At 61.2% G+C, this 57,671-nt stretch carries 39 protein-coding genes (2 of these 39 only partly in view); 11 read left to right on the plus strand and 28 right to left on the minus strand.

Annotated elements, in window-relative coordinates; genetic code table 11:
- Together PLL20_00290 and PLL20_00295 are read left to right on the plus strand one after the other, a co-directional pair.
- Nucleotides 1–144, plus strand: partial view of a sulfatase gene (locus tag PLL20_00290; GenBank protein ID HPD28402.1) — the 3' portion only. Its footprint begins 1,332 nt before the window's first position; the window shows 144 of its 1,476 coding nt (coding positions 1,333–1,476); the start codon falls outside the window, past its left edge; its stop codon occupies nt 142–144.
- Nucleotides 145–315: 171 nt separating this feature from the next.
- Nucleotides 316–510 (plus strand): hypothetical protein, encoded by a 195-nt coding sequence (locus PLL20_00295; GenBank protein HPD28403.1) that lies wholly within the window; start codon nt 316–318, stop codon nt 508–510.
- Nucleotides 511–663: 153 nt separating this feature from the next.
- On the opposite strand, the gene PLL20_00300 is transcribed toward PLL20_00295, so the two are convergent.
- The 8 genes from PLL20_00300 to PLL20_00335 all read right to left on the minus strand — a co-directional run bounded on the left by PLL20_00300 (nt 664) and on the right by PLL20_00335 (nt 9,632).
- Nucleotides 664–1,680 (minus strand): PmoA family protein, encoded by a 1,017-nt coding sequence (locus tag PLL20_00300; GenBank protein HPD28404.1) that lies wholly within the window; start codon nt 1,678–1,680, stop codon nt 664–666.
- Between the two features lie 70 nt (nt 1,681–1,750).
- Nucleotides 1,751–2,827, minus strand: a complete 1,077-nt coding sequence (locus tag PLL20_00305; GenBank protein HPD28405.1) for a PDZ domain-containing protein — start codon at nt 2,825–2,827, stop codon at nt 1,751–1,753.
- 19 nt (nt 2,828–2,846) lie between these two features.
- Nucleotides 2,847–3,914 carry a phosphotransferase gene (locus PLL20_00310; GenBank protein HPD28406.1) on the minus strand — a complete coding sequence of 356 codons (1,068 nt, stop codon included), beginning with the start codon at nt 3,912–3,914 and terminating at the stop codon, nt 2,847–2,849.
- Nucleotides 3,915–4,025: 111 nt separating this feature from the next.
- Nucleotides 4,026–5,078, minus strand: coding sequence for an LOG family protein (locus tag PLL20_00315; GenBank protein HPD28407.1), 1,053 nt, complete (start codon nt 5,076–5,078; stop codon nt 4,026–4,028).
- A gap of 146 nt (nt 5,079–5,224) precedes the next feature.
- Nucleotides 5,225–6,886: a hypothetical protein gene (locus tag PLL20_00320; GenBank protein ID HPD28408.1), complete on the minus strand. Its 1,662-nt coding sequence runs from the start codon at nt 6,884–6,886 to the stop codon at nt 5,225–5,227.
- 91 nt (nt 6,887–6,977) lie between these two features.
- A complete protein-coding gene (locus tag PLL20_00325; protein HPD28409.1) occupies nt 6,978–7,439 on the minus strand; it encodes a RidA family protein in 462 nt (153 codons plus the stop codon).
- Nucleotides 7,436–8,443, minus strand: a complete 1,008-nt coding sequence (locus tag PLL20_00330) for a segregation/condensation protein A (protein ID HPD28410.1) — start codon at nt 8,441–8,443, stop codon at nt 7,436–7,438. The genes PLL20_00325 and PLL20_00330 overlap by 4 nt, the downstream gene beginning before the upstream one ends.
- A gap of 61 nt (nt 8,444–8,504) precedes the next feature.
- Entirely contained in the window at nt 8,505–9,632 is a 1,128-nt protein-coding gene (locus PLL20_00335; GenBank protein HPD28411.1) for a Gfo/Idh/MocA family oxidoreductase, read from the minus strand.
- A 343-nt stretch (nt 9,633–9,975) separates the two neighbouring features.
- Here PLL20_00335 and PLL20_00340 point away from each other — a divergent pair, with 343 nt between their 5' ends.
- On the plus strand, nt 9,976–11,640 hold the full coding sequence (locus PLL20_00340) for a hypothetical protein (protein HPD28412.1): 1,665 nt from the start codon (nt 9,976–9,978) through the stop codon (nt 11,638–11,640).
- Nucleotides 11,641–11,754: 114 nt separating this feature from the next.
- The gene (locus PLL20_00345) at nt 11,755–12,729 is read left to right on the plus strand and encodes a hypothetical protein (protein HPD28413.1); all 975 of its coding nucleotides are present in this window, start codon (nt 11,755–11,757) and stop codon (nt 12,727–12,729) included.
- 117 nt (nt 12,730–12,846) lie between these two features.
- Here PLL20_00345 and PLL20_00350 read toward each other — a convergent pair whose 3' ends face one another.
- The 7 genes from PLL20_00350 to PLL20_00380 all read right to left on the minus strand — a co-directional run bounded on the left by PLL20_00350 (nt 12,847) and on the right by PLL20_00380 (nt 26,422).
- Entirely contained in the window at nt 12,847–14,274 is a 1,428-nt protein-coding gene (locus PLL20_00350) for a glutamate synthase subunit beta (protein HPD28414.1), read from the minus strand.
- Nucleotides 14,267–18,814, minus strand: coding sequence for a glutamate synthase large subunit (gene gltB, locus PLL20_00355; GenBank protein HPD28415.1), 4,548 nt, complete (start codon nt 18,812–18,814; stop codon nt 14,267–14,269). Before gltB ends, PLL20_00350 begins: the two co-directional genes overlap by 8 nt.
- A 389-nt stretch (nt 18,815–19,203) precedes the next feature.
- On the minus strand, nt 19,204–21,384 hold the full coding sequence (locus tag PLL20_00360) for a glutamine synthetase III (protein HPD28416.1): 2,181 nt from the start codon (nt 21,382–21,384) through the stop codon (nt 19,204–19,206).
- A gap of 314 nt (nt 21,385–21,698) precedes the next feature.
- Complete coding sequence (locus tag PLL20_00365) at nt 21,699–22,040, minus strand: P-II family nitrogen regulator (protein HPD28417.1); 342 nt, start codon at nt 22,038–22,040, stop codon at nt 21,699–21,701.
- A gap of 16 nt (nt 22,041–22,056) precedes the next feature.
- Nucleotides 22,057–23,343, minus strand: a complete 1,287-nt coding sequence (locus tag PLL20_00370) for an ammonium transporter (protein HPD28418.1) — start codon at nt 23,341–23,343, stop codon at nt 22,057–22,059.
- 461 nt (nt 23,344–23,804) lie between these two features.
- Nucleotides 23,805–25,394 (minus strand): nif-specific transcriptional activator NifA, encoded by a 1,590-nt coding sequence (gene nifA, locus PLL20_00375; GenBank protein HPD28419.1) that lies wholly within the window; start codon nt 25,392–25,394, stop codon nt 23,805–23,807.
- A 296-nt stretch (nt 25,395–25,690) separates the two neighbouring features.
- Nucleotides 25,691–26,422: an isochorismatase family protein gene (locus PLL20_00380; GenBank protein HPD28420.1), complete on the minus strand. Its 732-nt coding sequence runs from the start codon at nt 26,420–26,422 to the stop codon at nt 25,691–25,693.
- Between the two features lie 931 nt (nt 26,423–27,353).
- Between PLL20_00380 and PLL20_00385 the strand changes: the two genes are divergently transcribed.
- Nucleotides 27,354–27,542 carry a hypothetical protein gene (locus tag PLL20_00385; GenBank protein ID HPD28421.1) on the plus strand — a complete coding sequence of 63 codons (189 nt, stop codon included), beginning with the start codon at nt 27,354–27,356 and terminating at the stop codon, nt 27,540–27,542.
- A gap of 798 nt (nt 27,543–28,340) precedes the next feature.
- On the opposite strand, the gene PLL20_00390 is transcribed toward PLL20_00385, so the two are convergent.
- Nucleotides 28,341–30,443: a DUF1080 domain-containing protein gene (locus PLL20_00390; GenBank protein HPD28422.1), complete on the minus strand. Its 2,103-nt coding sequence runs from the start codon at nt 30,441–30,443 to the stop codon at nt 28,341–28,343.
- Between the two features lie 421 nt (nt 30,444–30,864).
- Between PLL20_00390 and PLL20_00395 the strand changes: the two genes are divergently transcribed.
- Both PLL20_00395 and PLL20_00400 read left to right on the plus strand, forming a co-directional pair.
- A complete protein-coding gene (locus tag PLL20_00395) occupies nt 30,865–31,737 on the plus strand; it encodes a hypothetical protein (protein HPD28423.1) in 873 nt (290 codons plus the stop codon).
- 284 nt (nt 31,738–32,021) lie between these two features.
- Complete coding sequence (locus tag PLL20_00400; protein ID HPD28424.1) at nt 32,022–33,818, plus strand: radical SAM protein; 1,797 nt, start codon at nt 32,022–32,024, stop codon at nt 33,816–33,818.
- Between the two features lie 22 nt (nt 33,819–33,840).
- On the opposite strand, the gene PLL20_00405 is transcribed toward PLL20_00400, so the two are convergent.
- The gene (locus PLL20_00405) at nt 33,841–35,595 is read right to left on the minus strand and encodes a metallophosphoesterase (GenBank protein HPD28425.1); all 1,755 of its coding nucleotides are present in this window, start codon (nt 35,593–35,595) and stop codon (nt 33,841–33,843) included.
- Between the two features lie 407 nt (nt 35,596–36,002).
- Here PLL20_00405 and PLL20_00410 point away from each other — a divergent pair, with 407 nt between their 5' ends.
- A complete protein-coding gene (locus PLL20_00410) occupies nt 36,003–38,624 on the plus strand; it encodes a sugar-binding protein (protein HPD28426.1) in 2,622 nt (873 codons plus the stop codon).
- Between the two features lie 39 nt (nt 38,625–38,663).
- On the opposite strand, the gene PLL20_00415 is transcribed toward PLL20_00410, so the two are convergent.
- The 7 genes from PLL20_00415 to PLL20_00445 form a co-directional block, all read right to left on the minus strand.
- Complete coding sequence (locus tag PLL20_00415) at nt 38,664–42,014, minus strand: DUF5107 domain-containing protein (GenBank protein HPD28427.1); 3,351 nt, start codon at nt 42,012–42,014, stop codon at nt 38,664–38,666.
- Between the two features lie 57 nt (nt 42,015–42,071).
- Nucleotides 42,072–43,502 carry a Gfo/Idh/MocA family oxidoreductase gene (locus PLL20_00420; protein HPD28428.1) on the minus strand — a complete coding sequence of 477 codons (1,431 nt, stop codon included), beginning with the start codon at nt 43,500–43,502 and terminating at the stop codon, nt 42,072–42,074.
- A gap of 44 nt (nt 43,503–43,546) precedes the next feature.
- On the minus strand, nt 43,547–46,459 hold the full coding sequence (locus tag PLL20_00425) for a GH116 family glycosyl-hydrolase (GenBank protein ID HPD28429.1): 2,913 nt from the start codon (nt 46,457–46,459) through the stop codon (nt 43,547–43,549).
- A gap of 226 nt (nt 46,460–46,685) precedes the next feature.
- Entirely contained in the window at nt 46,686–47,267 is a 582-nt protein-coding gene (locus PLL20_00430; protein ID HPD28430.1) for a hypothetical protein, read from the minus strand.
- A 176-nt stretch (nt 47,268–47,443) separates the two neighbouring features.
- Nucleotides 47,444–47,629: a hypothetical protein gene (locus tag PLL20_00435; protein ID HPD28431.1), complete on the minus strand. Its 186-nt coding sequence runs from the start codon at nt 47,627–47,629 to the stop codon at nt 47,444–47,446.
- A 36-nt stretch (nt 47,630–47,665) separates the two neighbouring features.
- On the minus strand, nt 47,666–50,605 hold the full coding sequence (locus tag PLL20_00440; GenBank protein HPD28432.1) for an FtsX-like permease family protein: 2,940 nt from the start codon (nt 50,603–50,605) through the stop codon (nt 47,666–47,668).
- On the minus strand, nt 50,562–51,302 hold the full coding sequence (locus PLL20_00445) for an ABC transporter ATP-binding protein (protein ID HPD28433.1): 741 nt from the start codon (nt 51,300–51,302) through the stop codon (nt 50,562–50,564). Before PLL20_00445 ends, PLL20_00440 begins: the two co-directional genes overlap by 44 nt.
- Nucleotides 51,303–51,466: 164 nt before the next feature.
- Here PLL20_00445 and PLL20_00450 point away from each other — a divergent pair, with 164 nt between their 5' ends.
- Nucleotides 51,467–52,336, plus strand: coding sequence for a metallophosphoesterase (locus PLL20_00450; protein HPD28434.1), 870 nt, complete (start codon nt 51,467–51,469; stop codon nt 52,334–52,336).
- A 119-nt stretch (nt 52,337–52,455) separates the two neighbouring features.
- On the opposite strand, the gene PLL20_00455 is transcribed toward PLL20_00450, so the two are convergent.
- On the minus strand, nt 52,456–53,385 hold the full coding sequence (locus PLL20_00455; protein HPD28435.1) for an HDOD domain-containing protein: 930 nt from the start codon (nt 53,383–53,385) through the stop codon (nt 52,456–52,458).
- Nucleotides 53,386–53,746: 361 nt separating this feature from the next.
- Between PLL20_00455 and PLL20_00460 the strand changes: the two genes are divergently transcribed.
- Nucleotides 53,747–54,022, plus strand: coding sequence for a hypothetical protein (locus PLL20_00460; protein HPD28436.1), 276 nt, complete (start codon nt 53,747–53,749; stop codon nt 54,020–54,022).
- A gap of 169 nt (nt 54,023–54,191) precedes the next feature.
- Here PLL20_00460 and PLL20_00465 read toward each other — a convergent pair whose 3' ends face one another.
- The 3 genes from PLL20_00465 to PLL20_00475 form a co-directional block, all read right to left on the minus strand.
- On the minus strand, nt 54,192–54,830 hold the full coding sequence (locus PLL20_00465; GenBank protein ID HPD28437.1) for an OmpA family protein: 639 nt from the start codon (nt 54,828–54,830) through the stop codon (nt 54,192–54,194).
- A gap of 254 nt (nt 54,831–55,084) precedes the next feature.
- Nucleotides 55,085–56,521, minus strand: a complete 1,437-nt coding sequence (locus tag PLL20_00470) for an A24 family peptidase (GenBank protein ID HPD28438.1) — start codon at nt 56,519–56,521, stop codon at nt 55,085–55,087.
- Between the two features lie 21 nt (nt 56,522–56,542).
- A complete protein-coding gene (locus tag PLL20_00475) occupies nt 56,543–57,088 on the minus strand; it encodes an adenine phosphoribosyltransferase (protein ID HPD28439.1) in 546 nt (181 codons plus the stop codon).
- A 257-nt stretch (nt 57,089–57,345) separates the two neighbouring features.
- Here PLL20_00475 and PLL20_00480 point away from each other — a divergent pair, with 257 nt between their 5' ends.
- Nucleotides 57,346–57,671, plus strand: partial view of a TetR/AcrR family transcriptional regulator gene (locus PLL20_00480; GenBank protein ID HPD28440.1) — the beginning only. It continues 397 nt past the right edge of the window; the window shows 326 of its 723 coding nt (coding positions 1–326); its start codon is at nt 57,346–57,348; its stop codon lies beyond the right edge, outside the window.

The following is a 57,671-nucleotide window of genomic DNA, read 5'->3' on the forward strand; positions in this document are numbered from 1 at the left end:
GCGCTGAGAAACCTGGTCGATGATATCTCCGTGAAGGACGAGATAACCCGTTTCCGGGGCGAGCTCTTCAGACACATGACCACGACCGATGATCCGCTCGCGGAGCGATTCAGGAAGGAGATACTGCCAGACGGCCCCAAGTGAAGCGGTGTGCTTTTCACCGTGCCTCCAGCTCCGGTCAATGCTGCCGGCGGCGAGCACCTTTTGTTCCGGCGAGCGCCGACCGCGCGGTTCTTGATTCGCACTGCCCCGCGGAGTACTCTTTTTCCGGTGCTGTTCGGCCGTTGCAGTCGCTTGTCGCGAAAGGAGTTGAGCATGGAAAAGGAAAAACGATCATATCTGTTGCCGAAGAGACTCCTGGAGGTCTTTGACCAGGAAACCGACAGGCTGGGCTATGTCCGAGAGAAAGTGGTCGCGGCATCAATCGCTCATTTCATGCGCAGTTCCCCCGATGATCGCGCGAGAATGTTCGAGTTGCTTGAGAAGGTCATAGGCGGCAGAGCGAAGTAGCTTCCAGGCTGCATGGCGCGATCCGAGGTCGCCGCAGTCGATGCCGCTCGCGCCGACCGCAGTGAACGTATTTGCCGGCACTCGTGGCACCGCTCGGAGGAACCTTTTAGTTCTCCCGACACCGGTTGACACGCATGGCCGGTCGCGACGCGTTCACGCTTGTTCCGCCTTCGCGAAGGCCTCCCAGAGTCGGTCCATGGCCGCCTGCTCGATCTCGCCCTTCGTGACGACCACACGGTAAAGCATTCGGATGGACTTGCCGACCGGCAGGTCCCAACCCTTCTGCTCGTCGATCCACAGGAACGGGGTCGGGGAGATATTGCCGTAATCCCGCGTGAACCACGGGCAATCCGGGGCCCAGGGATTGTTCGGGTGATCCATGACCACGATTGATTCCACGATTCCTAGACGCCGGCCCTGATAGCCGCACCAGTTGGCCGGTTGCCCGAAAGTGGCCTTTTCGCCGATCTGCCCCTTGCTGTTGATCAGCATCCCGCCGCCCACGGGGGCCAATTCCCGGGCCGCGCGGATCCCGAAAAGCGAATGGTTTGTCCTGCTGATATGAATGTCCACCTTCGCCGTGACGGTGATGTCAACGTCCAGGAGTCTCAGGTCTCGTGATGGGGCGCTGATCGTGTATCGTCGCCGATCCTCGATGACCGGTGATTGCCCGGGCACGCGCCAGTCACAAATGTCGGTGATGGTCACCCCGCCAGGGGCACTCGCGTCTTTCCGCCCTTTGAGCGGTTCCAGCTTGGGCCCGCGCGAGACGATCTGGCCGCGATCGTTGCCCTCCTGCCAGTAATTCGCCCCATTCACGCGATCGCAGCCGAAGAAGACGGAGCGATGATGAGGCCACGGTTCGCAGGTTTCGTCGGTCATGGACAATCCGGTGGCGGGGCCTGTCAGCGGATACAAATACGGGTACTTCTGGTCGGCGTTGGCCCGGTAGCAGGTGAAAACGCGGTTGTCGATCCGCACCCAGATGTTTGCTCCGAAGGCGTAGGCGGAGAACTCGGGGGCCGCGGCAGGCTCGTCGTCGGCGGATCGGTTTCCGGCCGCGTCGGGATGCGTGTCTGCCCCAGCGGCGGACCGACCGGCCAGCAAGGCGGCGCCCGCTCCGGCAAGGGTCTGCTTGAGAAGACTGCGCCGATCGGTATGGGCGTTCATGGTATGTCTCCATAAAGTTGTAAAGCTGCGGCGGTCAGTTTGGGCACGAGAAACGTGGTTGTCAATGTGGTCAACGGATATCCGCCCTTCGCTCCTGCTGCAACGGGCTTGTGTCCGGGGCGGTAAGGGGAATTACACGTCGGGGCGGTTCCGGCGGAGCGTGCCATTGGCCGCCGTGATCGCGCCACCAGCGGGCGAAGCGGTCTTGCATTTCCTGTCTGTCACGGGCGTTGGTAACGTATTCCGGCGTGCGGCGTCCGACGACGACTTCCAGTGTGACGTCCTCGCACGACTGAACGGATAATTGCACGCCTGCGGCCGGACCGGCCGATTCCAGCGATTGGGTGAGAATCGTGAGTCCGTCCAGCAATCCTGAGACCGAAACGCCGTTTGCAGCCGAAATCAGATCGTTGGCTTTCAGACCCGCGGCCTCAGCCGCAGAACCCTTCTCCACCTTTACAACGCGGATTCCGCCGATGATCAGACCCGGCGGTGGTGAGGAGAGCTTGAGGCCCAGAGTGGACGACGCTTCATCCTTTGGCGGCTGAACTGTGATCTTTCGAATTCGCTTCTCCGGCCGCAAAACTCGAATCCGGATCGTCGATCCGGGGGGCGTCCGTTCGATCAGGGAAATGAACTGCCGGGAAGTTGGTTCTGCCGGTAAAGGCCGATCGTTGAGGCTGATGATGGTGTCACCGCCGTGGACGCCGGCGTTGGCGGCCGGCATATCCTTGATGGCATCGAGAATGTAGATGCCGTGGCACCTGCGGCCGTCTGACGGATCGATCATGTCCGTGATCGTCTGCTGCGACAATCGGATGCCGATGAAACCGTTGCGTCCGGCCAGCTCCCGCCGGTAGAAAATCGTTTCCATGGCATATCGTAGCCGATGCTTGGCCTCCTCACCGGTGGCTGCGTGGTAACGTTGAGCGAGCTTGGGGAGAAAGGCGGCGTCGAGATCGCACAATTGGCGCGTCGCACTCTCACGGATGGGGAATCGTGGGCTGTTCAAGTCGGTGACGAGCCGATCCAAATGACGTTCGCTGATGAGCGCAGACGGCAGGCCGGCAGGGGCGGAGGCAGGACGGGTCACCGGGGCGTCGGTCGCCGCAGCAAGAACCGAGAGAAGGATTATTGCGAGGACCATAATACCGCCCGCTCCTGGATCATCGCGGCAGCAGCATCGCAACCAGCCGCTCGCTGTTCTCCTGGAGCCAACCGACCTTTCGGCAAATCATCTGCAGAAAGCGGAAACCTTCCATCCGGCCGAAAGAGCCGGTCGCGGCGATCGGAGCCACCGCCTCGGCGATGAGGGCTTCGATCATCAACGATGGCAGCGTCTGGATCTGCTCCGGCGAGGCCGGCGTCTCCAACTCGTATCCCATCAGGAACCGGCGGACGCGCTCGAGATCCAGTTCCGGGGGCCACTCGCGAGGGTCGCTGGGGCCGCCGATAATCGAGAATTGCAGGGCCCCGTTGGCCACGTCGGTGATCGGCGGCAGCATGTGCAACGAATCATAGTCAATGACTGCGACCACGCGCCCGTTCAAGAACATCATATTGCCCGGGTGCCAGTCCGAATGCACCGTTTGCGTGTCCCACTCATGAAAGCCGGCTTCATTGATCTTTTCGGCGGCGGTTTCATACGCGTCGTATAGAATGTTGACGGTAGTGAGCAGCTCGGTCTCGCGGCCAAAGGCGCTGTCGTTCTTGCCGACGCTCATCGGGATCGAGCTCAGGCACTCGCGGACGATATCCGTGTCGTGGTAGCCGCGTCGCGAGGGCACCCAGTCGCTGTCGTATCCGCGAACCAACCGATGAAACATGCCCAGCACCCGACCCGCATCGAACGTCTCGGAAACGAGACGGTGATAGCCCTCGCCTTGGACGTATTCGAAGACCTCGTAGATATGACCGTTGTGGATGACCATCGTGTCGTCGCCCTTGCGGACGGGCACGAGCCTGGGCAGCGGAAAACCCTGCCGCCCGAGGTACTGCTGGATGCCGTGGGCGTAGGCGACCTTGAGCGGGTGATCCCGTCCGTGGGCCCGTCGCTTGAGCAGGAACCGCCCCCAGTCACTGATGATGATCGCCTTGGGACTTCGCCGCGAACCCTTGAGTTGGCGCTCGATCTGCCGGATGTTGCCCAAATCGTAGCGCGCCAGAACGGTGGCAAGCTCCTGGGGCGAGAAATCGGCTCGAAACTGGTTGGGCACGGCACGCTTTCCGAACACGGGAACCGCCGCCTCGCAGGGCTCACCCCAACGCCCGGCGAGCGCAGCCCCCCGCAATCCCCCGGCCTGGATCAATCCTGCCCTCCGATCTTAACGAGATGCGGCGGCAAGTCAAAGGGCCGGGGGCCGGCCGGCTTCGTTGATCTCATCAATCATCAGCCGCAGATATCCGACGCTCTTGCGGTCGAAATGGAAGGCGAGCCGCGGCTTGTCGGGATAATCGCCGTCCTCGCCTTCGACGGGTCCGGGGTGCGGCTCGATCTTTCCGGCGGTGATGATGTGCTTGAACTCATCGTTCAGTTTCTCGATCCGCGCTTCGCTCAGCGGCTCATTCAACCGCACCACCAGCAGGTTGCGTACATAACGAGATGAGTGATAAACGCGGTAGAACCGAACGACCTCCTGCACCGCGGTTTCGACGTCGTCGGTGAGTCGCAACAGGTTCATGTCCTCCGGACTGATCATCCCCTTGACCAGCAGCTCACTGGTGACGTAGTCGCGCCAGCGAGACCAGTAAGTCCCTCCCGGCGCGTCAATCATGACGATCGGGATCAATTGGTTCTTGCCCGTCTGAACCAGCGTGAGGGCCTCGAAGCCTTCATCCTGGGTGCCGAACCCGCCGGGAAACAGCGCCACAGCGGAGGCTTCCTTTAGGAAGATGAGCTTGCGGGTGAAGAAGTATTTGAAGTTAATGAGTTTCGCGTCGTTGGCAATGATCGGGTTCGTTACCTGCTCGAACGGCAGACGGATGGCCACACCAAAGCTGCCTTCCCGCCCGGCTCCAACGTGCCCGGCCCGCATGATCCCGTCACCGGCGCCGGTAATGACCATCCAGTGCTGCTCCCGCATTCGGCGGGCAAATCGGTCAGCCTGGATGTAGTTCGGATGGTCGACCGGCGTTCGGGCCGATCCGAACATGCTGACCTTGCGCACCTCCGAATAGGGGGCAAAGACCTTGAAGGCGTACCGAAGCTCGGCCATTGCCTTGCTCAAGATCTTCAGCTCCCCTCGACCGGTCCCGTCGGAGGCAAGACGGCACACTGTCACAAGCATGTCTTCCAAGAGTTCCCGGTCCTCGCAGTTGGCGAAGCGATTGACAAACTCTTGGATTGCCCGCCCGCGCTCCGAGGTCTTCGACAGTTGTTTGGATTCCCTGTCGGCCATCACTCAGCTTTCCTCCGCATGTATGAGCCGGTCATTATATCGGTGCCCCGGGCGGGGAGCACGAATTGTCAGGTTCCCCGGCGGGCTTGGGGGATGGAATGCCCGACTTTTCGTCGCCTGTCCATCTCACGATGCGGTGCGCCGAGTCAACCTGTTGTGGCTGTTGTCGGGACTCGCTCGGTAACCGGTTTTGGGAAGTATCGATCGAGCCAGTTGGGGCCGAGTTTATCTGCGACCGGGTCGATCATGGCCTCGACGAACGCTCGTTCGTGCCGGATATCGAAGTATTGATTGACGGCCAGTACCGCCCACAACACAAGCGAGGTGAGCAGCAACGCCGAAGCCACCGTGGCCAGACTGCCCCGAGCCCACACCCCTGCGGGAAGCCCGGTTCTCGTTCGATGAATGACGCCGCAGATCAGCCAGACGACCGCCAAGGCGAAGCAGAATCCCCCGATGATCGCCCCCCACAACCGCAGGCGCTGGATGGACGCCGGAGGTTGCCAGGATTCCCCGCTCGGAGCAACGAACACCGCCAGCACCACCAGCGTCGGTATGCAGACGGCGGCGGCCGCCCAAGCCGCCTTGCCGGGCAGCGGGCAGGGTTTGAACGGCTCGCTGAGCCGGATAGAGATCCAGGTGGCGGCGCCGGTTGAAATCAACAGCAGACCGGGCAGGATCAGTGCCGCCTTCGACGTCGGGTAAGACACCAGCCACGTCCACGGAATGTCGGCCAGAGCGATGAGCACCAGGAACCCGAGCATGGGACTGCAGGCGAGGACGGCGGCTTCGCGCGACCCGTGCTTGAGATGTCGCCATTGGACGGTGATTTCATCGGGCGGCTGCGTGACCAGAATCGCCACCATCAGGAACAGCGCGACTGCGGCCAGAATCGCCCAGGCGGCCATGGTCACCAGAGTCGCGGTCATTGATCGCATCAGACGATCGTGGGCTTTCTCAGCCATGACCGCACGCCCGGTGTGCGGGATGATATTGATCTGGTCTCCCTGAAGCGCCGCTCGCAGGGATTGCCGAAAAGCTTCGAGCCGATCCGCCTGTTCGTTTGCACCGAGAGTCCGCAAGTTGGGGATCATGAGTTCCGAGGCCAGCATGGCCCATTCAGGCGTCGGTGAGTCAGTGACCGCCTCGGTCATCAGGCGAATGATCGCCTCCCGGGCCGTTTGGGCCTGGGTATGCTTGCCCTTTTCCTGCCATTGCTCGGCAAGGGATTCGAGTCGCCTGACAAGTTCCGTCAAGACCATTCGGCTGGAGCGGGAGGTGTTGGGCTGCCTGTCCTCCGGCGAGGCGTATAGGAGGTAGGCGGCATAGGCTGCCCGTTGTCTTGGCGACACCTTGGTCAGCGCCCCATGGGCCAAGCTGAGTTCCTGCATGACGTACAGACGAACAGGCGGGGCGACGCGGATACCGCCGAGGGCGGCCATGATCGACCTGTCCGCGTCGGCAGGCCGGGTTGTGGAGAACTCGTCTTCGCGTCGCAGGATCAACAACAGTTCGAGCCAGGCGCGCAGCCCGTTGGTTGGCTCCAGATCCGCAAGGAGGGCCCGATCGTTCGGTCGAGGCACCGGACTGGACAACCTTTCAAGGGTTCGCCAGAGCTGCATGATCTGCGCGGATCTCTGCAGCTCATCGCCAAACGATGCGGCCGCGGCGGACAGGGACTTGGCCGCGTGCGATCCGGCTCGAGGCGGGACAATCATCTCCATCTGTAAGAAGAACGTTCGCGCCAGGGGGATGCTCAGGACAACGAGTGCCGCGCTGCCGACCAGACAGAGCAGTGCATTTCGCACCCGCAGTGTGCCGGGCGGTGGCTGACGAGGTCTTGACTTGCTGTACGGTCTGGATCGGCCGATGGGAACACCTCAGCCGGAGTCGCCGGCGCTACTGTTTCAGTTCCGCAGTCAGTTCAATCTCGACCGGTGCGTCGAGCGGAAGCTCATTGGAGCCCACGGCTGCTCGGACGTGCCGGCCGGCCTCGCCGAACACGGCCACGAGCAGATCACTGGCCCCGTTGGCCACTTTTGGCTGCTCGACAAAACCGTCGGCGCTGTTGACGAACACGCCCAGTCTGACGATCCGTTTGACGTTCGACAGGCCGCCGGCCACGACGGCCAACTGTGCCAGGGCGTTGACCACTGCCACACGTGCCGCCTCGGCACCCTGTTCGATCGACAGCTTGCCGCCGATCTTGCCGGTCGAAGCCAGCCTGCCGTCGCGCATGGGCAGTTGGCCGCTCGTCGTCACCAGATTACCAATGCGGACGGCGGGAATGTACGAGCCGACGGGAGCGGGTGCCGGCGGCAGCGGATAACCTAAGTCTTTCAGCTTTTCCTCGGGTGTCACGGGCCGGGCTCTCCTTCCGGTCCATCGGCGTCTGCGGCCTGTTCATCAAGAGACCGGCCAAGGTCGATATCGCTGATCTGCACGGCGTTGATTCGGCGGCTGTACTCGTCATCTTCTTCTGCGAGCTCGCGTTCCTCATCCTCAAAGACGGGCTCCAACCCCTCGTTTCCGGGCTCGATCTCTTCAAAGGGGGCTTCTTCGGCTTCTTGCTTCTCTTCCTCATCCAGGCCGTACTCCTTGAAACCGTGTTCCTTGGCCGATTCCATCACCTGGGTGATCGGCGTGGGGTCGATCAGGTGCACAAAGATGGGGCCGAAGATCTCGTTTTGCTCGATGCGGACGCGATCCTGGCGGATCAGCTCCAACAGGGCCAGGAAGAGGCCGATCATTTCACTGCGGGTGCGGCCTTCGAAGATCTTCTCGAACGGCATGGACGGCCCGTCCCGCTGGAGCCGGTCCTGAATATCGGCGGCGTGCAGGGTGACAGGCGTATCGTCATAAATGACCTCGTGTACGCCCCGCCTCCCGCCGACCGAGGCCAGCAGCTTGTTGAACGCCGTGAGCAGGTCCCAGATCTGGACATCCTCGATGTCAACGTCATTCTCGCCGTCGGTGGGCAGTCGCAGCTTCGGCCGCCCGAATCGTTTCGCATGCTCATCAGCCCGTTTGCCGAGCAGGCCGGCCGCGTCGCGAAACGCCCGATACGCCAGCAGTTGCCGCACCAGATCAGCCCGCGGGTCGAGCAGGTCTTCGTCTCCCACCTCAGGCGGCGGCTTGGGCAGCAGCATGCGCGACTTGATCTCCATCAGCGTCGCCGCCATCACCAGGAAATCGCCCACCCCGTCGGGATCCATGACCTCTAGCACCCGCACATACTGGATGTACTGATCCAGGATCCGCGAAATCGGGATGTCGTAAATGTCGACTTCTTCCCGACGAATAAGGTAAAGCAGCAGGTCCAATGGCCCGCTGTAGGTGTCGAGTTGAACGCGATAATTCTGCATCGGCAATCATTGTACCGGCGATTTCTTGGCCGGAAAGTCGATCATCCCGGGTCAACCGGCTTCAACCCACCGGCGTTGCCATTTTCGCGATCCGACCCAGGACTCGCTGAATCTCGACGCCGTGTCGAAGGTCGGGGTTGCCCGGTTGCCCTTTGGCGATCGCCTCCAGGAAGCTGAACACGCAGTGCATGTGGCTCCGCTCCCAGCCGAGGGTGTTCTTGGGGCTGGGAAAACCGCCTGGTTTCGGATAGCGGCTCACGGTGGCGACTCGCCTCCAGCCCCGCTCGCCCCCCAGCGGTGCCTCCGGATCAGCCAAATCACAGAACTCCAGCCAGTTCGGCTCCATCAGGTTGAACCGCAGTGCCCCCTTTTCCCCGTGTATCTCGAACCGCAGCTCGTCCTCGGACCCGGTGGCGATTTTGCTGGCCTCGACCACCCCCGGGGCTCCGTCCCTTGTCCGCATCGTGACCATGACGAAGTCCTCAGCCACGTGAACGATTCTCTGAGACGGCTCGGAGGCACTGAACCGCTGCCGGGCCCAGACCCGGGTCACCGCGTGCATGGGCTCGAGGGGCCCTAGCAGATGCCAGAGCAGATCGATCACGTGCGAACCCAGGTCGTTAAGCACGCCGCCCCCCCTGGAGGCGTCGGCCTTCCAATTGAGTGACCTGCTGCGGTCGATGTTCCCGGAGTGGAGGTAGGCCCCGCGGAAATGGCTGATCTGCCCAAGCCGGCCTTCGTCCACGAGCTGTTTGGCTCTCATCGTCGCCGGCAGGAAACGGTAGTTGAAGGTCATCTGGCCGGTCGCTTTGTATGTCTTCAGAGCAGCCGCGACTTCCTCGGCCTCCTCCAGCGTCGCCGTGAGCGGCTTGTCGCAGTAGATGTGCTTGCCTGCCCGGATGGCTGCCAGCAGGGCCTCGCGGTGCAGGTCGTTGGGCGTGCAGATGTGGACGATATCCACATCCTCCCGATTGATCAGCGAAAGCTGGTCGGTGGTTGCCTCCTCGAAACTCATCAAGGATTTGGCCTTGGCCGCCGACTGACTGCTCCGGGTTGCTACTCCTGCCAGACGGGTTCGCAGTGGCGGCGGATCATAGAACAATGGAATGTTCAGGTGTGCATACGCATGCACCTTGCCGATGAAACCGAAGCCAAGAATCGCCACGCCGAGCGGTCGATCGGTCTCCATGTTCTGTCTTCCCAAGAGCTTGTCGCCCAGACTCCGCCGACCCGTCCGGCGGGCTGGTTCGGCCGGATGATACGACAATCCCCGGCTACCAGCCAATCAACCTGCGCCGCATCATGCACAGTGGTCAGGTTCCTGCTGTTGCGCCGAGAAGGTGTCTGGTTATCCCTAACCTGTTGTCAGAGCATAGGATAAAGTGTTTCCTGTTCAGGGACGCATCTTTCTGTGAATTGTGGGTTCTCTTCGATCGGGTGCTCATGTTATACTGAAGCCAGTAGTTGCGGACTTACAGGTTGGTCCCCCCGCGGTTCAGCCGATATCAGCGCGAGTTGTTGGAGGCACCGATATGCCGCGATCATCATTTCAGCGGGCCGTGCCGCTTTTTGTCGCACTCTGGCTGTTGTCGGGTTCGGTCGTCAGAGCCGAGTCCATGCACGTCTTTGGCATCCATTTCTGGGATTGGGGCGCCAACGTGGACGTGATGAGTCATCGAACGGGCTGGGTGGTGGAATGCAATGCCTTGCACACGGGGGCCATGCCCAATGTCGGCGGTCGTTACGAACCGGCAGTAGCCGAGGGGTTTACCATCCTGCAGCGTCTGGATTGGGGTGACACCCTGGACACGGTGATGCCCGTTACCGAAGCCGATCAGAACACGTTTGCCCAGCGGTGCGGCAACTGGGCCAACGCGCTCAAGAACTACTGCAGGGTATACACTATCGGAAACGAGATGGAATTCGTCACTGGAATGAACCCGTCTGTCTACGCATCCGGCTTTACCAAGGTCCGAAACGCGATTCTGGCCGTCCAGCCGGACGCCAAGGTGATCATCGGTCACTGGAACGACAGCGAAAACGTGCGTGCGGTTATCCGGCTCGTGGGGCCGGACGGCTATGACGGCATCACCGACCACACCGGCAGCAGCGTTCCCCACGGGTTCCTGGACATGCTCGATCAGGAAAACGCCCGCCCCGGCGTCGGCGTCTACATCACCGAGTGGGGCTGGGTCGCCGACACGAACCCGAACGCCATGTCCGTCATGCGAAGCTTCTACCTGGCAATCGGCGCCTCCAACGCGAGCCGCGCTCGCCAAGTCTATTGCGCCTGCTGGTATCTCTATCCTGACTTTCTGGGAAAGACGTTCAGCCTCGAACTGGCCACGCTGTATGACAACGCCGCTTTTGAAGCCGCCACAGCCATCGGCACCTCCTTCAACTCCTACTCGGCCAACCCCGTAATCATGAGCGACCTCTTTGCGGACATACCGGATGCCGGCACGACCGTGCCGGTAAGTTGGAACACGAACGTTGCGGCCCGCCGCCAACTATGGTGGACGCCGGTCGGCACCTGGGGCTGGCAGAATGAACGTTACACACCGTTCAGTACAGCAGAGGGCACCGTTCATCAGCTCACCATGAGTTCTCTGTCCCCCGCCACGGCCTATGAGGTCAGCCCGCTGTCGACGAAGAAGGACTACGCCGACGCGGGCGGCAGGCGATTCCGGGTCAAGAGTGGCCCATGGCCTTCGCAGGCCGAGCAGAGCGGCGCCGGTCGAGTGACCGTGCAATGGGCGACGGACTGGCCAACCGACAGCCTCGTCGAGTATGGCCCCACAACCGCCTTGGGCTCTTGGGCAAGTTCGGCGGGGCTGGTCGTCAATCATCAGATCGTCATCAGCGGCCTTTCCACCGGGCAATACTGCTACCGTGTGCTGTCCAGCGAACCCAACCCTGACGTGAACGGTGCTCGAATGTACATGCGCTCTCCAATCCGCACGTTTACGATCAGGCACCTGGTTCCTGGTGATTTTGATGAGGATTACGATGTCGATCAGGTCGACTTCGGCTTCTTTCAGGCCTGTTACAGCGGCGCTGGCGTCGAGCAAGGAAGACCTGAGTGCAATCCTGCCCGTTTGGACAGTGACAATGACGTGGATTCGGCCGACTTCGCCCTGTTTCTGGGATGTCTCAGCGGTCCAGGCATAAACGCCGACCCCGACTGCGCAAGCTGACGATCCGCACGACCGGGAATCCTTTCTCGATCTCCGGGTCCCCCCGGCGGCCGGCCCGCCAGTGCTTCATTCGCGAGTTTGCAGGTATTCCCGTGTCGTTGATAATTCCCCGGCATGAGACGCATGATCGCCGCGCCGCCGGACTTCGATTTCCGCACGGCCGTTTGCTCGCACGGTTTCTTCGTGCTCGCACCCAATGCCTGGGACCCGGCCAAGCAGTCTTTGCGTACGGTTGTCACGCTCGACGAGGATAAGGCCGTTTCGGTCGTGATCCGCGAGAGGAGGGCCGGTTCGAAGGCAGACGTATCGGGCAACGGCCTGGTCGTCTCTTGTCCTGCGGGCCTGTCCTCGCCGCAGCGGACGACCGTATTGAGGGCCGTGTGCCGCATGCTGCGGCTCAATGAGGATCTCTCGGGGTTCCACGAGCTTTGCCGGGCATCAAAGACTCACCGCCAGGCGGCCGAGATGCGTTTCGGCCGGCTGTTGCGCAGTGCCACGCTCTTTGAGGATGTAGTCAAGGTCATCTGTACGTGCAACACCTCGTGGGCCCAGACGGTCGCGATGGTGCGCAATATCACCGATCTCTGGGGAGTCCCCGCCAAAGGCACCACCGATCGCGGTTTCCCGACGCCCGCTCGCCTAGCAGAGGTTTCGCCGGCAACGTTGAGGAAAAAAGCCCGCGTCGGGTATCGTGCGGATTTCCTGCATCGGCTGGCCTGCGACGTCGTCGAGGGTGAGGTTGACCTGGAGGCCATCGAGTCCTTCGACGGCTCAAGCGACGAACTGTACGAGATCGTGCAATCAATTCATGGCATCGGCGACTACGCTGCCGCCCACTTGTGCATGCTGCTGGGACACTACGACCGGCTTGCGGTGGACACGGAACTGAAGCGTTTCCTGACCGAACGTCACCCTGGGAAACGCTTTACCCCCGCCTCGCTCCGCATGTACTATGACCGCTGGGAGCCTTACCAGTTCCTGGCCTACTGGTATGAACTATGGAGCGACTACACCCACCGCCACGGCCAGTCCCATCAGTGGGAGCCCGCACGGATCGGCAAGCGGATCACCTCGATCGTGCAGAAGTAAGAGCCCAAGGCGAACCGCCTTTTTGCGGGCCGCAACCCAAGCGCTCTGCGATCCAGAAACATGCGCGCAAGCCGCACACATATCCGGCCGTAAGGTTCTAAGAGGATACCAGCCTGCTTACCGCTCCTGGAGCCATCGGTCGATTGCCGCTGCGGCTTGGCGACCGGTGCTGATGGCCCGAACCACAAGGGAGGCACCGAGGTGGGCATCGCCGGCCGCGAACACGCCCTCTTGGCTGGTCATGTAGTCGTTGACCACGATGTTTCCGCGCGGGTCGAGCTTGAGCCCGAGTTGACTGACCAGTCCTTCATGGACCACGTGAACAAACCCCATGGCCAGCAGCACGAGATCGACCCGCATGGTAAAGCTCGTACCGGGCTTCTCGCGCATCTCCATGCCGTTGGCGCCGGGCACCCATTCGACTTCGCAGCCGTGTAGTTCGGTCGCCATGTTGTCGCGGCCGGTCAGCTTCTTGGTCAGCACACTCCACCGCCGCTGACAACCTTCTTCCTGCGAGGACGAAGTCCGCAGGATCTGGGGCCACATCGGCCAGGGCGTGCGCGGGTTCACCTTTTCCGGCGGTTTCGGCAGAATCTCAAACTGGTGAACCTCCTTGGCTCCCTGTCGCAGAGCCGTGCCGATGCAGTCGCTGCCCGTGTCGCCGCCGCCGATAACCACCACGATCTTGTCCTTGGCGGTGATGGCGTTGGTGTGCAGTTCAGGCGAGAAATCGCCCGCGTTGCGGCGATTCTGCTGGGTGAGGAAGTCCATCGCGTAATGGACGTTTTTGAACTCTGCGCCCGGCACGTCGAGAGGCCGAGGCCGGCCGGCCCCCATTGCCAGGCAGATCGCGTGGAACATCTTGCGCAGATAGCGCGTGGAAATGTCCTGTCCCACCACCACGCCGGTCTCGAATTTCACGCCTTCGGCGGCCAACTGCTTGAGCCGGCGATCGATGACCGACTTTTCGAGCTTGAAATCGGGAATCCCGTACCGCAGCAACCCGCCGATGCGATCATCCTTCTCAAAAACGGTCACATCATGGCCGGCGCGGGCCAGTTGCTGTGCAGCCGCCAGGCCCGCCGGACCGGATCCGACCACTGCGATCCTGCGGCCGCTCCGCCGGCTTGCCGCCAACGGCTTCACCCAGCCTTCGGCGAACGCCCGCTCGGCGATCTGGTACTCGATGTGCTTGATGAGCACCGGATCGCTGTTGATGCTGAGCGTGCAGGCCGGCTCGCAGGGCGCCGGGCACACGCGGCCGGTGATCTCGGGGAAGTTGTTCGTCGAGTGCAGGTTCTCGCTCGCGTCCCGCCATCTATTCTTATAGACGAGGTCGTTGAACTCGGGGATCAGATTGAACACCGGGCAGCCCGCGCTGTGGCAGAACGGAATCCCGCAATCCATGCAACGGGCGGCCTGCCGAATCAGGCGTGGCTCAGGGTGAGGAATGTCGAATTCCGCATAATCCTTGACGCGCTGAAACACGGGGCGATGGTCGATTTCCTCGCGATGGTATTCCAGGAATCCCGTCGGCTTACCCACGGAACACCTCCTCCGTTGCCGGCGTGTACTCGATCCGCGCCTGTTCCTGTTCGCGCAACCTTTCCAGTGCCTTTCGGTAGTCGATGGGCATGACCTTGACGAACCGTCCGGCCATTTCCTCCCATTTGTCTAGGATACGCCTGGCTTGCCGGCTGCCGGTCCAATGATAGTGTCTCTCGATAAGATCCTTCAGAAGCTTCTGGTCCGCATCCTGCCAGATCGATTCCAGGTCGACCATGTCGAGGTTACAGAGCGTGTCAAAAAGCTGGTGCTCATCAAGCACGTAGGCAACGCCACCGCTCATGCCCGCGGCGAAGTTCTGGCCGGTGGTCCCAAGGACGACTACCGTTCCCCCGGTCATGTACTCGCAGCCGTGATCGCCGACGCCTTCCACAACGGCCGTCGCTCCGCTGTTGCGGACGGCGAATCGCTCGCCGGCGACGCCGTTGACAAAAACCTCTCCGCGCGTGGCTCCGTAGAGGAGTGTGTTGCCCACGATGATGTTCTCGTGCGGGGCGTAGGTCGCCCCCGGCGGCGTCTGAACGATGATTCGCCCCCCTGACAAACCCTTGCCGAGATAGTCGTTCGAATCGCCGATCAGGCGCAAGGTGACGCCCGGTGCCAGGAATGCGCCGAAGCTCTGCCCGGCTGATCCGCGAAATGTGATTTCGATGGTGTCGTCCGGCAAACCCTTGGCTCCGTGAGCCTTGTACACGCGGTTACTGAGAATCGCCCCTACTGTGCGATGGACGTTTCGAATCGGCATCTCGAGCGAGACCTTCTGTCCCTTTTCGATGGCTGCGCCCGCCTGCCTGATGATTTCCCAGTCGAGATGGTCCATCAGCGTTTCCGGCTGCGGGCGAACGCAACGGAGGGGCCGGCCGTCCGAGGTGTCGGGCTTCGCGAAAACCGCCGAGAAATCGAGCCCCCTGGCCTTCCAGTGGTCGAGGCCTTTGCGGACGCTCAGGCGATCGACCCGCCCGACCATGTCCTCGACCTTGCGGAAGCCGAGCTGGGCCATGATCTGACGCAGCTCCTCCGCGACAAAAAGCATGAACCGCTCGAGATGCTCGGGTTGGCCGGTGAATCTGCCTCTCAAGACCTTGTCTTGCGTGGCCACACCGACCGGGCAGGTGCCCAGATGACATTTGCGCATCAGTATGCAGCCAAGGGAGACCAGCGCGGCGGTGCCGAAGCCGAAGCGCTCGGCGCCCAGCAGGGCGGCAATGGCGACGTCGCGGCCGGTTTTCATTTGTCCGTCGACCTGCACGAGGATTCGGTCGCGCAGCCCGTTCAGCACCAGAGTCTGCTGCGTCTCGGCCAGCCCGAGTTCCCACGGGATTCCCGCGTGCTTGATCGAAGACAGCGGGCTGGCTCCGGTGCCGCCGTCGTGGCCGCTGATGAGCACTTCGTCGGCGTTTCCTTTGGCCACGCCCGCCGCAACCGTGCCCACGCCGACCTCCGCGACCAGCTTCACCGACACCTGTACGCCCGGGTTGCTGCACTTGAGGTCGTAGATGAGCTGCTTGAGATCCTCGATCGAGTAGATGTCGTGGTGCGGCGGGGGTGAAATCAGCGACACACCCGGCGTCGAGTGTCGCAGCCGGGCGATCTCCTCGGTCACCTTGTGTCCTGGAAGCTGGCCGCCCTCGCCGGGCTTGGCTCCCTGAGCCATCTTGATCTGAAGCATCTTGGCGTTTGCCAGATACTCGATCGTCACGCCGAAGCGTGCGCTGGCCACCTGCTTGATGCCCGAGTTTGCCGAGTCGCCGCTCAGCAGCGGCTTGTATCGGGCGGGGTCTTCTCCGCCTTCGCCGGTGTTGTTCATTGCCCCCAGACGATTCATGGCGATCGCGAGCGTCTCGTGGGCCTCCTTGCTGATGGAGCCGTGCGACATGGCGCCGGTGCAGAATCGTTTGACGATCTCGCTGGCCGGCTCGACCTCCTCGATCGGGACGGGCTTGCCGGGTACGAACTCGAAGAGGCCTCGCAGCGTGGCCAGCTTGCGCGACTGGTCGTTGATGGCCTTGGCATATTCGGCGTAGGCCTTCGGATCGTTGTTTCTCACCGCGTACTGCAATCGTGAGACGGTCGTGGGGTTCCAGAGGTGCTCCTCGCCGTCCAGCCGGTGGTGATACTCGCCGCCGAAGTCCAGTTCGAGCGCCCCGGCCGGACGCGGCTGGAACCCTTGTTTGTGTCTGGCAAGAGCCTCCAGGGCGATCACGTCGAGCCCGACGCCCTCGATGCGGGAGGCGGTGCCCTTGAAGTAGCTTTCCACCACCTCATGATTCAGCCCGATCGCTTCGAAAAGCTGAGCAGCCTGGTAGCTGCGCAGCGTCGAGATGCCCATCTTCGAGATGGTTTTGAGAATGCCTTTCTTAACGGCGGTAACGTACTTGTCCACCAGGTGGCCGACATCGGTTTCGGGCGGGAATTCCCCCCGTTGCTTGGCGTAATGGATCGCCTCCAGAGCCAGGTACGGGTTGATCGCGTCGGCGCCGTAACCCGACAGCAGACAGAAATGCATGACCTCGCGCGGCTCGCCGCTTTCGATCACCAGGCCGGCTTCGCCGCGAAGCCCCATGTCCAGCAGACCATGGTGCAGGGCTGCCGTGGCCAGCAGCGACGGAATGGGCGCTCGCTCCGGGGATATCTCGCGGTCGCTGGCGATCAGCAGGGAGGCTCCCTCATGGATGGCGCTGGCGGCCGCCCGGACCATGTTGGTAATGCCCCGCTGAAGAGCCCTCCCTGGCTCGACGTAGTCCACCTCGAAAACGGCTGGAATCGTCGCCACCCGGAGGTCATCGCGATGGACCTCTCGCAAATGACGTATGTCCTCGTTGGTCAGTATGGGATGAGTCAGCTTCAACTGTCGGCAATGCTCGGGCGTTTCGGCCAGAAGGTTGCGTTTCTTGCCCGTGAAGGACATCAGCGACATGACCAGCCCTTCCCGGAGGGGATCGATCGGCGGGTTGGTCACCTGGGCAAACAACTGTTTGAAGTAGTTGAAGAGCAGCTTGGGCCGGTCCGAAAGCACCGCGAGCGGCGTGTCGGTACCCATCGATCCCACCGGCTCCTGGCCGTCCTTGGCCATCGGCACAAGGATCATCTGGAAGTCTTCTCGGGTGTAACCGAAAGTGCGCAAACGCGAGGCCAGGGTATCGGGATCGATTTCCGGCGCCTCGGGAGCGCTGAACAGCCCGCGCAACTCGATTCGGTTTTCTTCCAGCCAGCGCCGGTAGGGCTGCTGCCGGGCTATCTTGCCCTTGATCTCGTTGTCAACGATGATGCGCCCCTGTTCGAGGTCGGCAAGGAACATGCGGCCGGGCCGCAGCCGACCCTTAGCCTGGATTCTTTCTATGGGGAAGTCGATCACGCCGGTTTCGCTGGCCAGGATCATCAGGCCATTGGTAGTGATCACGTAGCGAGCCGGCCGTAGACCGTTGCGATCCAATGTGCCGCCGACCAGCCGGCCATCGGTGAAGACCATCGCAGCCGGTCCGTCCCACGGTTCCATGATCGACGCGTGATACTCGTAAAAAGCCCGCTTATCGGTGCTGATGTGGTACCGGGGTCCGAACGCCTCCGGAATCAGCATCATCATCGCGTGCGGCAGGCAGCGGCCGGCGCGGGTCAGCAATTCCAGGGCGTTGTCGAAACACATCGAGTCGCTTCCACCCGGGGTCAGGACCGGTAAGAGATCGCTCAGGTCGTCACCCAGCAGCGGACTGGCCAGTTGCCTTTCGCGGGCCCGCATCTTGTTGCGGTTGCCGCTCAACGTGTTGATTTCGCCATTGTGAGCGCACAGGCGAAACGGTTGGGCCAGTCGCCAGCTCGGGAACGTGTTCGTACTGTATCGCTGGTGCACGATCGCCAAAGCGGAGATCGTTTGCTCGTCGGCCAGATCCGGATAATAGGCAAAGAGCTGGGGAGCCAGAAACATTCCCTTGTAAACCATTGTCCTGCACGACATCGAGGGAATGTAAAAATCCTCCGCGGCGGAACCGAGTTGTTCGCGAACTCGTCGCTCGGCCCGCTTGCGGGCCATGTACAGCCGCCGTTCGAGCGTTTCAGGGTCCAATTCCGCTCCGTCAACGAACAACTGCCGGATCACCGGCTCGCTCGACTTGGCCAACGGACCCAGCGTGCTGTTGTCCGTGGGAACGTCTCGCCAGCCCAGGACTCTCAGGCCCTGTCGGTCGACCGCTTCACAAAGAATATCCTCGCATGCGGATCGAAGGTTCCTGTCGCGAGGCTCGAATACCATGGCCGCCCCGTACTTCAGCGGTCCGGGCAGTTGGAATCCGAGTCGGTCGGTCTGAGCGGCCAGAAACTCATGCGGAATTTGAATCAGGATGCCCGCGCCATCGCCCGTCGATTCATCCGCCCCGGCGGCTCCGCGGTGGATGAGGTTCATGAGAACCTGCCTGCCGTATTCAATGATCGAATGATCGCGGCGGCCGGAAATATTCGCTACGGCGCCGATTCCACAGGCGTCATGCTCATGGGCCGGGTCGTACAAACCCCGCTTATCTGGCATTCGCGACAACTTCATTTGCCCGTTTGGCTCCTTTGTGTATAGCCCCGCGCTCCGCGGCCCGGCGGGACCGCACCGGACCGGCATTCAGAGCGGCGTATTCTAAGACATTCCGACCTTCCGGGCGAGCGGACAGGTTTCGCCTGTCCCTTGGGGCTGTGCGGCCATCCGTTTGGTCTCCTCAAATCCCCGGCGCAAGGACGAAGCCTCCATTATCCGATCGCCGGGCGGTCGGACAATCGAGGCGCTCTTGCGTGTTCGGTTGCGACGCGCTCGTTTCAGCGCGTCCCCTTGGTTCAGGAAGAGCCGTTCCCAAGTACGGCGCCCGAGGTTGTCAGGCCCCGGACGCGCGATTATCAGACCAAGCGTACTTCTTGCCCGGGTCTGCGACTTTACTTGATGAACAGCATCTCCTGATAGGTCGGCAGCGGCCAAAGATCGTCGGCCACCATGGCCTCCAGCGCATCGGCCGCTTTGCGAACAGCCGCCATCGCCGGCAAAACCTTATGACAGGCGTTCTCGGCCTCGGCCTCCTTGTCGTGGCAGTTGCCAGCCACGATCTTCTCCAGCGCAGCCAGTGTGTCCTGCAGTTCCTTCACCAGCGCGGTCATCTTGTCGAGCGTGTCGGTGTCGAAGGTGTAGCCGACGATCTTCAGGTTCGTGCAGGTCTGTGCCAGCTCGTTCTGATAGCGGATGGCCGCCGGAAAGATCTGGGTCTTGCCGATCTTCAGCGTCAGGTTGGCCTCCAGCATCACGCTCTTAACGTACTGTTCAAGATAAATCTCGTAGCGGCTCTGCAATTCTCGCTTCGAAAGCACCTTGTGGCGGGTGAACATCTCGATCACTTCCTTGTCCAGCAGGGCCGGCAAGGCTTCGATCGTGGTCCGCAGGTTTGGCAGACCTCGCCTGGCAGCCTCCTTGTGCCATTCCTCCGAGTAGTTGTCGCCGTTGAAGATCACCCTTCCGTGTTCGGTCATGATGTCTTTGATCACCGCCTGTACTGCGCCGTGCAGCTTCTTCGGGTCGCCTTTTGTCTCCTTCTCCAGGCGCGTGGCGATGAAGTCCAGCGAGTCGGCGATGATCGTGTTCAGGGCCACCAGCGGGCCGGCGATCGATTGACTTGATCCGACCGCCCTGAACTCGAACCGGTTGCCGGTGAACGCGAACGGGCTCGTCCGATTTCGATCGCCTGCATCCTTGGGCAGGGGCGGAAGAACGTCCACACCGACATGCAGATAGTCTTTTTTCTTCGATGCCTTCACTTCGCCCTTCTTGATTTGCTCGAAGATCTCCGTGAGCTGATCGCCCAGGTAGATCGAAATGATTGCCGGCGGAGCTTCGTTTGCCCCCAGGCGGTGATCATTGGCTGCCGTGGCCACCACCGCCCGTAGCAGCTTAGCGTGTTTGTCCACGGCGCGGATGATGGCCGCGCAGAACACCAGAAACTGAGCATTCGCGTGAGGCGTGTCGCCCGGATCCAGTAGATTGCCCAGGCCGGCACTGCCCAGCGAGTAGTTCAGGTGTTTGCCTGAGCCGTTGATACCCGCAAACGGTTTTTCGTGCAGAAGGCAGGCCATCCCGTATTTCTCGGCCACGCGCTTCAGTGTGATCATGATCAGTTGTTGATGGTCGGTGGCTACGTTGGCGGACTCGAAGGTCGGCGCGATCTCGTATTGGGCCGGGGCGACCTCGTTGTGCCGCGTCTTGACCGGGATGCCGAGCTTGAAGAGCTCACGCTCGGTTTCCAGCATGAAGGCCAGCACCCGCTCCGGGATCGCTCCGAAGTAGTGGTCCTCAAACTCCTGTCCCTTCGGCGGCTTGCCGCCGAACAGCGTCCGACCTGCGTTGATCAGATCCGGCCGGGCAAAGAAAAAGTTGCGATCGATGAGGAAGTACTCCTGCTCGGCACCGGCGGTCGACGAGACCATGCCTCCGTCCGCGTGGCCGAACAACTTCAGGATCCTCTGCGCCTGGGTGTTCAGCGCCTGCATCGAGCGCAGAACAGGCGTCTTCTTGTCAAGGGCCTCCCCCGTCCATGACACGAACGCCGTCGGAATGCACAGCGTGGTCCCGTTGGGATTCTCGAGAATGTAAGCCGGGCTGGTCACGTCCCACGCCGTGTAGCCGCGGGCCTCGAAAGTCGCCCGGATGCCGCCGGACGGAAAGCTCGATGCGTCCGGCTCGCCCTGGATCAACGCCTTGCCCGTGAACTCGGCGATGGCCCCGCCTTGGCCGTCCGGTTGCAGGAAACAGTCGTGCTTCTCGGCGGTCAGCCCCGTCAAGGGAAAGAAAACGTGGGCATAATGCGTCGCACCCTTTTCAATCGCCCAGTCCCGCATCGCTGCGGCAACGACATCGGCCACAGAAGGGTCCAACTTGGCCCCCGTGTCGATGGTTCTCTTCACTGACTTATAGACCTCTTTCGGAAGTCGCTTTCTCATCTCCGTCGTGCTGAACACGTTACTGCCGAAGATTTCTCCCGGTTTCGTCTCGGCGAAGTTCAAAGGCGCCGAAATGGGTCTGTAGTTGGTGACGGCCGCGATTGCCTGCAATCGGGTTGCGCTTCCGCTCATGGTGGTCCTGTTCTTTCCGTTGATGCCTTACTTTCTATTCATGGCCCCGGCCGGTGCCGGCTCGCAGCACCGATCGTGCCTTCACATCTTTCAGATCGCGGTTCCAGCCCGCAGCACCTCTCCCGCTTTGTGCATGGCTCATGCCACAGCCGGTTTCTAAAGGCAAAGGAACCAGCCGGGAGGTAAAGCTAAGGGCGGGCGACAGTTAAAGCAATTCTTCTTCCGGAACGTACGCTGCAACCGTACCCCAATGTAGTTTAGTCGTCCAATGGGCTACATTTGTGTAGGATCGTCTCCGCGGCCGGCGTCTGCTCTCAGATGGCTTGTCCGCCCCTTTCGCCGGTACGAATCCGGATGCACTCCAGCAGCGGAGTCACGAAGATCTTGCCGTCGCCGACCGAGCCCCCGTTGGCCCGGGCACCCTTGATGATGGCTTTGATCGTGCGCTCCACCCACTCTTCATTCACGCCGATGTCGATACGTACCTTGGGCAGCAGATTGGGCACGATTCGCTGGCCTCGATAGATTTCCTCGCCGACCTGCTGCCCGCGGCCGGATACTCGTGTGACCGTGATCCGGTAGACTTCTTCAGCGGTTAATTCCTCGCGGACCCGATCCAGCATCTCTTCCTGAATGATGGCGGTTATCAGCTTCATGTTAACCTCGATTCGCTCAACTGGCGGTGAGCATGCCATAGCCGCGCTCGCCATGGAAGGCGTGGTCCAGACCGGCCATCTCCTTGTGCGCCTCGGCCCGGAATCCCAACAGTTTTTCCAGAACGATAACGATAACCAGCGTCAGCGCTGCCGCGTACGCCACCGCAATGCCGGCGGCGAGGAATTGAACGCCGAACTGCGAAAGCATCGGACGGACCTGCGAGCCTTCACGGATGAAGAAGGTCAGCATGATTGCCCCGGTGAATCCGCCGACTCCATGGATGCCGAACGCATCCAGGCTGTCGTCGTATCCCAGACGGTTCTTCACCAGGATGGCGCAATAGCATACGCAAGCGGCAATTGCCCCGAGGGCCAATGCCCCGCCGGGTTGCACGACCCCCGCTGCCGGCGTCACCGCCACCAAGCCTGCGAGAATGCCGCTGGCAAATCCCAACGCAGTGGCTTTGCCTTGGTGCAGGCCCTCCACGATGATCCATGTCAGCGCTCCGGCCGCCGCTGCCGTCTGAGTGGCAGTTAACGCTTGAGCGGTTGCCAGACTGCTCGAAACGGCGCTGCCGGCATTGAAACCGAACCAGCCCACCCACAACAGGCCCGCACCCATCAGGGTCATTACCAGATTGCTGGGATGAAACGCGTTCTGCGGGTATCCGCGCCGTGCACCGAGATACAAGGCCGCAACCAGCCCGCTGACGCCCGAGGAAATGTGAACCACCGTTCCGCCCGCAAAGTCAATCGCCTGCATCTTGTACAGAAAACCGTCGGCACCCCACACCCAGTGGCACAGCGGGTTGTAGACCAGCAGGCCCCACACGGCGATGAAAACGCAATAGGTGCGAAACCGCACTCGCTCGGCGAATGCCCCGGCGATCAGTGCGGGGGTGATGATGGCAAACTTTCCCTGGAACATCGCGAAGACGTATTCCGGTACCCGGTACTGTTCCATGATCTTGTCGTCGATGCTCTTGAGAAGCATCAAGCCGGGATCCCACCCGCACCAGCCGGCGCCCTTTCCGAAACCCATCATGTAGCCGCAAACCACCCACAAAACACTGATCACGCCCATGGCCGCGAAACTGTGCATCATGGTGCCCAGGACGTTCTTGGAGCGGACCAGGCCGCCGTAGAACATGGCCAGACCGGGGATCATCAGCAGCACCAGCGCGGTGGAGGTGAGCATCCATGCCGTGGCACCGGTATCTACTTCGGATGCCTCGGCACCCCATGCCGGTCCCGTTGACAGAAGCACCAGTACCGGTGCCAATCCGATCACTCGTCGTTTCATCGTTTCCTCCGTTCGCACCACTACCGGCAGTCAACCTTCGCCACAGATCGTTTTGTTCCGAGCTCTGCGGCCGGTGGACGGCACGGTTTTCCTGTCGTTCTCGGCGAGGCAAACCGGCAGACCACGCCCGCGTCGGCCCTGCGCCAAACGCGAGGCGAATCGTCTTACGCGGTGGGCAATTGGCGTGCCGGATTCGGACACAGCGCGGCTTGTTGAATGGCGCAAGTCTTTGTGAAAGAAGGTGTTACAGAAAACAATTCATCGCCGACGGATGGCCAGATCGAATGGTCAGGCATACGTTACCGTAGGGAAGCGCCCAAAGGGTATACGCAAATGTAGGAACAGGTTTGCCAGCCGCGTGCGTCACCGACAGGAGAAGAAGCGACAGGCTGCCGGTGCGGACTGCCTGGTGCAGGGGGTCTTTTCGCCCCTGCAAGAAAAGGGGCGGGGGTTGGCCGGGGCTACCACTTGGCGCGGAACCGAGCAGGGTCGATGCCGTGCTTGTGGATGCGCAGGCCCATGACGCGCTCGGTCAGACCGAGTTCGCGGGCGGCCTTGGCGGCGTTGCCCCGGGAGGATTTCAGCGCGTCCACAATCAGTTCCCGTTCAAGGTTGTCCAGCGCCACCTGCAGCGTGCCCACCAGATTGGTGTGCGACGCCTCGGCGGTCTGCAGGCTTGGAGGCAAGTGGTGCCCGTGAATCACCTCGTCGTCGCTGACCAGTACCGCGCGCTCGATGCAGTTCTCCAGCTCGCGGACGTTGCCGGGCCAGTGATAGGCCATCAGCATGTCGATGGCCGGCGTTGAAATCCTCTTGATCTTCTTGTGGTTCAGACTGCCGTACTTCAGCACGAAGTGATCCGCAAGCAGCAGAATGTCCGACTTGCGCGCGCGTAGCGGCGGGAGGTGAATGGGAAAGACGTTCAGGCGGTAGTACAGGTCCTGCCGGAACTTATTCTCGGCGATGAGTTGCTCAAGGTTGCGGTTTGTCGCGGTGATCACCCTCACGTCCACGCGGATGGTCTTGGTTCCGCCGACTCTCTCGAATTCGCGCTCCTGCAGGAAGCGGAGCAGCTTAACCTGCGTGGCCATCGAGAAATCCCCGATTTCATCGAGAAAGATGGTTCCCCCCGAGGCCATCTCAAATCGGCCGACCCGTTGGGCGACCGCCCCGGTGAACGCCCCTTTTTCGTGGCCGAACAGCTCGCTTTCCAATATCGTCTCGGGCAGCGCGGCGCAATTGACCTTGACAAACGGTTTGCCGGCCCGCGGGCTGTTGTAATGAATGGCGTTGGCGACCAGCTCCTTGCCCGTTCCGCTCTCGCCGCAGATCAACACCGTCGCGTCGCTCTTGGATACCCGGGCAATCTGGTCGTACACGGCCTGCATGACCCGTGAGTTGCCGATGATGTTGGCCGGCCGGAACCGTTCCTTGAGCTCGTCCTGGAGCCGAAGGTTATCTTCGATCAGCCGCTGACGCTCGGCTTGGGCCGACTGACGCAACCGCACCGCCTGCGCGATCATGGATGCGATAATCGAAAGCAGCCGAACGTCCTCGTCAAGCCGGACCTCTTCGGAAAACAAGCGGTCGACGCTCAGCGCCCCGATGACCTCGTTTCCCAGCTTGATCGGGACGCAGATGAAGGAGATGTCCTGCTTCCTGAGGTGCTTGCGGGATTGCGTTCGGTCGAGGAATCGAGGCTCCTCCGAGACCCGAGGCACCACCATGAGCCGGCCGCTTTCGATCACCTTGCCGGTGATCCCCTCGCCGGGGGCGTACATTCCCCGTCTGCACTGACTGGCGGACAGGCCATGGGCGGCCTCGATGTGCGCTTGCCCTGTCTCGCGATCCAGCAGAGTCAGTGTTCCGCGAGACATGCCCATCCGCTCATGCAGAAGTTGCAGGATCGGGTGGACAACCTCACGCAAATCGAGGCTGCGGTCCAGCATCTGGCTGATCTCAAAGAGCAGCGAAAGCTCCTTCACCTCCCGTTTCACCGGGAGTTGCTTTGTCTTGGGCAACCCTTGAGACGGGTCGTCGAGGCTGGACATAGCAGTCTCCTGTGAAAGTGCCGGCCGTGGCCGGCAGCCGCCAATGCGAGATCCTACATATGGGTAGCTGTAAGTCAAGATGTCGACCGCTATGTAGGACCATCGCGCACGGCCTTTGAAAGGGAGGGTCATTGGCAGCTTGCCATACAATGTGCGCGATAGCCCGAACCCGCACCAATGAAACTGGCGACGGTGACACCGAGGGAACGAGTCGGCCGAATGCTTCGCGAACGCGATCAGGGCTGCAGCAAGAAGGGTTGTAGATGATACAGTAAAGATTGAATTCTCGGGCAGGATCAGCCGTTGGCCACCTTGGCCCGGGAAGATAGTTTGGCCGGTCGAGAGCCGACCGGATGGTGGCGTCGACTTCGACGCAGACGAAGCAAGGTCCGCTTGGCCACGACCACCGGAGGCCGGGTCAGCTCTTCGACGGTAGTCAGCCTGATGTCCTTGGCTCCCAACTGGCGGATGACCAATTCGGCGTCGGCCGGGCTCCAGCAGCCGCACGCGTCGGTGACCACGGTGACCGTTTTGTGGCGGGCCAACAGGCCCAGCGCCAACCCACGAATCGCCCGTTCGAGGCCCACGCCAACGATGATGTATTCCTCCGGTTGCCACGAGGTCAGGAATCGGTCGGCCTTTGGATTGCTGAGAATATCACGTGTTCGCTTCCGGAAGATGAGTTGACGGTTGTTGGCTTGGAGGTCCGGCGGCAGAGACAAGTAGTTGTCTGTTTCGACCAGGGTGCGGGGTGACAGCAGTGTGAAGGGCAGCTTCTCCTGTCCGGGCGTGTTATCGATGCAATGCAGCGGGAATTCGCGCATCGGCTCGGTCGGCCGGTGCGATTCCACCAGCGAAACCACGGCAATACCGTTCGATCGCACCCAGCCGAAGACGCGTTGCAGGTTCGCGATCAGCGAATCGAGATTGGCAACCTGCAACACACAACCCGGCGTGAGAAAATCCCGCTGGGTGCACACGTCCAGCAGAACACGGTTCCACAAAGGCAAGTAGCCGTCGCACGCCATGTCTCATCTCCGCCGTACGGACCGGCCCACGAAACAAACCGACTTGTGAATGGGGACTCCGATTGGAGCGTGTTGGCCGACCGGCACAGCCCGCCCTCTCCCCGACTCTCTGTACACCCCCTCCGCCGAAGCGGAAGCCTTCTCATGAAATCCTATGCACGGGAGCTGCTGTCTTTCCCGAGCAGTTGCGATTTTTCGGTCGATTTTTGCGGATTTCGGATTCCCGTTTCGCTATCGGACGCGCCCGATGGGGGGTTTCCTCGCCGGAAGGCCCCTGAAGCTGTCAACCCTTCCCCGAGACGCTGTGCCCAAGTCTCCAGCTTCTGCCTCGAGGCGGTCGTTTTCGGGCAGGCCGGTGCCCCGAACCATCTGGCACGGGCGGGGGATAACCCGATGCAACATTTCCGGACGCCACACCGTAATTGCCCCTGTGGGGGGCAAGCCTTGGCCAGAACAGCCCCTGGGCCAGTCGTGGCCAAGCCGGGGTCGTTGGGCCGGAGACCGGCCCGCAACCCTCGGGGTCCCATAACCAGGTGGGGATCGGACCTTCCGGATAACTGCAGGCTCGCGAGGTGCTTCAGAGCTCAGGCGAGATAACGTTGCTGCGTCGGGATCGCAGCAGAAAGCAGCTTCGGACACGGCAGGAATGCGGGTCTGATCCGACAGAGAAAACGATGTCGAAAGCCTCGGTTTTGATTCCCATCCCGACGTATGGGGCTTCAGCAACGCCGGCGAGGTCTTTGCTCCTCAGCCATCCATGTTCAGCCAGCTCATGCTTGTCACCCTCCCGCAACTCCGCCAACGGCGATGGCGCCGAATATCAAAGCGGCGCAAGGCCGTGGCGCTCAGCCACTGGCGACGCCGCCGACGAGGTCGGTGTTCACGTCCTTAGCGTCTCAACCACGGCAACGCGCAGGCGGGGCAGAAAGGCATGACGATCAGCGTAGCGAAACGCAACAAACAGGCGTTGCCGGCCGTGTTGAAGTTGACCATGCAAACCTACACCGATCCGCAGCTCTTGGACACCTTCGGGGCGGTTGAACGACTGCCCGAACTTCGGCCCGAGAATCAGCCCAAGCCCAACAGAAAAACGGGACTTACGACGATGGAAGCGTTGTAGTGGGTGTTGTCCCCAGCGTTGTACTGAACATGCGTGAAGGGCATGGAAACGCAACGAACGACGAAAAAGCGACCGAAGCCGAAAATGCTGTATCGCCATGCGATGCCATGACTTGCGATTCTGTTTTCAATACTTCCATAGGGCGGAAAAAAACAGGCCCCGGTAGGGGGAACCGGGGCCATTGGCGAGCTATCGCAGGTTCCGGCACTCATGGTCCCGGCCGGGGTGAACCAGGACCGTAAGGTAGGGGTATTGCCAGTCCTTGCGACTAGCTTCTTGCCGTTCCGCCTTTCAGCAGAACGGCACCAAAGGGGGAAGCAACTCGTGCATTGTAACCGACCCGCGCCTAATTGGAAGATGGAATTGCGGAAATCCCGCAGCTCTGCCCCGAGCGACCCTCAGCAGTACGACCTGGAATATTACAGCTTTGGTGGATGAAATCTGCGGCGGAAGGAAGGCCGGAGCGCCTGCCCTGGGCCCGCAAATCAGCGGCCCCCGTGGTTTCTGGGGGTTACACGATGCGCCGGTCAGCAGACTCATCTCCGATCGCAAACTCCCATCAAGACACGGCCCCCTTCTGAGGAGTGGGCAAGGCCGGGATTCCGGCGGCTAAGCCACGAGATGGCCCGGTTGCAGCAGCCAGACACCGCCGCCGTTAACCAAGCTGATGTGGGGCAGCTTACAGCATGGGCGATCCTCGGCCTCAGTGAGGGACATGGCTTGCCGCTCGACAAAGCCGTAGACTCCAGGCGGGCGCCACCTGTGAGCCCGTCAGTCCCGGGACACCGGATGAACTGTTCAGTTCATTCCCAGTTCCTTCGCCATTTTCTCGAAATTCTGGACACAAGCCGCCACGTCGGGGGCGTTGTTCTCCCAGTTGTGCTCGTATTCGGCAGAGAAGACGCCCTTGAAGCCCTGCCGTTTGAGTTCGGCTAGGATGCCCTTCATGTTCGCCACGCCCTCGCCCCAGTGGACGTCGTGGGCGGTCATCGCCTTTTCGTTCAGATCTTTCAGATGCAGGCAGATGATCCGGCCTTCGAGCTTCTTGAGGCACTCGATCGGGTCAAGCCCGGACCGAAGCCAATGGCCGGTGTCGGCGCAGGCCCCGATTCTGGAGTTCGTTCCCTTGATCGCGTCCAGCACCGTGTCCGGGTTCCAGTACCGTGACGGCTTGGGATGATTGTGAATAGCCACGTTGATTTCATACTCCTGAGTGAGCTTGTCGAGCATCTGGAAGCTGCCCGGCTCCGGCTCGGACACGATTGTTTCGATGCCCATATCCTTGGCGAACTCAAACACCTTGCGGGCTGCGGCTTCGTCATTGCCAAGGCCGACCACGCCGTAATTGACCAGTCTGATACCCGCCTCGGCCAGCTTGGTCTTGGTCGTCTGCCTCAGGTCGGGGGCCATGTCATGATCGAACTTGGCGCTGCCAAGGCCGGGGCTCAGCCTTTGGCCGGGGTAGGCTTCGATGTACTTCAGCCCGATCGAACTGGCCTTGTCGACGGCCTCGAAGAAGGTGAACCGGTTGAATGTGTACGCCTGCGTTCCGACGCGCCAGGCCGGCTCCTTGTCACTACTCATCGGTGTGAGCTCCTTGACCCATATGCCACGGTATTCCACGTATGATGTTCGGTTGTGGGAGTCCTGGACGCCGATATAGCCCTCCAGCGGCTTGGCGGCCAGGGCCGGGATGGTCTTGGCATCGACGTCGACGACGGGGATGTTGTCCGCGAAGACCTTGTAGTGGTATCCGCGGCAGTGAATCTCGAACATGTGCCAGACGTCGGCAGTCTCGTCCGGTCGCGGATCGACGGCCACCGTTCCGTAGAGCGACCCGGTACAGTGGGCGATATCGCGAGGCTCATTGCTGATCTGGATCTCGCTGCCGGTTTCCCAAGGATAGCCCTCTGCCGCGGCTCTCACGAACACGCCCGAGTTGCCGTCCTTACCGATCCGCCACTCGACCCGCAGGATGAAATCGCGATAAATCTTGTTCGTCCGCATCCACAAGCCGCCTTTGCCGCTCTCGCTTCGCAGAACGCCGTCGGTGAACCAGAAGCCCTTGGGATCGCCGACGATCGTCCAACCCGTAAAGTCTGTGCCGTTAAGGAGTTGAACGAAACCCTCCGTTGACGGATCGGGCAGACGGCCGGCGACAAACCGGATCGACTGCACGACCAGTCGACGAAGGTTCGGGTTGGTGTATGCCTTGGCGTCGTGTCCGAGCTGAATGTAGACCACCGGGCTCTTGTGATAGGTGTGCGTCCAGGCAATTACCTTGTCGCTCGTCGGCTCGTCGGTGGTCAGCAATGGGTGGGTACCTTCGAGGAACTCCATGTCCTTATATGTTTCATCCTCGATCTCGAAGTCCTTCATGAAACGGGTGATGGGATGTTGCGGGTCAGCGATCTTCACCCGCACCTTGACGTCATGCTTGAACGAGGGCTTTCGTTCCGTGGGGCCGGGCTTGAGGTTGAACTTTGCCCCGATGATCTTGATCGCTTCGGGCCAGTCCTGGTAGTCCCCTGCAGCATGGTGCATGGCCACCAGCGGCTTACCCTTCTTCAACAAGGCCTCAAGGTTCTTGCGGGATTCCTCGGTGATCTGCGAGTACATGTCGTACCAGACCATCACATCGTAGCTGTCGGCCTTGTCCGGGGCGAACCACTTCTGGGCCTCGGGCTGCTGGACCTCTTCCCAGGCGACGTCCGGATGGCCGTCGAACATCTCGAAGAACTCTTTCCGCTGGAAGTCATGCCCGCCGGTGACGATGAGCACGCGGAGTTTGTTGGTCCGGACTGGCGGCTTGGGTTCCGGACCGGTATCGGCACCTAGGATGGCGGCAACACATGCGGCGAATGCGCCACAGACGATTACGCGCAGCATCGATTTGATCATGACTGACATCCTCTCTGTCGGAAGGGTTCTTGCTCAATTGGAGCTCATGTCCCATACGCCCCCACTCAGACCGGCCGGCAGCCGGTCCCACACGGGTCTGGGGACAGGCTGCTGTCCCGGCCATGCCATGGTGGGGCCATCTTGCACGGCCCTGGCTTCAAGATCAAGCGCACAGCTACCGGAATGTGATGCGGCCGACCGTGGCACTTTGGGCGGCCCTTGCCGAAACCGGAGCACAGACCAGGAGCCGGACCACAAGAGGGCCAAACCCCGAAGAAGTCGCTCCCTTCCGGCTTCGCGGGCAGGCTACGCCGGGACGGGGACGACCGCCCCGGTCAACAGTGGGGTGCGGTTTCGAGAAAACCCTGAAAAACTCGCAGCGGCTTGACCTGGAGACCGACGTGGTTGAAGCTGTTCCGACATGTCCAAGCCGTCCGGTGAATACAGACCCGACCGCCGGGCTCGGAAATGGCGGCTGCTGAGCTTGTTCTCGGGTTTACTCCTGGCCGCTTGTTTTCTTCTACCGGCCGTTCAGGGTTGCAATGGACCGATCGTCCCTGCGGCGTCGCTGGTCTGGGAGCTGAGTGACGCTTGGAACGGTTCGTGGCTAATCGACGTTGTCGCCGTTGTCGTCGTGTATTTTGTGGCCTACGCGTTCGGCGCCGCCCTGATGATCGGTGCCCTGGCAGCGCTCGTCGCCTGGCCCAAGCTCCGAAGCGCAAGCACGCTGGCGGTCATCATTCTGCTGGCCTACGCAGCCGTTGTCGTGCTGGCGTCCACACTACGGCAAGGATTCACGAATGGGTGGGCCCCCTCTTCGTGGACGACTCAGGATTATGTCAATCTGGTGTTCGGCCTGTTGTGTTCCCCCCTTTTGCTGGCAGGAACGATCTTCGCGATCCGCCGTCGGCACCAGCGTCGTCTCTGCCTCTGGTTCCTTGGCGGTTTGTCGGGGTTAGCCTGGTTCAGTTACTGGCCGATCTTCAGCAACCCGCTATACGGTCTTTACTTGTCGTTGGCTGCATGCCTGCTGATCGTCCTGGCCTCGGTGGGCGAGGCGGCCGTGCTCACCGACCAGTCCTGGCTGCGCACGTTCGGACAGTTGTTGACCTGCCGACTGGCACCCTTTTACGACCCGAAGGGCCGCTGCCCGGGTTGTGATTACTACCTCTACGGCCTGACCGAGCAACGTTGCCCGGAATGCGGTCGGCCGTTCACGTTTGATGAGTTGAATGCGACGCCGGAGGAGCTGAGTTTCGCCTCGACACCCCTGTGCCGTAATCGGGACGGCTGATGGCGAGCGATCCAACGCATGATTCCGGCGCCGGGCGGGTGGCTTTGGCGGCTTTTCTTGAGACGCGTCGAGGGGTCTACTCGCCCCGACCCAAGCTCGTACGCCAATGCATGAGTGGTTATCGGAGACGGCATGAGAATCGTCGACTTCGCCTGCATTGCCTCAACTCGACAGACTCCTCGCCTGCGTTTATCCTGTTTGCGTCGGCAATTGAGGTCGAAAGACGACACGACGTCCGGCGACAACCGGAGCCCGGTTCGCCTGATCAGCGGAGTTGCTTTGTCATGGAGATACCGCGTCGGGCACGCGGCGATGAGTTGCTCAAGCCGGGCCAGATGACCGGCCTGCGAGAATCCCTGCGCCGAATCTCGGGCAAGCACGACCTGGCAAGCGTGATCGCCTGCGCCTTCGACCATCGCACACGAATGCTCCCTTTTATTTACGCCGACACCCGCATGGCTCCCGCCGGCGTGAGGGCGATCGGCTCGGCGATGGCGGACGTCGGGTTTTCGAAGACCCGTATCGTGCTGCAACAGTGGAATCCCAACTTCAAGCCCAGCCTGATGCGGCTCGACGGTCGCGTTCCCGATCTCTTCATGGTTTCGAGCATGCAGATTCACACCGCTCAGTGCCATGCCCTGATTCGCGACGCCTGCCGTATCGACCCTTCCAAGAGACCCTTGATCATCGCCGGAGGCCCGAAGGTCATTTACGAACCATGGGATGTGTTCAGTTCTGATCCTCGGCAGCCCTGGGGTGCCGACGTGGCCGTGACCGGCGAGGAATATGTGCTGCTGAGTCTAATGGAGGTCCTGCTGAGCGTGCGAGCGGAAGGCGAACCGTTGCGGTCAGCCTTTCGACGAGCCCGTGACGGCGGCATGCTCGATGGGATCCCCGGGCTGGTGTACTCTTTGGGTGAGAAAGACGGCGTAGCCGAAGAGCTTGTCGACACCGGCACACAACGGCTGCTGAGCGACCTCGACGAGCTGCCGCACCCGGTTTTGGGGTATCGACTGCTTGAGCCGCCGAGCCGCGAGGCCACCCTGGCCGCCGAGAGCCTGCAGGCCGGCCGCGTGCGGAAGTACAGCCCGCTGGCGTCGCTGGTGCTGACCTTCGGCTGCAAGTTCAACTGTCCCTATTGCCCCATACCGGCATATAACCAACGACAGCATCGGGCCAAGAGCGGGGCGCGCATTGCCGACGAGTTCATCCGGCTGCACCAGGAATATGGCATCCGCTATTTCTTCGGGACGGACGACAACTTCTTCAACAACAAGCAACGGACGCTGGGAATTGTCGAGACTCTGGCCCGCAGTGCGATCAACGGAGGCAAGTTCCGCAAGACGGTCCGCTGGGCGACCGAAGTAACGGTTCACGACACCCTGCAAATGCGGGATCACCTCTCACTTGTTCGGGCAGGCGGGATAAGGGCCCTGTGGCTTGGTGTGGAAGATATGACGGGCGCACTGATTCGGAAGGGCCAGAGCGTCGATGGGACCGAAGAGGTGTTTCGTCTCTTATCGAGACACGGCATTGTTCCGATGCCCATGATGATGCACCACGATGGCCAGCCCTTGTATACGCGCGGCAGCCCCTGCGGCCTGCTGAACCAGGTGCGTTTGCTTCGCCGAGCCGGGGCTGCCGGCCTGCAGGTGTTGATGATTACCCCGGCAACGGGATCCAGGGGATATGAAGAAAGCTTCACTTCCGGCCTGACGTACGCTATCGCAGCCGGTCGCCAGGTCGAGCAGCACATGCTGGACGGCAACTATGTGGTGGCATCCCGGGACCCGCGGCCCTGGCGCAAACAGTTGAACATCATGCTGGCGTACCTCTACTTCTACAATCCGCTGCGCTTTCTCCGGGCAATCATCCGGCCCAGGACCAGGCTTTATCTCGCGGATGCTATGATGCAGGTTCTCGGAATGTGGGGCACCATTCAGACCGTTCGGCGCACGCTTGGCTGGGCATTGTGTCTGAAGCGAGGCCCGATCAGGCGGCACACTCGCCCGCCACAGCCCGCCGTCCCTGTGCGGAAAGCGGCTGTCTCGACGTCGGTTCTGGCCCAGGCGGATGCGTAAGACGAACCCGCATCGGCGTGATTCAACGAGCACCCAGGACGGCCACGTTGTCGATGCGGCCCGAGTCGCTGAAGGTGTTGAATTGCCACACAAGCCGCAGCGCGAAGTCGGGGTTGTCTGCCGTTCCTTGAGCTGTTGAGAGATCGACCACTTTTCGAGTCCATTCGGCGGGCAGGTCACCGGCCTTGAAGACGCGGGCGGTTGTCCACGGCCCCTCTGGTCCCGTGGTGCTGTAGCAGACGCCGAGCTGATCTTCGCTGGAGCCGTCGACGCCGCCCTCAACGCCGTCGGTTTGTCCGCACGGCGGGGCGGCCAGATCGCCAATCACATCAAACTCAACTCGGATGTCTCGGAATCCTCTGGTGGAGATGGCTCGCGTCAGGATCGTCCCTTCTCGCGTGCAGCGGTTGTCATCATTGGCACCGTGACCGACCGAGAAAACGGTTCCGCCCGGATGCCCGCCAAGAACCTGCCAGGATATGCTCGCCGGCCCATACTTGCCGCCCATCCAAGTCTCCAGTCTCCAACCTTCCGGACCGGTGTTGAACGGGAACATGGCGACGGTATCGGCCGGTAGCGGCGAAACACGGACGGGCCACGTCACCTCGGCCACGCCCCTAGTGTTGGCCGCTCGGACGGTGATGCTCCGATCGCTGCCGACGTGCTGCGCTGTTGGAGTCCAGCCACGAACGAACCCATGCCGGTCAACGGTGAGCCCGGGCGGGCCCTCAATCACCGACCAGTCGGTCGCCGGGCATCGCTGGGTCAGTGACAGTTGTTTGACGTATTCGATCCCAACCCACGCCGCGTCCGGGTCGGCCATGGCGTGCGGAAAGGCCGTCGGCCCGTCGGGCCTTGTGACTTCCCATGTGTCCGTCTTTCGAAAGACGCCTTCGTGCAGAGGGCGATAGACATCGAAGGTCACTTCGCTGCGCCCGACGTGGACGCGGACGTAGCTGTCGTACTTGGAGTTGCCTCGCGACTGTGCAACGCTGACCTGCCAGACACCGTCTTTGAGATACCGCGCATAACGATGTATGTGCCCGTTGAAGTATGCCACCACGCGGTGGTCGCTGAGCAGTTCCCAGAGGGCATCACGCTGGGCAGGGTACTCGTTCAGACTGTCGTTCTCATGCCGGACGTCGCCCCAATCGGCGTCCGGCTGAGGGAAGGCGGGTTCATGGGCTGCGACGAAAATCCATTTCTTGTCGGTGGCGGCAAGGTCGTCGGCCAGCCAGTAGTAGAGCTGAGGGATGACCTTGCCGGCCGTGCCCGGCCGTCGCGTACCGTGGTCCGTGCACCCGTCGTAGTAAAGATTCAAGACAACAAAGTGTGCGTCGCCGTAGTCGAATGAGTACGTGGTCGTCTCGCTGTTGAAAGGCCCGACGTTGACGATGTACGGCAACTCACGAAGGTGACTGCGGATGAACCGCATCGATTTCTCGGGCTCTTTCTGGTCGTTGTTGCCCAGCACGCAGTACCAGGGGAAGTCGGCCCCAAAGGCCTTCTTCAGCTCAATGTCCTGGGCTTCGATTCCCGGCATATGGTCGCCCACATGAATCATGAATGCACCCGGTCCACCCGTGTCCTTGATGTCCCGAAAAAGAAGACGCAATTCGTCGGGAGCCGTAAAAGCGGCACCCTCGATGTCCGCGGTTACGGTGAAAGTGAAGGACGAAGACGAGGCGCCTTGAGAAGTACCGCATCCGCTGACCGCGTGGAACAAGATCACGCAAGCACACACGACGACAAACATAGACACGGTTCTTCCGATCATGGTTGTGTATTCTCCGACAGTAAGTGCTCCGGGTTCACGTTTTGCCGCCGGTCCCGCATCGCTTCCACCAATCCTGTCAGCGAACAAGCATACCACACCAAAGCCTCGAAAACAGACAGTCGCAAGGCCGTCCAGAACCGGTGCGCATCGGTCGATGCCCCGAGTTGACCCGAGGATTGTCATGAGCAATAATAAGAGTTGCGGTTGCCCCTCGTTGCATCTGGAAGGTCGGTATCCATGCGCCGAAAGTGCGCGCTGATGCCGCGGATCGACTGGATGGCCGGGAGGGTTTGCGATCCTTGCAGTGAACCTCATTCCTTTGTGAGACCGAGCATCCCGTTCGAGACGATACCCGAAGGAAGCCGCTTGTAAAGACGTTTTTGTCTGTCCTGATGAGGAGTGATTCAATGCTGAGGACTTGTCTTTTTTGCCAGTCGTTAATTCTGCTCGGATTGCTTTCTGCCCCGGCCGAGGCCGTTGCTCCGCCCGAATGGGCGGTTATGGAATGTCGCGGGCTCAAGGCCTGGACGGAGGTGATCTATTACTGGATCGATCGCCAAGCCGAGGACGGCAGCTTCGGGTTCGGGCTTAACGATGACTGCGAGTTCTACGAGATGTGGCCGATTGTCGTCATGGCGGCGGACGATCAGCGGATTATCGAATCGCTGCGCAAGGCCCTCGACTGGGTGTGGTACAACGAGTCGCTGATGGATGGTTATGAGTCCGGTGCCCGTGACGTGGCCCACGCGGCCGAGGTGACGTCCAACACCCAACCGCTGATGACGATCATCGACTACGGCAATCCCGTGTTCATCGAACGCATGATGACCACAAGCAAGAATGTCGAGAAATGGACCGCCGTCAACGCCAGGGGCCACCGTCATTTCCGATCCAACTTTTTTGGTTCCCAGGAGATCTGGGAACACGCCTATTTCGGGTCGGATGCCGGTATTTGCGCCCGCGCGATGATTCCTGCGATGCATCTGTTGTGGTACAACCGCGATCCCCACCTGGCTCGTTATTGCCTGGAATGGGGCCGGGCATGGGTCGACCACGCCAAGGAGACGGCCTATGGCAAGCCTTACGGAATGCTGCCGTGCGAGGTGGTGTTTGCCACGGATGAGGCCGGCGGATTCACGCGCACCTGGTATACCGGGGCGGTCGTCCTCCATAATCAGCGTATCCGCTTGCTCGAGCTGCTGATTCTCGACTATGCGATCAGCGGCGATCCGGACTTTCTGCTCCCGGCGCGCACGGAACTGGGCATGTACGGGATGCTTCGGCACGGATATGCGATCAAGGACATTCTCGGTCCGGAGAATCGCTCGAACGCCGATTCTGTCACGCTGCCGCCGGACGAGAAGACCCGCTACGGACGGACGGGTGCAGAATTGCTTTACACCTATCGCTGGGCCACTGGGGACCACGAGTACGATCGCTGGTGGGGTTCGCCGCCCCGTATGACGAGACAGATCGCACTCGAAGCCGGCAGGAAAGCCGTTGAGTACGCCCGGGTTGAGGCCGAGAAGGCGAGGCGGATCAATATCAGGAACGGGACGGACAATTACGAAGCGTCCATCGACCTGTTGGGCGAGCACTTCCCGCTGTTGTACTACGGTACCGACCACTCCAGCCCCGATTTTGTGGATTTGCCGTTTCCACCGGTGCGGTGGCTGCGAGGCGACTATGAGCTGGCCGTGGTCATGCTCGAACACAGCCTGACCCGCTTCAAGGCACTGTGCTGCAACGTGGGCGAGAAACCTCGCTCCATCGGTGCTCAACTTTTCCAGTTGGAGCCCGGGGCATATCGAGTGACCTTCGGGATCGACGCCAATGCGGACGATCGGCCGGACCGGCTGGTTCGCGATGAAACCGTCATCATTGAACGAGGCTCCATTCTGGATTTCGACCTGGAGCCGGGTTACGAGTATATCATGGAGTTCATTCAGTTGGCTGAAGGCCCCGCTTGGGAATCGCGGGCGGATGTGGCGGTCTGTAGCGACGACCTGTTTTGCGTTCCGGCGGCTCCAGATCCGGGGACGGAGGCAGAACTGAGAATTCGGGTGCACAACATCGGCACTGAGGACGCCCGGCAGGTGAAGGTGCTGGCCGAGGAACTGGGCTCCGGCAGGGTCATCGGAGAGCAACTCATCGAGACATTGGCTTGTCCCCGTGCCCTGGTGCCCAGCAGCGTGATGGTCTCGATGCCCTGGCGGGTCGGCCCAAAGGCAACGGGCGTGCGCGTGCGGGTGGACACGGGCAATCTGGTGAAGGAAATCTACGAGGGCAACAACGCGGCCGAGCGAAGATTGGCTGATTTGCCCGAAGGACCGCGCCCGCTGCGCCCCATTTACCTGCCCGGTTGGTACCGTGACCAGCAGAAAGGGCCGGTGCCGGAGTTGACCGCCGTCTATGTCGAAGGGATCACCGTTGACGGTCGCCTGGACGAGCCCGGCTGGCAGAAGGCCGAGCGCATCGGTCCGCTCAGGACCAACCACAATGAACCGTCCGAGAAGCCCACGTACGTGCGGCTCGCGTACGGCTCGGACGCTTTCTACGTGGCCATCGAGGCCACGGAGCCGAGGATGGACCTGCTCGTAGCCAATGCCCGAGGACCGGATAGCGCGGGTATCTTCGGCGACGATTCCTTTGAGGTGTTCATCGACAGCAGGTTCGACAAGATGGATTACTATCAATTCGCTGCTAACACGGCCGGTGCCACGATCGAGGGACGGTTCTACAACTTCACCTTGTACAACGAACCATGGGAATGCAAGGTCCAGAAGGGAAAGGATCTTTGGGTTGCCGAGGTGCGCATCCCGTTCAAGTCGGTTAATGCACAGCCGCAACCGGGCAGCAAGTGGGGTGTTAACGTCTACAGAACGGCCATGACGTTCACTATGCCGCAGTCCTTGGAAGATCGCGAAAAGGGCTGGAAACATACGGAGCAGATCGCCCTCTCACCGACCTTCACGGGTTATCATGAGGTGGGACGATTCGCTGCGGTTACCTTTGGTCCGAAGCAATGATCGCTGGCGAGACAAACAAGAGGAGCTTGACAGGGGCTTCTATGGGCGCAGGTAGTACGCCGCCCACACATTGCCCAGATTAAGCCTGACGGCTTGCTCGAACTCCTGTTTGGCTTCCGAGGGTTTTCCCTTGCCCAGCAGGCCCAGGCCGATGGACAGGTGAGCCGATGCGGCGCGCGCGTTGGTCGCCTCCTGCTCGCCGAATTTGGCAAAGAAGTCGGGCTCGTCGGTTCTGGTCGTCAGCTTCTCCTTGCCGGTCCTGATGAGATCGTCGAACACCTTCGCGGCCTCGTCAGCCTTGCCCAGCTCCGCCAGGCAGAGCGCGTGGCAGTACCGGGTCTGCGGGATCGAGGCCGAGCCTGGGTGCGAGGCGCCTTCCTCGAAGGCCTCCCCGGCCTTGGCGGTTTCACCGAGAGCTTTTCGCGCCATTGCCGTATGGTAGGCGATCTCGGGGACGCGGAGGTTGTTCCGCGGCGTCGCGAGATTCTTCGGCGACTCGGCCGCTCGCTGAAAATCGGCCAGAGCCTCGACGTTCCTGCCGACTCTCAGCAATGTCAGGCCTCGTAGCAGATGGGCATCAACGTATGTTTCGTAAACGTGGCCTGTGTCCTCGCGGGCGTGGAATTGACTCTTTGACAGGTGGTCAATGGCCTGCTCGTATCGCCCGACCAGCACGAGCACCATGATCTCACGAAGCAGGCTGTCTTGATGCTGCCGAACGACCTCATGGTTCTTCTCCAGGACTGCCAGGCGACGCGCAGGATCCACGTTTGCTGTTTCGTATAGACCGTCCAACTCGAAGAACAGCCGCGGATCCATCGGGTTGCGGGTGACGGCCTTCTCGTAGCACTCGATCGCACGGCCGACGTCATTGAGAACCCGGTGGCAGGCCCATCCCAGATTACGATGCACCATGGCGAACTGATCATCGATCGCGGCCGACTTTTCCCAGCACGCGATCGCCGCTTCAGGCTGAAGATCAAACAGCAGATTGCCCAGATGGTAGTGGGCTCGGGCATCGGAGGGATTTGCCCGAATGGCTGCGTTGAGAACGTCCGCCGTCTCCAGCCGAAAAGGGAAACAGTAGTCGCTCGGCATTGCCGCGGCCCGCGTGTAGGACTCATGGGCCTGCGCTGGGTTCCCCTTCTGCTCGTAAAGGTATCCGAGGTAGTAATGCACAAGCGGATAGGTCGCGGCGAAGGGCATCTTCGTCTCGATCGGCCGACGGAGCACCTCGATCGCCTCGTTCCACTGGCTGCAGTTCATGTAGTCGGTGGCTAGCTCGAGATAAGATTGCACTTCGTCCCGCATCAGGCGTCTCAGCTCGACCAGTACGTCCGCCGCGGCATTGGGGGCCTTCTCAGCGGCCAGGGCCAGGTACAGTTCGTTGCGGGCGAAGAAGTCGAGCGGATCATTGGCCAACGCTGCGGACGATGACGCCTTGGCGGCCTGATAGTCCCCAAGCTTTCGCAGAACCAGCGATTGGAGACTGCGGGCCTTGTTGTTCAGGGTGTTGGTCGAGAGCGACCGCTCGATCTGCTCCCTCGCTTCCACGAACGCACCTTCTCGACAGGAAAGCTCCGCAAGCTGATTAAACGCCGCCGAGTGAAAGGCCTGGTCCCAGGATGCCCGATAGAAGTTGTCGTACGCTTCGTCACACCTGCCCTGAGCGCGCAGCGACAAGCCGAGTTGGTAATACGCCTCAGTGTCGCCCGGGCGGGTGTACGCTGCCGAAAGTCGCTCGATTGCCCGCCGCAGGTGCTTTTCAGCCTCCTCGTACAAGCCTCTCTTGTTGGCGCGAACCCCAAGAATGGTGTTGCAGCGGGTGTCGCCCGGGTCGCGTTTCAATGCCTCGCGGTAGTAGTCGTCGGGGTTGACGCCGGGGTTATGGATCTGCTCGATTCGCAGGCCGGTCAGGTATAATTCCTCGATATTCTTGATCTCCTGGGGTCCCGGAGGAGCCTTCACGACGGCGGGCAACTCCTTGACCGGCTCGCGTTGGACCGGTTGGTACGCAATGAGTTCCCGACCGTCGGCCGAAATCAGCACCGCCCGCAGATCGGCCCGGCTCACGCCCGCCGGAACCGCGATCTCCCGGGCAAAAGGCTTCTCGGGTCCTATCTCGACGGTTTGCTCGAAGAGAGTTGTGCCGGCCGCGCTCAGGATTACCTTGGCGTTGTCGTGCTTCGTCGTCGCGTGAAACCCGAACGCCAGTTGGTTGTCCGGCTTCAGTTCCAGGTTAACTGCGCCGTTCAGGTTGGCGTTCTTGAAGCCGCCGATCTGGCGAACAGGATACCAGTATTGCTTGATGACCTTGGTTTCATACGGCTTGATCCAACTGTAGTCCGGCTGGTTGTCCGACCAAGCCCCGACCATGAGTTCGACGTAGGGACCGTCGTTGTCGGTCAGGATGCTGTCCCACAGACGAGCGGCTTCGCCCTTGCCCCACTCCCAGACCTTGGCCCCGCATACCAGGTGATGATTAGCGACATGCACCACGCCCGCCTGTCGGCCGTGATCATAACCGCCCATGAAGTCCTCTTGCAGGTTCCACGCGAAGAACGAGTTTGGGTTCGGCATGTTCTTCCACCAGCTCAAGTCGACGCCGGTGTAATCGCGTCCGAGGTACCGACCCTGTGCGATGGGCCATGTCGTGAAGTCGATCTTCGAGTGGTGGGTCACCACCTGCACGCTGGGCGGGAAGATGATCTGGTAGTCCTCGTTGACATGGACGGCCACGTTCGCCCAATAGAGGATCGAATGCGGCTGCGGCGTGCGATTGAAGAGCTTGACAGTCGCCTCAACGTAAGATCTGCCCGGGTGGAGTGTCAGGCCGACCAGCCATCTCATCCGGTGCCGCCGTTCGGTTTCCCCAAGCCAGATCGTTTTGCTGCCGTCGGGGTCCTCCGCGAGGCAGTAGTCCACGGGCATGAAGGTTGTGTTCCGATGATGGTGAAAGGCACACCACTCGACACCGCCGGAGATCCAGGCTCCGAGCATTCCGATAAAGGCCGGCTTGATCACGTGCTGGCGATAGAAGAAATCGTAGCCGTTGGTCTTATCGGTCGCGGCAAACAGCCGCCCGCCGATCTCCGGCAGTACGGTCAGCTTCACGTACTGGTTTTCGAGGTTCAGGGCCGTGTACGACCGCTCTTCGCGAACGTGGGTGAGGCGATCCTGAAGAGCATAGGGATAGACTCGCTTCTGAGCACCCTGATAGGACTCCTTCGAATAGAAGATCGGATTGGGATCCGGCGCGCCCACCCGGTAGGTCGGGACGACCACCTGCTCTTCCCAGACCCTGACATCGCCATGGGCCGCGCCGGTCGAAAGCACGAGAGTCAAACCGCAGGTTGCCGCAAGATTGAGCCGCTTGCCGCGTCTGATCACGTTCGCCTTCCTCCTTGCCGTCACCGGCTCGGGTCGTCTGAGGGTTCTGCCGTAGCATCAGGTTCTTGGTGGCCCGTAGGGCTCGCGATAGGCGGTGCGACGGAGCATCTCCGTGGCCTGCGTGTCAACCGTCTCATACGTCGAATCGGCGAAACAAGCCAGTTCACCGGGCTTGGAGTAGATCCTGCGGCCCGTGCGATATGCGATATTAGCCAGGTGACAGGCGGCGGCGGCGTACTGGCCGACCTCGATGGAGGCTTTCGGCTCCGCACGGGTCCGCACACAGCTCACGAAATCCTGGAGGTGTGCCAGGGTCAACGCATCGAACGGTGGATTGGCGTTCTCGACGGGGGCCGTGTCAATCGGTTTGTCCTGACGCAGTGCGGCAGGGAGCACCGCCGACCCGCGCCGATCGACCAGGAGAGTCGCCTCTTCACCGTGGAAGAGCGCCCCGCTGTGCATGGAGCTGATCGCATCGAACATATCGTTGTGTGCAGGCACCGGCGGACCCCACACGGCGTGCCCGTTACCCAGTCTCAGTGAGTAGACGTGCGTGAAACGGCCCGGACGCGGCAGGAGTTGCGTGTCATACTCGAAGATCACCTCCATCGTGTCCGGCGTCTCGCGGAAATCACCGAGACCCTGGTTACCGCCGACGGCGGTGACGCTCACCGGGCCGTTAACCCGCATCGCCCAGTGGATCAGATCCTGGTAGTGAACGTTCCAGCGAGTTAGCATGCCGCCGCCGTATTCCCACCAGTTGTAAAACAGGCCGTGGGTGCGCCCCGGGTTGTACGGCCGCACCGGGGCGGGGCCGAGCCACTTGTCATAGTCGAGGGACGCCGGCGGTTGAGCGTCGTCGGAAGGGGGCACCGGCTTGAGCTTCGCAAAGTTCCAACTGCGAGTCTGGGCGATCTTGCCCAGTGTGCCTGCCCGCACTTGCTGTACCGCGTCACGGAACCAAGCGGCCGATCGGTGCTGCATGCCGACTTGGACGACTCGGAAGTGCTTCCTTGTTATTCGGGCCATCGCCGCCCCCTCGAGGACATTGTGGCCGACAGGCGACTCAACATAAACGTCCTTACCGGCCGTGCAGGCATAGACGTGCTGAACGGCGTGCCAATGATCAGGCGTGGCAATGACCACGGCGTGGACGTCCGAGCGGTCAAGCATCTTGCGAAAATCAGCGACTGCGTCGGGTCTGCGACGACCGGCCTTCTCGACGCGCTGAGCTGCCAAACCCACCCGTTCCGAGTCGACATCGCAGACTGCGGGAATGTCGACATCCTCCTGCCGGAGCAACAGATCGAGAAGCTGCCAGCCGCGCTGGCCGCAGCCGATCAAACCTACCCCGACGCGCTCACCCGCACCGAGCGACGAGCCCACTGGACGAGTCGATTGGCCGACCAACGTGCGGGCCCACGCGGCGCCAACGGCAGCCGCGCCGGCACGAGCAAGCACCGTTCGACGTGAGATATTCTTCTTCATCTCATGATTCTCCATCTGCCGGCCGGATGAGGCTCCCGAAGACCTCACTTCAGCGTGATCTGGCATCGCAGGCCCGCTCGCAGAGGCATCAGATCTCGCATACTCACCTTCTCAATCTGCTTGCCGGGCTCTGACGAAGTCACCCACACCTGCTCGATCTCGCCATCGGCCAGAATCTTGTTGACCGCCATACCATCAGCGAAGGTCTTCGTGACGTCAACCGACAGCTTCTTGCCGTCGGCTGACACCTCGCCGATCGCCCAAAACGTTGGTGTGATGATCGGCCATTTGCCGGGGCAGACTTTGGCCAGAGCTCTCGGCCTGAGGGTCAAAGTGCCGCTGACGGCGTCGTAATGCGTATCGGCCAGGGCCTGGTAGGCCAGCCAACTGGCCGGGGCGGTCATGTAGAAGACGCCCCAGTCGATCCGGGCGGTGATCGGGTCGTAGTAGAGGCTCTGGTCCCACGGGTCCGGGCCGTTCGCGGCGATGATGTTGTCGCGCATGGCCTTGATCAGGTCCCAGCCGGTCGGGGCCATGTCGAAGAGGAACGCGCTGCCGCACAGCAGGGCCCGCGAGTGCATCGGCCAGCTCACCGGAGCGTTACGGTGCTCGCCGTCGCGAGGGAAGAGCCGGCCGTCGGGGGTGACGATCTTGGGTGGCAGCTTGAAGTTCTCGTTCCAATGCAGGGCGAGCGTGTTGGACAGGGCGGTCTGGCGGACCTGCTCGTCGAAGATGCCGTCGAAGCCGAGCAGACGGCACCAGAACTCGCCGGCCATCTGCGAGAAATGGCTGGCGTCCGTCCTCTTGTTCTCCGGAGGCGGCGATGAGCCGTAGCGGAAGTAGTTGCCCGTCCATAGCTCCTTCATCGCCAGGTCGCGAGCCCGGTCGTAGCGGGCTTGGTACGTGGCCAGCAGCTTGTCATCGCCCATCTCGCGGGCGATGGTCATCGCAAGCTTCAAAGTGCACAGGTACAGGCCGGTGGTGTAGCTGAAAATGCGGTAGCTGTCTTCATCGTCGAAGGTGCTGCCACGTCCGGGGACGCCAAGTCTGTCCGGGTCCCAGTCGCCGGCCAGACAGTCGATGGCCTTGAGCACCTTGGGCCGCATCTCTTCCCAGAAGGTTTTGTCTCCGGTATAGCGATATACCTGGTACGACAAAATGCTGAACGCAGAGCACAGGTCCGGCCAGTCGAAGGCCTTGAGCTTGGCGGCGAAGTCGGCTGTGCCCAGGTCGTGGGTGATGCCACCGTTGTCGTTCTGCAGTTGCCCGAACTGGCGGAGTTCCTGCTTCTGAAGCTGCGGGAAGAGCAGGGCCAGGTGGTGTGAAGCGTAGAGCTTCTGATCCATGGTACCCATGCAACCGAACATGCTGGTCGCGCCTTCGTTGACGCTGAAGCGGCCGTCCTTGGTCAGCCAGGTGTCGGTGCTGAGAACATAGAGGTCGTTGAGCAGCATGTCGTTGAACCAGGCGGGGAGGTTGCTGCGGTCGAAGAGGTCGTGGAGAGCCTTGGTCTCCCCGAACAGACGTTCACGATTCTTGAGCACGTACTCCGCAACCTCCCGTACGTTCTTGAAGCGGTTGTGGTAGTAGTGGCCGAGATCCTCCTTGCCGAGCTGATGGAAGTGGTCCATGTACCAGGTGAGTATGAAGGGAACAACTACTGTTTCGCCGGGGAACAACTCGCCCCTGATGGAGACTCCGCCGGCCGTATGAGGTTGTGGCGATACGTTTCGCAGGTCATGTGGGGGAAGCCGCCCAAAATCCTTCCACTCTCGCGGACCAGTCTCCGCATTGTAGGGCATGAGTGTCCAGCCCGGACCGAACTCGCCCATGAAGTCAGGAAGCCATACCATCAGCGCATGATTCCCTTGCGAGTCTTTCTCCGTTTTCGGTCCGCCGCTGAAAATGAAGCCGGCCGGCGGACCATCCATGCCTCCGCTGAATGAGGTCGTCGTATTGCCCTCATCCTCGCGGAACCGAAGATAGTGGCCGGTCTTGCCCCACAGACTCCCTGGCTGAGGTCGGCCGCCGGAGCCGATCAGGTTCTCCCATGAGACCGCGACGGCCACATACTGTCTGTGCTTGGTTGTGTTCTCCAACTTAAACTCAAGTACAGCCGCAGGCAACGACGAGTCGTTGATGTTGCCGGGGATGATCGGCGACCAGGCAGTGAGCGCGATGGGAATCGGCCATGCCTTGTCGGTGAAAGTCATTTGGGCGATCGGATAACGGGCGTTGAAATCGATCTTCTCAACCGGCGTCAAGCCGACAGCAGGTTCGTCGCGCAGGATTCTCGCGTGCCCGTTCACGCTCGCGGCCATGAAGCACAGGTCGGGATGGTAGAACGGCGTGTCGATGTTGTTGTTGGTGGTGATATTGCGAAACGAGCCGTCGCGGGCGATTTCGATCTTGCCGGCCCCGATGCCGCCCAGGGGCATGCCGCAGCGGACCTCCTTGCCCTTTTCACGGTCGCGGATCCATCGCTCCGCCCGGCCGTGGGCGATGTAACGCTCGTTGGGGCTTACACACACGTAATCGAACTTGGGAACCGATGAGTCGGAGCCCAGCGGGAGCTTGAGCGTCAATAGCTCAAAGCCTCGCGGGTTGGCCCCGGTGGCCAAACGAACCCACTTCTTGCCTGTGGGTGTCCCTTCGGCCTTGATGACGGCCGGCTCGTACTTCCAGGGCTCCTTGCGATGGTCCTTGAAACCCAGGACCTCGATTCGCTCGAGCGGCTGGTCGGCATCGCCGCGGATGTACAGCCCTCGCGGCGTCACCGCCCCCGGCCCGACAAAATGGACCTCGACGCTCACGAGCCCGATCTTGTCGACCGCAAACTCCGAAGCCGCGTGCCAGTCGTACCACTCCTCGTTCATGTACCAGCGTTCGATCTCCGAGAATGCCGGGGTTGAGCCGAGCAGGATTGCCGCACATGTCCAGATACGGATTCTTGTCATCGTTCACCTACTGCAAACAAAGGTGGCGAAAAGCAAACCGCCAACACGCCGGGAAAGCAGGAAAGCGAATTCCCCGGGGACGAGTCCGCAAAGCCTGCTGGTCCAAGAAACCTTTCTCGCACCGCTTCGGCGGCGAATCTCTTTGCCACTGATCGTTGCGGGATCCGGGCCCGACGGCGGCGGCGCCGAGATCCGGGCGTCGCCACAACTTTTGGCCGTCCGGGCCTCAATTCTCCGCCGGTGCCGACCCTGTTGTCGATCTCTCAGCCTGCTCTTGCCTGGTTTCCTGCGGCCCGTCATTCAGCAGCATCTGCAAGAGCTGCTGATACTTTTCCGGGGCCAGCCAGTAGCCTTTGGCGATATCCCAACGGCACAACATGCACCATGATTCCGGCGTCCCCGGTCGACGGCGCGGAAAACCTCCTCGTATTGAGAGATCGACAGTGTAAAAGCCTTCCGAGATCGTCTCCTCCGACAACGGTTCTCCAGTAACCATGGCGACGCGCTCGTCGCCATGATACCGCCATCGGCCCTGCTCGTCCCAAGACTCCACCGAGACAACGGGTGTCAGCAGCGAGATGCGGAGATGCGAGTCCGCCGGTGCCTTGATAGGTTGCCCTTTGTACTCGAGCCTCTCGATGCGGCCCAGACAGGTCGGGCATGCCAGGCGCACGTACGAGAAGTCGAGAACCCATCCGTGTCTTTCCGTATGTCGCCAGGCTCGGTCAATGAAACAGAAATAAAACGTCGCCGCGATGACGCCAAGGACCATGAGGAGGGCGATAGGCCGTTTTCGTTTGCCGGTCATGACTGTTTAAGCGTTTCACCCCAGCCGATTCAACGAGCCCGCTGCGGCGAGCTCATGCCACCTCTTCTTCTTGGCGCTTTGGCGGTTCACTTTCCCTTATTCAGCTTCCGTCGCAGATCATCGTAGAATGCCCTGGCCTTGGCCAGCCTGTCAGAACCCCCTCGCCGCGTGGCGTGTTATCGCCTGCGATTTCGGGCCTCGCCGTCACTGGCACCGGCGACACAGACCATGGCTGGGGTGGTCTGTCCGGCAGCGGTGTCCATCAGCCGGAAGCGGACGATCGTCTTCTCCGTGCCTGCGGCAAGACCGGCAAAGAAAAGAGTAGCCGACGCAAACGAGACAGCGTGCACGGTCATATTCAAGTTCTTGCTCCCAAAGCACGACTTCCGATCACCACTTCAGGTCGTTTGCATCGCGTCGATGATGTTGTTTCGCGAGGCATATCGGGCGGGCAGAAGGCCGGCAATCAGGCAGATGGCCGCGGTGAAGGCCACGCCTAACCCGACCCAATGCCATGGCACCGTGGTCTCCAGAGCAAAGCCCCACACTTTGTACACAATCTTGTTCACTCCGTGGGCGGCAAGGAGCCCGACCGCGACTCCTCCCAGGCTGCCCAGCAGTCCCAGCACCAAGGCTTCGCCGATCACCAGGCGTCCGACCTGCCACTTGGTCGCACCCACCGCCCGTAACATCGCGATCTGCCTCGTTCGACTGGTGACATTGGCCATCATCAGATTGGCCACTCCTAAGGCGGCGATGAACAGGGCCACCGTGGGGACGCTGGCAAAAAGGAGCATGGCCCGTTGAATATCACGATCAATCTGATCCTTCAGTGCCCGGGCTGAGGCGTGCAGGGGGCTCGACGAGCCGACCTTGGCCGCCAGAAGCTGCATGACCAGTTCTTCCCGGAACGTGCGCCACCGTTGTTCGGGTGTGAGGTCCGCCCAGGCGGGGTTCGGGCCGCTGAGCAGCGATTCCTGAAATACCCGAAGCAGCGGTACCTGGAGCCAATGAATCGGCATGCCGGCGGTTCGCAGAGGCCTGCATTGCTCGACGATCCGGTCCAGTTCCTCAGATCGCTCCGGCAACGAGGCACGCCAGGTTTCGAGCATGTCGGCCAGCGCGCCGGCATCGCTTACTCGCGGAGGCATTTCTTCAGCAAACTCGGCCGGCGGAGATGTCTGGGGCAGATCGAAGTTGATCAGAAACATGCTGGCTACATCGGGAACTTCGAACAACCGTCGGGCGTCCTCGAAGGTGCCCATGACCACGAACGCGGAATGTTGTGTGAGCATTCCGCTGGCGTTGAAGTAGTTGGCGGCGATCTGCAGCGCGGGCGATGTCACCACTCCCCCGATCTCGAAGCGGTGCATTCTTCGTTTGGCCTCATTCATGCGGATATTGACCGTGTCGCCGACGTCGACCATATAGGTGCGCGTGAATTCGGGCGTCACCAGGATGTAACCGCCCTTACGCAGCTTGGCCTCGGCGTCTTGCTGGTTGCCTTGCACGAACTCCAGCTTCGCGATTCTGAAGAATTCATCCGGATCACCGGCGACGAACGTGCACCAGGGGAAGTAGAACAGACTCCGGCCGAAGACTGTGCAACGCAAACCCTCATTCACCAGGCAGCTTGACTTCACGCCTTTGAAGTCTTGTACCTGCCGTCGGGCTTTCTGCCTGTCCACCGGCGGACTGATGAACACGAACGCCTCGGCGAACTGGCTCGGGAAATCCCAGCCGCCGGCTATGGACTTGCCGAATACCACGAGCGAGACGATCAGCGAGAGGCCCACCATGAGCCCGCAGCAGATGGCCGCGGATCGCCACGCCGCCCGGCCGACCTGGTCGCTCAGCAGACGCCATTGAACACGCAGCACGGCGGCGGCGGCCATTACGGCCGCCTGCCCGACAAGTCGAATGGCGGCGGGCATGATCAGTGCACACCCGCCGTAGAGGAGCGAGATCAGCACAAGTGGATAAGCCGGGTGTCGGAGATGCTGGATCAACGGCGTCCACAGAATGGCGTAGAAGTACCCGGCCATCATTGCCAGCCCCACAGCTCCAGCCGTCCAGGTCACCAGCCCGGGAGCCGGCTGAGACTGCGGTCGAGAGGCGGCCAGCGGTGAGACGCGCATCGCCTGGACCGCGGGAATGGCTGCTCCGGCAAGCGTCGTGATGAGACCGCCGGCCAGGGCCAGAACCATGCCTGGCCGGCTGATGACCCATTGACCAATGTATTCCGGCGCCAGCCACACGCTGAGCCCGGCCAATCCTGCACCGATCGGGACACCCGCCAGGACGCCGGTCAACGCTACGGGCAGGGCCTCGGCCAGTACAATCATGGCCGTCTGCGTCCGCGTCATGCCCAGGCACCGGAGCATACCGAGCTGAGCGATTCGTTCCACCATTCCCATGCTCAGCGTCGACAGGATGATGAAAAAGCCGGTCAGCAGTGCTACGCTCGACAGCAGGCCCATGACAAACGCCGTTTGCTGCTCCGCATCCTCCACCTGTGCGAGCTTTGCCTCGCTGGAATTCACCAGGAAGCCCTGTTTGTCGCGGTCCACGATCTGGCGGACCTGTTGCTGTGTGGCGCGCAGCGCCTTCTGAGAGTAGTCATGGAGCAGGATGTCAATGCGGGTGACGCGGGCAACATCCTTGCTGATCTGCGACAGTTCCTGCATGCGGTCAAGACGCCCGACGATCAGCGGAGGCTGCTGCTTGGCCACCCGCCGGTGTTCGATGACGCCGACAATCGTAAAAACCGCGGACTGCTCGGTCGCTTTGATCCATTCCGGACCGCGGCAGCGAATCAGGACCTTGCTCCCGATCGCCAGACCTGTCTGCTCGGCGAGTTGACGTTCCACCAGCAGGCCGTCCGCGTCGTCCACTGTCAGAAGGCGACCACCGTTTCCAGGACGCTCCCTGCGGTATTGCCGGAAGTGGTACTCCGTTGCCGGCTCGATGCCCATGGCCATCACCGAGACACCGCTGCCCTCCACAAGCTTCCTGGTTTCAGGGTCTTCGATCAACGGTTGCAGGTACATGTAGTATTGCAGGCAGCAGGTAACGTGAGCGACATTCGGCAAGGCGGCGATCTTGTCCGCCAGATGTTGATTGACCTGACCGTTTTGCCCGAAGACGGATTCCACCGACAAATGGCTTCGCCCGATCCAGAGCCAGACTTGGTCTTCCAGCGACAGGCGCACCGATTCATAGGCACTGGTTACCCAGATGACCACGCCCACGCCGAGGGCAATGGCCCCGACGGCTCCGGCGGTTCGCCCCGGCTTAACGCGCCAGTTCCGTATACCGACTTGCGACCAGTGCCGCATCACTTGGTTTTATTCCCTCGATCCTACCGATGATCTGTCCGTCTTTGAGCACGTAAATCCTGTCTGCGTAGGAGGCCGCCGCGGCCTCGTGCGTGACCATCAGAACCGTCTTGCCCATCTCATGGGCCAGCCGACGGAGCAGTTCCCACACCTCGACCGCGCTGATCGAGTCGATGTTGCCCGTCGGCTCGTCGGCCAGGATCAGGGCCGGGTCATTGAGTAGAGCCCGTGCGATCGCCACGCGCTGCTGTTCGCCTCCCGACATCGCCTGTGGTCTGTGGCCGGCGCGATGCTCCAGGTGCACCAGTCGAATCATTTCCGCCACGCGAGATCTGATCTGGCTGCTGTTCAGGCCGTCGATCAGAAGGGGCACGGCCACGTTCTCCTCGGCCGTGAGAGTAGGCAGCAGGTTGTAAGCCTGGAAGATGATGCCTATGCGCTTTCGCCGAAACAGCGTCCGCTGACGGTCGGACATGCGCGTCAAATCCTTGGACTCGATTCTCACGGTTCCCGAGTCGGGCAGGTCAAGCCCGCCCGCCATGTGAAGAAGCGTGCTCTTGCCCGAACCGCTGGCCCCCATGATGGCTGCCAGCGTGCCCTGGGCCACCGAGAGCGAAACGCCGTTCAATGCCCGGATTACCTGGCTGCCCAGTCGGAAGCTCTTGTGAAGGTTCTCAATCTCCAGGACGTCGGTCATGATTCTCTCAGACCCCGCAGGAGCGGTTTCGATTCAACGCTCATGCCCCAAAGGGATGGCCAGGGACTTCCAGAGCCCCTACGTGCCAGGCCAAAGCTCCCTGCAATTCCTTCACGTTGTGGCCTTCTGCTGCCTGGGGTACACTCACCGCCCGGAGGTACCGCATGAGGCTTGTGGTTACTGCCGACCTTCATTACGACATTGCCCGCAGCATGGCGCCGGCCCGCAGAGTGGCCGAGCAGATCTGCGGACTCGATGCCGACGCGCTGCTGGTTCTCGGCGACGTCGGCGGCCGGGACCCCGATATTGTACGCGATGGCCTTCATCTTTTCGACAGATTCAAGGGTCGCAGATTCTTCGTTGCAGGCAACCACGACATCTGGACCAATCCCGGCGAGGACTCCCTTGACCGCTTAGAGCGGGTGTTGCCCCAAATCTGTCAAGATGCAGGGTTTCACGATCTCGGCCTGGCCCCGGCCGAGGTGGACGGCGTCGGCCTGGCCGGTTCGATCGGCTGGTATGACTACAGTTTCCGCTCGGAGCAATTGCACATCCCGCTGCGATTTTACGAAGCCAAAATCGCCCCTGGCGCGGCCTCTCGCCTGGATGAATACGCCCATCTGGTGGCAGACCTCTCGGATGTCCCTGAAGAGGCTTTGCGCATCGGAACGCGCTGGATGGACGGCGAGCACGTGCGCCTCCCGATGAGCGACGTCGATTTCTGCCGGCGGTTGGTCGAACGCGCCGATGCCCACCTGCGGCAACTGGAGCGGATCTGCCGCACGATCATTTTCGGTATCCATCACCTGCCCTTTGAGGAGCTGGTTCCGCATCAAGACCACCCTGGCTGGGCGTTCGGGTCAGCCTTCCTGGGAAGTACGCGCTTCGGCGAGCTCCTTCTGCGATGCCCGAAGGTGCGATACGTGTTCTGCGGCCACAGCCATCGCGAGCACCGCATGCGAATCGGACATATCGATTGCGTCGACGTCGGTTGCACCTACATATCCAAACGCTATGAGATCGTAGAAGTGTAGATCAGCGGCAGAGCCTTGAGGATGCCGCGAGGGGAGTCACGAGGGGCCGTCGAGAGACAGCCCCGCGCGGGCGCCTCCGCGCAGGACTCCGCGGGTCGCCGGACTGCCTGAACCCTCGCCTATACCTCCACCGTTTCGAGATGGGTCAGCCCCTCACTGATTCGTGTGGTGATGACTTCATACATTTGTGAGGAGACGACCTCGATCCTGAGCAGCGACGAGAGATCCGAAACGTGTTCCTCAATCTCCATGAGGCAGCGAGCCAGCGTCTCCGGTGCCAGATTCAGGACATGCGCGATTTCGCGGCAGTCTGCGACGACCGCGTCGAGGTCCGTCGGGGCTTCGCATACCCATGTGCTGATCCGGTTGGCCGCACCCGTCAGATCGGCCAGGGCATTTCGACCTTGCTCGCGGCATTCCCATGAGTGCCAATGAACGGCCTCGCAGATGGCTTCCGGCAACTTCCAGTGATCCAGCACCGTCGCGGAAACCTTACCGTGGGTGGTGCCAAGCAGGATTTCTTCAGTCAGAGCCAGATCGGGGTTGCCTCCAGGGCGGTATTGCTCGGCGATTGTACGGTACTTGTCCGGAAACGCGGCATCCAGAATGACGATCCCCACATCGGCCAGCAATCCTGAGATAAACGCTTCTTCGCGTCGGTCGGGCAGGATCGCGTCCGCGAGCCGGGCCGCGAGAACCGCGGCCGTCAGCGATCGTCGCCAATAATAGGCCGGTTCGATGCTTGCGCATCCGTTTCTGTTCAGGCTCTCGACAATGTATCGCCCGAGGACCAACGAGCGGATTCGCTTGATGCCCAGCAGGGTCATTGCATGCGGCAATGCGGTGACTTTGCGCGTGACGCCGAACAAGGCGGAGTTCGCCAATCTCAGTATCTCGCAGGTCGTCCCGGGGTCGGAAGACAAGACCTCGACCACTTCGCGGTAATCGAAATCCGGGTCTTGTATGATCTCGAGGAATCGCACCGCCACTTGCGGCATCGACGGGATCGCCGCAGAGCGTTTGATCAGTTCCAGAACTGTGGTGTCCATCGGTACTCCCAACCCGCGTACAGACCCGTCAATTCGGACGCCCGACACTTCGTCGGGGCAATGTCTTGTTATCCGTTGGATCGGTCCGAAAATGCCGTCGGGTTAGCAGGCTGAGCCAAAGAATGGTGTTTTCGCATGCCTCTCCCGAGGGCTTGCACCCAGGCATGAATCCGGTCTTGGGATTATAGGGCCTGAGGCGACGGTACTTACTCAGGGGCACAATAGGCAGGGCAACGTTTGGATGGGGTGCTCTGGAATTCCTGCGTTCGCATTGCCGCTTTTATCGCACCTGCCGCACGAAATCAGCCGATGGAAGAACCCGAGGAAGATGAACGAACCTCGCCGCAGGGAGCCGTCAGAAATGGATTTCAGGGTCAATCTAACCATCGAGGTCGAGCAGAAAGCCAACGCTTTGGCGATCAGCAAGCCGGTGCCTGTTCAACTCGCCTACCATCGGGGGCAGTGGCACTTCGAGTGCGAGGACCCCTCGGTCACCGTGCCTGCCTGTCGCAGCCTGGAAGAAGCCTTGGTCATGGGTTCTCAACAGGTAGCGGCCGAGGTCCAGGCCGCGGCCGTCGAGAGGCCCTTTGTCGTCGGCAAGATCACACCCGATCGCATTCCGCTGGGGATGTTCTGAAAGGTCGGCAACCGGTCCTGCTCTCATCCACTGAGATTGTCCGGCACGACCACCGTTTGCCCAAAGAAACAACCGACCCGCACGAAAGATAGGCTCCCGTGCAGGTCGGTCTGTTGTCTTTAGCAGCTCTCTCGAGCCCGTCATGTTGCCGCTGATGCGGGCCGCACTTTCATTGGCCGCGAAGCTTGGGATCCAGAGCGAAGATCTGCACGCGGCGATTGGCTTGTTTGCCTTCCTCGGTGTCGTTGGTCTGCGCCGGACGCGTCTCGCCCCAGCCACAGGCCGCCAGGTAGTTTCGAACGCCGGCGTTCTTGAGATAACGCAAAACGGTCAGCGACCGCTGGCAGCTTAGTTCGTAGTTGTCTTTCCAATTGCTCTTTTCGATCGGGTCGTTGTCCGTATGACCGAAGATGTAGATCTCGTGGTTGGGGTACCGCTGCTTGATCGCATCGGTGATCTTGTCCAGAGTCGGCATCCCTTCTTTGCGCAGCTCGGCCTTTCCGGAATCGAACAGAATGTCGCCTTCGATGTTGATCAATGCCCCTCCGGGCACCTTGTCCCAACCCTCGGGTTTCTTGGCCAGCTCACCCTTGAGGCGGTCTCGTTCGGCTTTCAGAGCAGTAACTTCGTCCTCGGCCGCCATGCGAGCGCGCTCGGCCTGATCGTAGAGCTTCTGCAATTCCTGCACCCGGTCATTTGCGGTCGTCAGATCCTGCTGGCATTGCTTGAGCTGATCGGAGCAGCCGAACAACGAAATGACCAATACGAGGGAAAACAGCCTCACCAGACTGGAAACCAGACGCGCCATGGCATGTCTCCTTTCTTTGCGTCCCGTACCGCTCACAAGACAACAGTTTCATCCGATTCCACAATGGTCCTTCGATGTATCGCCATCGTCAATCCCCTCTGCAACCTGAAGAAAAAAGGTATTCCTTCAGTGCTGACAAGTCTAACCGTTTTGGGCTTCACAGGCGAGCCGGAACGCTATTCGAGATGCACCTGCAACCAGTGCGTTAGCCTTCGTGCCGTTAATCCGTCTGTTGGTGACGAGGTTTCGGCAATTCAGAGCGATTGTTCGAGCAGCCAGCGGACCTGCAGGAAAAGCAGGATTCGATCCTGGTACACGCTCGCGACCAAGAACCCCAGTGCCAGCCAGGGCCCGTACGGTAGAGCGCGGCTTTGACGACGGAAGTGGATGACAATCAGGCCCAGCAACGCAAGCACGGCAGCGAGAAAGAAGCCTATAAGGACCACTGGCCAACCCGCGACCGCACCGGCGGCCGCCATGATATGAACGTCTCCCATTCCCAACGCTTCTTTGCCCAGCAGGAGCGTGCCAACGATCCGCGTAAACCACCCGATTGCTCCCCCGATCACCCATCCGCTCAGCGCGGTGGAGAGTCCCCAAATAGGTTTCCAGTGCCCCGCTGGCGACCAGTGGACAACGTCGCGGACGTGCGTCTCGAATGATGTCCGCTGTGAGGAAGCGAGAACAAACATCAAAACGCCCACAAGGACAAAGGCGGGCAGCAGTAGTCTCAATTCAAGCAAGGCGTTGCGACGGGACTTTGGCGCCTCTTCGTGGATGGCATCCACGATTTCCTGGTCGGCCTCGGGACTTGGTTGGCTGGCGGCCAGTACCAGACCGACGAAGGCTAATGCTAAGCCCGTCGCCAGACGAATTGCGCCGGCATCGATCTGTGAAGCCTCCGCGGACTGGCTGAAGACGGCCGAGTGGTCAGGCAATTGCGGGCGACGGAGCCGGGGTTGCTCGCCCATCAGCGAAACCGCCACGGCATAGCCGACCACGAAGACAACAGCGACCAGCAAGCCGATCGGAATGCGACCTCTCGGCGATGTGACCGACGGCGCGGCCGGCGCCTCCTCGTCGGCAGATTGTTCCGGGGACGGCTCCTCCGGCCCCCGAAGAAACAGCAAGGCACCAACGGCCAGACCGACAGTGACCGCCAAGGCAAAAGCGGCCAGCGTCGGAGACGGACGGATCCATTCAACGCTCCTCGGAGGCGTCCAGAAGACATGACCGATCAGGCCGATCAGCAGGAGCGACCAAGTGACGTTGACGTCGACCATGTAGGCTTCGAGATCCATGACCGCCAAGGCGATCATGCCGGCCCACAACGCCCAGTGAGCGATCAGGATCACCCAGTCGTCGCCCATGTCACCTACGCCGAAACGTTGTCGGGCGGCAAAAAAGGCGTCGAAAGTCATCACGAAGACGAGCATCGTCGCCAGTTCAACAAACGGGTATCGCAGCGAAATGGGATTGCGGCAACTTCGGCATCGACCGCCCAGTCGCAGGTAGCTCAGGACGGGAAGGTTGTCATACCAGGCGATGGGCTGACTGCATGTCGGACAGAAAGAGCGCGACGGCGAAAGAAGCGAAATCCCGCGAGGCCAGCGGTAGATGACCACGTTGAGAAAACTCCCTGTGCAGGCGCCGAACAACAGGGCGAATATGGTCCAGTACCAGGTTTCCACGCGGCTGATTCCGTGGCTTGTTCAGTCGTAACGTAACACGCTGTAAACGTCCCACTTCCGGAGCTTCTCCCGGCCGTTCAGTCCCGCCAGCTCGATCAGGAACACGACCGAGATAATTCGTCCGCCCAACTGCTCCACCAGTTCGCAGCAGGCCTTCATGGTACCCCCCGTTGCCAGCAAATCATCAACCATGAGCACCCGCTGCCCTTTCTCGATGGCGTCCTCATGGATTTCCAGCGTGTCGGTCCCGTATTCCAGTGCGTAGGTCACGCCTCGCTTGGCGCAGGGGAGTTTCCCCGGTTTGCGGATGGGTACGAAGCCGGCCGAGAGGTTCCGGGCCACAGCCGTACCGAAGATGAAGCCCCGCGACTCAGCGCCGACGACGATGTCAATGTGCCTGTTGCGATAGGGCTGCGTCATCAGCTCCACGGATAGCGACAGACCGGCCGGATCACGCAGCAATGGTGTGATGTCGCGGAAGAGGATCCCGGGTTTCGGGTAATCCGGCACCTCCCGGATCAGGTTGAGCAATTCGGCCGCGCAGGGCGTCGAAGTCTGATTCACCATCAGTTCAGTCCTCATGGGTTCGGCGAGGCGATATTAGGGCAAGCCCGCAGGCACCGCAATTCCGCAGGCGTACTTCGGCAATGCTGTCGTCTCAGGCATTGACGGCACGTGCGGGGAAACAGGGATCTTGTTCAGGTTTCTGTCCGTTGGGTTTAAGTGTTTATAAGAAAAGAACATAGAGTTCCTGCCTGAGAGTTTGCGCTGTTGACAAAGATAACAGCGCTAACTAAGATTATGCTGTTTGCCGAGGAAAGTGCATGGGAACCAAAGAGCGTAGAGAACGAGCTAAGGATGCAACGCGGCAAAAGATACTTGATGCCGCCCGCGAGCTGTTTGCCCGCGAAGGGTACGAGGCTGTGTCCGTTCGTCGAATTGCGGATGCCATCGAATACTCTCCCACGGCCATCTATGTGTACTTCAAGGACAAGGCCGACTTGATGAAGGAACTCTGCCATACGGACTACGAGGCCTTCACCCGCCAGGCTCAACAGTTTGCGGATGTGGCGAATCCCATCCAACGCATCTGCTTGTTGGCGCGGTCTTACATCCGGTTTGCCATCGAGCATCCCAACCACTTTCGGCT

The sequence above is a fragment of the Phycisphaerae bacterium genome, from assembly GCA_035384605.1.
In the GTDB taxonomy this organism is placed as follows: Bacteria; Planctomycetota; Phycisphaerae; order UBA1845; family PWPN01; genus JAUCQB01.

Excerpts from the sequence above, each read along its gene's own strand:
- PLL20_00445 (HPD28433.1), bottom strand. The coding sequence starts at position 51,302 with ATGACCGACGTCCTGGAGATTGAGAACCTTCACAAGAGCTTCCGACTG.
- PLL20_00440 (HPD28432.1), bottom strand. The coding sequence starts at position 50,605 with ATGCGGCACTGGTCGCAAGTCGGTATACGGAACTGGCGCGTTAAGCCG.
- PLL20_00300 (HPD28404.1), bottom strand. The coding sequence starts at position 1,680 with ATGAACGCCCATACCGATCGGCGCAGTCTTCTCAAGCAGACCCTTGCC.
- PLL20_00370 (HPD28418.1), bottom strand. The coding sequence starts at position 23,343 with ATGAAACGACGAGTGATCGGATTGGCACCGGTACTGGTGCTTCTGTCA.
- PLL20_00465 (HPD28437.1), bottom strand. The coding sequence starts at position 54,830 with ATGGCGCGTCTGGTTTCCAGTCTGGTGAGGCTGTTTTCCCTCGTATTG.
- PLL20_00335 (HPD28411.1), bottom strand. The coding sequence starts at position 9,632 with ATGGAGACCGATCGACCGCTCGGCGTGGCGATTCTTGGCTTCGGTTTC.
- PLL20_00305 (HPD28405.1), bottom strand. The coding sequence starts at position 2,827 with ATGGTCCTCGCAATAATCCTTCTCTCGGTTCTTGCTGCGGCGACCGAC.
- PLL20_00450 (HPD28434.1), top strand. The coding sequence starts at position 51,467 with ATGAGGCTTGTGGTTACTGCCGACCTTCATTACGACATTGCCCGCAGC.
- PLL20_00475 (HPD28439.1), bottom strand. The coding sequence starts at position 57,088 with ATGGTGAATCAGACTTCGACGCCCTGCGCGGCCGAATTGCTCAACCTG.
- PLL20_00295 (HPD28403.1), top strand. The coding sequence starts at position 316 with ATGGAAAAGGAAAAACGATCATATCTGTTGCCGAAGAGACTCCTGGAG.
- PLL20_00395 (HPD28423.1), top strand. The coding sequence starts at position 30,865 with ATGTCCAAGCCGTCCGGTGAATACAGACCCGACCGCCGGGCTCGGAAA.
- PLL20_00360 (HPD28416.1), bottom strand. The coding sequence starts at position 21,384 with ATGAGCGGAAGCGCAACCCGATTGCAGGCAATCGCGGCCGTCACCAAC.
- PLL20_00425 (HPD28429.1), bottom strand. The coding sequence starts at position 46,459 with ATGACAAGAATCCGTATCTGGACATGTGCGGCAATCCTGCTCGGCTCA.
- PLL20_00405 (HPD28425.1), bottom strand. The coding sequence starts at position 35,595 with ATGATCGGAAGAACCGTGTCTATGTTTGTCGTCGTGTGTGCTTGCGTG.
- PLL20_00380 (HPD28420.1), bottom strand. The coding sequence starts at position 26,422 with ATGGCGTGCGACGGCTACTTGCCTTTGTGGAACCGTGTTCTGCTGGAC.
- PLL20_00460 (HPD28436.1), top strand. The coding sequence starts at position 53,747 with ATGGATTTCAGGGTCAATCTAACCATCGAGGTCGAGCAGAAAGCCAAC.
- PLL20_00430 (HPD28430.1), bottom strand. The coding sequence starts at position 47,267 with ATGACCGGCAAACGAAAACGGCCTATCGCCCTCCTCATGGTCCTTGGC.
- PLL20_00390 (HPD28422.1), bottom strand. The coding sequence starts at position 30,443 with ATGATCAAATCGATGCTGCGCGTAATCGTCTGTGGCGCATTCGCCGCA.
- PLL20_00455 (HPD28435.1), bottom strand. The coding sequence starts at position 53,385 with ATGGACACCACAGTTCTGGAACTGATCAAACGCTCTGCGGCGATCCCG.
- PLL20_00400 (HPD28424.1), top strand. The coding sequence starts at position 32,022 with ATGGAGATACCGCGTCGGGCACGCGGCGATGAGTTGCTCAAGCCGGGC.
- gltB (HPD28415.1), bottom strand. The coding sequence starts at position 18,814 with ATGCCAGATAAGCGGGGTTTGTACGACCCGGCCCATGAGCATGACGCC.
- PLL20_00420 (HPD28428.1), bottom strand. The coding sequence starts at position 43,502 with ATGAAGAAGAATATCTCACGTCGAACGGTGCTTGCTCGTGCCGGCGCG.
- PLL20_00340 (HPD28412.1), top strand. The coding sequence starts at position 9,976 with ATGCCGCGATCATCATTTCAGCGGGCCGTGCCGCTTTTTGTCGCACTC.
- PLL20_00365 (HPD28417.1), bottom strand. The coding sequence starts at position 22,040 with ATGAAGCTGATAACCGCCATCATTCAGGAAGAGATGCTGGATCGGGTC.
- PLL20_00330 (HPD28410.1), bottom strand. The coding sequence starts at position 8,443 with ATGCAGAATTATCGCGTTCAACTCGACACCTACAGCGGGCCATTGGAC.
- nifA (HPD28419.1), bottom strand. The coding sequence starts at position 25,394 with ATGTCCAGCCTCGACGACCCGTCTCAAGGGTTGCCCAAGACAAAGCAA.
- PLL20_00385 (HPD28421.1), top strand. The coding sequence starts at position 27,354 with ATGACGATCAGCGTAGCGAAACGCAACAAACAGGCGTTGCCGGCCGTG.
- PLL20_00315 (HPD28407.1), bottom strand. The coding sequence starts at position 5,078 with ATGGCCGACAGGGAATCCAAACAACTGTCGAAGACCTCGGAGCGCGGG.
- PLL20_00345 (HPD28413.1), top strand. The coding sequence starts at position 11,755 with ATGAGACGCATGATCGCCGCGCCGCCGGACTTCGATTTCCGCACGGCC.
- PLL20_00410 (HPD28426.1), top strand. The coding sequence starts at position 36,003 with ATGCTGAGGACTTGTCTTTTTTGCCAGTCGTTAATTCTGCTCGGATTG.